The sequence below is a fragment of the Achromobacter insolitus genome (assembly GCF_002209555.1).
In the GTDB taxonomy this organism is placed as follows: domain Bacteria; phylum Pseudomonadota; class Gammaproteobacteria; order Burkholderiales; family Burkholderiaceae_B; genus Achromobacter; species Achromobacter insolitus.
Genome location: NZ_NJIF01000003.1, coordinates 1 through 57,064, shown reverse-complemented (window position 1 = coordinate 57,064; position 57,064 = coordinate 1). Strand labels below are relative to the sequence as shown.

50 protein-coding genes and 1 pseudogene are annotated in these 57,064 nt (G+C 65.9%); 29 read left to right on the top strand and 22 right to left on the bottom strand.

The window, feature by feature from the left end; all coding sequences use genetic code 11:
• Nucleotides 1-113: 113 nt before the first annotated feature.
• Together CEY08_RS10560 and CEY08_RS10555 are read right to left on the bottom strand one after the other, a co-directional pair.
• A complete protein-coding gene (locus CEY08_RS10560) occupies nucleotides 114-794 on the bottom strand; it encodes a type 1 glutamine amidotransferase domain-containing protein (protein WP_042793781.1) in 681 nt (226 codons plus the stop codon).
• A complete protein-coding gene (locus tag CEY08_RS10555; protein WP_063961495.1) occupies nucleotides 791-1,840 on the bottom strand; it encodes an NADP-dependent oxidoreductase in 1,050 nt (349 codons plus the stop codon). The genes CEY08_RS10560 and CEY08_RS10555 overlap by 4 nt, the downstream gene beginning before the upstream one ends.
• Before the next feature lie 145 nt (nucleotides 1,841-1,985).
• On the opposite strand from CEY08_RS10555, the gene CEY08_RS10550 reads away from it, so the two are divergent.
• From CEY08_RS10550 to CEY08_RS10505, 10 genes are all read left to right on the top strand, one after another.
• The gene (locus CEY08_RS10550; protein WP_076813781.1) at nucleotides 1,986-2,690 is read left to right on the top strand and encodes a TetR/AcrR family transcriptional regulator; all 705 of its coding nucleotides are present in this window, start codon (nucleotides 1,986-1,988) and stop codon (nucleotides 2,688-2,690) included.
• Between the two features lie 2 nt (nucleotides 2,691-2,692).
• Entirely contained in the window at nucleotides 2,693-3,661 is a 969-nt protein-coding gene (locus CEY08_RS10545) for an HlyD family secretion protein (RefSeq protein WP_088607664.1), read from the top strand.
• Nucleotides 3,658-4,620: an ABC transporter ATP-binding protein gene (locus tag CEY08_RS10540; RefSeq protein WP_076813784.1), complete on the top strand. Its 963-nt coding sequence runs from the start codon at nucleotides 3,658-3,660 to the stop codon at nucleotides 4,618-4,620. Before CEY08_RS10545 ends, CEY08_RS10540 begins: the two co-directional genes overlap by 4 nt.
• Nucleotides 4,617-5,762 carry an ABC transporter permease gene (locus tag CEY08_RS10535; RefSeq protein ID WP_076813787.1) on the top strand — a complete coding sequence of 382 codons (1,146 nt, stop codon included), beginning with the start codon at nucleotides 4,617-4,619 and terminating at the stop codon, nucleotides 5,760-5,762. The genes CEY08_RS10540 and CEY08_RS10535 overlap by 4 nt, the downstream gene beginning before the upstream one ends.
• A gap of 6 nt (nucleotides 5,763-5,768) precedes the next feature.
• Nucleotides 5,769-7,253: an efflux transporter outer membrane subunit gene (locus CEY08_RS10530; protein ID WP_076813789.1), complete on the top strand. Its 1,485-nt coding sequence runs from the start codon at nucleotides 5,769-5,771 to the stop codon at nucleotides 7,251-7,253.
• A gap of 131 nt (nucleotides 7,254-7,384) precedes the next feature.
• A complete protein-coding gene (locus CEY08_RS10525) occupies nucleotides 7,385-8,104 on the top strand; it encodes a response regulator transcription factor (protein ID WP_076813791.1) in 720 nt (239 codons plus the stop codon).
• A 111-nt stretch (nucleotides 8,105-8,215) separates the two neighbouring features.
• On the top strand, nucleotides 8,216-8,698 hold the full coding sequence (locus CEY08_RS10520) for a YbaK/prolyl-tRNA synthetase associated domain-containing protein (protein ID WP_076817725.1): 483 nt from the start codon (nucleotides 8,216-8,218) through the stop codon (nucleotides 8,696-8,698).
• A 26-nt stretch (nucleotides 8,699-8,724) separates the two neighbouring features.
• Complete coding sequence (locus tag CEY08_RS10515) at nucleotides 8,725-10,704, top strand: FUSC family protein (protein WP_076813793.1); 1,980 nt, start codon at nucleotides 8,725-8,727, stop codon at nucleotides 10,702-10,704.
• A 3-nt stretch (nucleotides 10,705-10,707) separates the two neighbouring features.
• Entirely contained in the window at nucleotides 10,708-11,523 is an 816-nt protein-coding gene (locus CEY08_RS10510; RefSeq protein WP_088607663.1) for an NRDE family protein, read from the top strand.
• Nucleotides 11,524-11,622: 99 nt separating this feature from the next.
• On the top strand, nucleotides 11,623-12,057 hold the full coding sequence (locus CEY08_RS10505) for a carboxypeptidase-like regulatory domain-containing protein (protein WP_063640099.1): 435 nt from the start codon (nucleotides 11,623-11,625) through the stop codon (nucleotides 12,055-12,057).
• 60 nt (nucleotides 12,058-12,117) lie between these two features.
• Here CEY08_RS10505 and CEY08_RS10500 read toward each other — a convergent pair whose 3' ends face one another.
• Nucleotides 12,118-12,492, bottom strand: a complete 375-nt coding sequence (locus CEY08_RS10500; RefSeq protein WP_042793789.1) for an MAPEG family protein — start codon at nucleotides 12,490-12,492, stop codon at nucleotides 12,118-12,120.
• 158 nt (nucleotides 12,493-12,650) lie between these two features.
• Here CEY08_RS10500 and CEY08_RS10495 point away from each other — a divergent pair, with 158 nt between their 5' ends.
• Nucleotides 12,651-13,454 (top strand): CPBP family intramembrane glutamic endopeptidase, encoded by an 804-nt coding sequence (locus CEY08_RS10495; protein ID WP_088607711.1) that lies wholly within the window; start codon nucleotides 12,651-12,653, stop codon nucleotides 13,452-13,454.
• Nucleotides 13,455-13,497: 43 nt separating this feature from the next.
• Here the strand turns inward: CEY08_RS10495 and CEY08_RS10490 are convergent, their stop codons facing one another.
• The 4 genes from CEY08_RS10490 to CEY08_RS10475 all read right to left on the bottom strand — a co-directional run bounded on the left by CEY08_RS10490 (nucleotide 13,498) and on the right by CEY08_RS10475 (nucleotide 17,508).
• Complete coding sequence (locus CEY08_RS10490; protein ID WP_088607662.1) at nucleotides 13,498-14,553, bottom strand: alkene reductase; 1,056 nt, start codon at nucleotides 14,551-14,553, stop codon at nucleotides 13,498-13,500.
• Between the two features lie 45 nt (nucleotides 14,554-14,598).
• Nucleotides 14,599-14,946: an ArsR/SmtB family transcription factor gene (locus tag CEY08_RS10485; protein WP_063961485.1), complete on the bottom strand. Its 348-nt coding sequence runs from the start codon at nucleotides 14,944-14,946 to the stop codon at nucleotides 14,599-14,601.
• Between the two features lie 122 nt (nucleotides 14,947-15,068).
• Entirely contained in the window at nucleotides 15,069-16,478 is a 1,410-nt protein-coding gene (locus tag CEY08_RS10480; RefSeq protein ID WP_076813795.1) for an amidase family protein, read from the bottom strand.
• A gap of 43 nt (nucleotides 16,479-16,521) precedes the next feature.
• Complete coding sequence (locus CEY08_RS10475) at nucleotides 16,522-17,508, bottom strand: Bug family tripartite tricarboxylate transporter substrate binding protein (protein ID WP_076813797.1); 987 nt, start codon at nucleotides 17,506-17,508, stop codon at nucleotides 16,522-16,524.
• A 127-nt stretch (nucleotides 17,509-17,635) separates the two neighbouring features.
• Between CEY08_RS10475 and CEY08_RS10470 the strand changes: the two genes are divergently transcribed.
• Nucleotides 17,636-18,577 carry a LysR substrate-binding domain-containing protein gene (locus CEY08_RS10470; protein ID WP_076817726.1) on the top strand — a complete coding sequence of 314 codons (942 nt, stop codon included), beginning with the start codon at nucleotides 17,636-17,638 and terminating at the stop codon, nucleotides 18,575-18,577.
• Here the strand turns inward: CEY08_RS10470 and CEY08_RS10465 are convergent.
• On the bottom strand, nucleotides 18,549-19,232 hold the full coding sequence (locus tag CEY08_RS10465; protein WP_076813799.1) for a DUF2238 domain-containing protein: 684 nt from the start codon (nucleotides 19,230-19,232) through the stop codon (nucleotides 18,549-18,551). The two genes, CEY08_RS10470 and CEY08_RS10465, sit on opposite strands and share 29 nt — an antisense overlap.
• A gap of 2 nt (nucleotides 19,233-19,234) precedes the next feature.
• Nucleotides 19,235-19,651, bottom strand: coding sequence for an alternative ribosome rescue aminoacyl-tRNA hydrolase ArfB (gene arfB / locus CEY08_RS10460; protein ID WP_076813801.1), 417 nt, complete (start codon nucleotides 19,649-19,651; stop codon nucleotides 19,235-19,237).
• 83 nt (nucleotides 19,652-19,734) lie between these two features.
• On the opposite strand from arfB, the gene queE reads away from it, so the two are divergent.
• The 7 genes from queE to CEY08_RS10425 all read left to right on the top strand — a co-directional run bounded on the left by queE (nucleotide 19,735) and on the right by CEY08_RS10425 (nucleotide 26,162).
• On the top strand, nucleotides 19,735-20,367 hold the full coding sequence (gene queE, locus CEY08_RS10455) for a 7-carboxy-7-deazaguanine synthase (RefSeq protein ID WP_042793795.1): 633 nt from the start codon (nucleotides 19,735-19,737) through the stop codon (nucleotides 20,365-20,367).
• A 28-nt stretch (nucleotides 20,368-20,395) separates the two neighbouring features.
• A complete protein-coding gene (queD, locus tag CEY08_RS10450; protein ID WP_042793796.1) occupies nucleotides 20,396-20,839 on the top strand; it encodes a 6-carboxytetrahydropterin synthase QueD in 444 nt (147 codons plus the stop codon).
• Between the two features lie 183 nt (nucleotides 20,840-21,022).
• Entirely contained in the window at nucleotides 21,023-21,499 is a 477-nt protein-coding gene (locus tag CEY08_RS10445; RefSeq protein ID WP_042793797.1) for a MarR family winged helix-turn-helix transcriptional regulator, read from the top strand.
• The gene (locus CEY08_RS10440; protein ID WP_076813804.1) at nucleotides 21,496-23,541 is read left to right on the top strand and encodes an FUSC family protein; all 2,046 of its coding nucleotides are present in this window, start codon (nucleotides 21,496-21,498) and stop codon (nucleotides 23,539-23,541) included. Before CEY08_RS10445 ends, CEY08_RS10440 begins: the two co-directional genes overlap by 4 nt.
• Entirely contained in the window at nucleotides 23,538-23,750 is a 213-nt protein-coding gene (locus CEY08_RS10435) for a DUF1656 domain-containing protein (RefSeq protein WP_042793799.1), read from the top strand. Before CEY08_RS10440 ends, CEY08_RS10435 begins: the two co-directional genes overlap by 4 nt.
• Nucleotides 23,751-23,752: 2 nt before the next feature.
• Nucleotides 23,753-24,679, top strand: a complete 927-nt coding sequence (locus tag CEY08_RS10430) for an efflux RND transporter periplasmic adaptor subunit (RefSeq protein WP_076813806.1) — start codon at nucleotides 23,753-23,755, stop codon at nucleotides 24,677-24,679.
• 61 nt (nucleotides 24,680-24,740) lie between these two features.
• The gene (locus CEY08_RS10425; RefSeq protein WP_088607661.1) at nucleotides 24,741-26,162 is read left to right on the top strand and encodes an efflux transporter outer membrane subunit; all 1,422 of its coding nucleotides are present in this window, start codon (nucleotides 24,741-24,743) and stop codon (nucleotides 26,160-26,162) included.
• Here CEY08_RS10425 and ypfH read toward each other — a convergent pair whose 3' ends face one another.
• Nucleotides 26,163-26,867 (bottom strand): esterase, encoded by a 705-nt coding sequence (ypfH, locus tag CEY08_RS10420; protein WP_042793801.1) that lies wholly within the window; start codon nucleotides 26,865-26,867, stop codon nucleotides 26,163-26,165.
• Between the two features lie 184 nt (nucleotides 26,868-27,051).
• Between ypfH and CEY08_RS10415 the strand changes: the two genes are divergently transcribed.
• From CEY08_RS10415 to CEY08_RS10395, 5 genes are all read left to right on the top strand, one after another.
• On the top strand, nucleotides 27,052-28,587 hold the full coding sequence (locus CEY08_RS10415) for an amino acid permease (protein ID WP_076813809.1): 1,536 nt from the start codon (nucleotides 27,052-27,054) through the stop codon (nucleotides 28,585-28,587).
• Between the two features lie 144 nt (nucleotides 28,588-28,731).
• Nucleotides 28,732-29,916, top strand: a complete 1,185-nt coding sequence (locus CEY08_RS10410) for a PDDEXK nuclease domain-containing protein (protein ID WP_076813811.1) — start codon at nucleotides 28,732-28,734, stop codon at nucleotides 29,914-29,916.
• A 143-nt stretch (nucleotides 29,917-30,059) separates the two neighbouring features.
• Nucleotides 30,060-30,764, top strand: coding sequence for a translesion DNA synthesis-associated protein ImuA (imuA, locus tag CEY08_RS10405; RefSeq protein WP_042793803.1), 705 nt, complete (start codon nucleotides 30,060-30,062; stop codon nucleotides 30,762-30,764).
• A complete protein-coding gene (locus CEY08_RS10400; RefSeq protein ID WP_076813813.1) occupies nucleotides 30,694-32,163 on the top strand; it encodes a Y-family DNA polymerase in 1,470 nt (489 codons plus the stop codon). The genes imuA and CEY08_RS10400 overlap by 71 nt, the downstream gene beginning before the upstream one ends.
• A 6-nt stretch (nucleotides 32,164-32,169) precedes the next feature.
• Nucleotides 32,170-35,394, top strand: coding sequence for an error-prone DNA polymerase (locus CEY08_RS10395; protein WP_076813817.1), 3,225 nt, complete (start codon nucleotides 32,170-32,172; stop codon nucleotides 35,392-35,394).
• Nucleotides 35,395-35,411: 17 nt separating this feature from the next.
• On the opposite strand, the gene CEY08_RS10390 is transcribed toward CEY08_RS10395, so the two are convergent.
• Nucleotides 35,412-36,716: an SGNH/GDSL hydrolase family protein gene (locus tag CEY08_RS10390; RefSeq protein WP_076813818.1), complete on the bottom strand. Its 1,305-nt coding sequence runs from the start codon at nucleotides 36,714-36,716 to the stop codon at nucleotides 35,412-35,414.
• A gap of 102 nt (nucleotides 36,717-36,818) precedes the next feature.
• Between CEY08_RS10390 and CEY08_RS10385 the strand changes: the two are divergent.
• Nucleotides 36,819-37,756: pseudogene (locus CEY08_RS10385) on the top strand (LysR family transcriptional regulator).
• Here the strand turns inward: CEY08_RS10385 and CEY08_RS10380 are convergent.
• The 6 genes from CEY08_RS10380 to CEY08_RS10355 form a co-directional block, all read right to left on the bottom strand.
• Nucleotides 37,723-38,865: a YgeY family selenium metabolism-linked hydrolase gene (locus CEY08_RS10380; protein WP_082900637.1), complete on the bottom strand. Its 1,143-nt coding sequence runs from the start codon at nucleotides 38,863-38,865 to the stop codon at nucleotides 37,723-37,725. The pseudogene CEY08_RS10385 and the gene CEY08_RS10380 overlap by 34 nt on opposite strands.
• 60 nt (nucleotides 38,866-38,925) lie before the next feature.
• On the bottom strand, nucleotides 38,926-40,257 hold the full coding sequence (locus CEY08_RS10375; RefSeq protein WP_063962416.1) for an MFS transporter: 1,332 nt from the start codon (nucleotides 40,255-40,257) through the stop codon (nucleotides 38,926-38,928).
• A gap of 145 nt (nucleotides 40,258-40,402) precedes the next feature.
• Complete coding sequence (locus tag CEY08_RS10370; RefSeq protein WP_076813821.1) at nucleotides 40,403-41,356, bottom strand: N-carbamoyl-D-amino-acid hydrolase; 954 nt, start codon at nucleotides 41,354-41,356, stop codon at nucleotides 40,403-40,405.
• Nucleotides 41,357-41,374: 18 nt separating this feature from the next.
• Nucleotides 41,375-42,631, bottom strand: a complete 1,257-nt coding sequence (locus CEY08_RS10365; protein ID WP_063962414.1) for a M20 family metallo-hydrolase — start codon at nucleotides 42,629-42,631, stop codon at nucleotides 41,375-41,377.
• Nucleotides 42,628-43,875: a diaminopropionate ammonia-lyase gene (locus tag CEY08_RS10360; protein WP_063962413.1), complete on the bottom strand. Its 1,248-nt coding sequence runs from the start codon at nucleotides 43,873-43,875 to the stop codon at nucleotides 42,628-42,630. Before CEY08_RS10360 ends, CEY08_RS10365 begins: the two co-directional genes overlap by 4 nt.
• Before the next feature lie 18 nt (nucleotides 43,876-43,893).
• Nucleotides 43,894-44,742, bottom strand: a complete 849-nt coding sequence (locus tag CEY08_RS10355; RefSeq protein ID WP_042793807.1) for a MurR/RpiR family transcriptional regulator — start codon at nucleotides 44,740-44,742, stop codon at nucleotides 43,894-43,896.
• 187 nt (nucleotides 44,743-44,929) lie between these two features.
• Here CEY08_RS10355 and CEY08_RS10350 point away from each other — a divergent pair, with 187 nt between their 5' ends.
• The gene (locus CEY08_RS10350) at nucleotides 44,930-45,313 is read left to right on the top strand and encodes an I78 family peptidase inhibitor (RefSeq protein ID WP_042793808.1); all 384 of its coding nucleotides are present in this window, start codon (nucleotides 44,930-44,932) and stop codon (nucleotides 45,311-45,313) included.
• 75 nt (nucleotides 45,314-45,388) lie between these two features.
• Here CEY08_RS10350 and CEY08_RS10345 read toward each other — a convergent pair whose 3' ends face one another.
• Nucleotides 45,389-45,820, bottom strand: a complete 432-nt coding sequence (locus CEY08_RS10345; RefSeq protein ID WP_076813823.1) for a hypothetical protein — start codon at nucleotides 45,818-45,820, stop codon at nucleotides 45,389-45,391.
• Between the two features lie 97 nt (nucleotides 45,821-45,917).
• A complete protein-coding gene (locus CEY08_RS10340; RefSeq protein WP_063640081.1) occupies nucleotides 45,918-46,913 on the bottom strand; it encodes an alpha/beta fold hydrolase in 996 nt (331 codons plus the stop codon).
• Nucleotides 46,914-46,986: 73 nt separating this feature from the next.
• Between CEY08_RS10340 and CEY08_RS10335 the strand changes: the two genes are divergently transcribed.
• The 3 genes from CEY08_RS10335 (at nucleotide 46,987) to CEY08_RS10325 (ending at nucleotide 51,800) form a co-directional block, all read left to right on the top strand.
• Complete coding sequence (locus CEY08_RS10335) at nucleotides 46,987-47,403, top strand: RrF2 family transcriptional regulator (protein ID WP_076813826.1); 417 nt, start codon at nucleotides 46,987-46,989, stop codon at nucleotides 47,401-47,403.
• A 269-nt stretch (nucleotides 47,404-47,672) separates the two neighbouring features.
• Entirely contained in the window at nucleotides 47,673-48,878 is a 1,206-nt protein-coding gene (locus CEY08_RS10330) for a GGDEF domain-containing protein (protein ID WP_076813828.1), read from the top strand.
• A gap of 105 nt (nucleotides 48,879-48,983) precedes the next feature.
• Nucleotides 48,984-51,800 (top strand): autotransporter family protein, encoded by a 2,817-nt coding sequence (locus CEY08_RS10325; protein WP_076813830.1) that lies wholly within the window; start codon nucleotides 48,984-48,986, stop codon nucleotides 51,798-51,800.
• A 115-nt stretch (nucleotides 51,801-51,915) separates the two neighbouring features.
• Here CEY08_RS10325 and CEY08_RS10320 read toward each other — a convergent pair whose 3' ends face one another.
• From CEY08_RS10320 to CEY08_RS10305, 3 genes are all read right to left on the bottom strand, one after another.
• Nucleotides 51,916-52,290 carry a barstar family protein gene (locus CEY08_RS10320; RefSeq protein ID WP_076813832.1) on the bottom strand — a complete coding sequence of 125 codons (375 nt, stop codon included), beginning with the start codon at nucleotides 52,288-52,290 and terminating at the stop codon, nucleotides 51,916-51,918.
• Nucleotides 52,291-52,682: 392 nt separating this feature from the next.
• The gene (locus CEY08_RS10310; protein ID WP_076813834.1) at nucleotides 52,683-52,904 is read right to left on the bottom strand and encodes a hypothetical protein; all 222 of its coding nucleotides are present in this window, start codon (nucleotides 52,902-52,904) and stop codon (nucleotides 52,683-52,685) included.
• Between the two features lie 2 nt (nucleotides 52,905-52,906).
• Nucleotides 52,907-57,034: a hemagglutinin repeat-containing protein gene (locus tag CEY08_RS10305; protein WP_249278895.1), complete on the bottom strand. Its 4,128-nt coding sequence runs from the start codon at nucleotides 57,032-57,034 to the stop codon at nucleotides 52,907-52,909.
• Nucleotides 57,035-57,064: the final 30 nt, after the last annotated feature.

Below are 57,064 nucleotides of genomic sequence, written 5' to 3'. Positions count from 1 at the left end.
TCGCGATTCTGACACATTGCGCAGCAATCCTTGCCGATCAGATGCCGCGCTCCAAGGCAGCTCAGCGCCGGCCCCGCCCACGGCGAGGCGTGCAGCGGGGCCGGCAGCGGCGATCAGCCCTTCAATCTGTCCAGCAGCGCGTTCGCGACGCCCACGGACGAAGCCGGATTCTGTCCAGTGACGAGCAGGCCATCACTGACGACGTGCGGCTGCCAGTCCGGGCCGCTGGTGTACTGGCCGCCCAGCCGCTTCAGTTCGTCCTCGACCAGGAACGGCACCACGTCGCTGAGTTGCACCGCGGCCTCTTCCGCGTTGGAAAAACCCGTGACCTGCCTGCCCTGCACCAGCGGCTTGCCATCAGCCGTCATGGCATGGCGCAGCACGCCGGGCGCATGGCACACGGCGGCCACTGGCTTGCCTGCCGCCAGCATGGTTTCGATCAACGCGACCGATTTCGGATCCTCCGCAAGGTCCCACAACGGACCGTGGCCACCGGGGTAGAACACGGCGTCGTAATCGGCCGCCTGCACCTGCGCCAGCCGAAGGGTGGCGGCCAACTGCCGCTGAGCGTCCTTGTCCTGCCGAAACCGCCGCGTATCGTCGGTCTGGGCGTCGGGGTCGTCGCTCTTGGGATCCAGCGGCGGCTGGCCGCCCGCGGGCGAGGCCAGCGTGACCTGGGCGCCCGCGTCCACGAACGCGTAGTACGGGGCGGCAAATTCCTCGAGCCAGAAACCGGTCTTGCGACCGGTATTGCCCAGGGTGTCGTGGGAAGTCAGCACGATCAGGATATTCATGCGGCGCTCCTTTCGTCCGGGCCGACGCGCACGATGCGCTTGCCGGCGTTTTCGCCCCTGAGCAGCCCGATCAGGCCGCGCGGCGCGTTCTCCAGTCCATCGACCACGTCTTCGCGATACTTGATGCGGCCTTGCTGGATCAGGCCTTCCATCGCTTCGCGGAATTCGCCGTAGCGATGCGCATATTCGTTGAAGATGATGAAGCCCTGCATCTTGAGGCGCTTGGTGAGAATGGTGCGCATCAGCATGCCCAGGCGGTCCGGCCCCTGGGGCTGGCTGGTCGCGTTGTAGGCCGAGATCAGGCCGCAGACCGGTATGCGCGCGCGGGGATTCAACAAGGGCAGCACCGCGTCGAAGACCGCGCCGCCCACGTTCTCGAAGTACACATCGATGCCCTGCGGCACGGCGCGCGCCAGGCGGCCCGGAAGGTCGGGCGCCTTGTGGTCCAGGCAGTCGTCAAAGCCCAGCTCCTGCACGGCGTAGCGGCATTTGTCCGCGCCGCCGGCAATGCCCACGACTTTGCAGCCATGGATCTTGGCAATCTGGCCGACCACCGCCCCCACGGCGCCGCTGGCCGCGGCTACCACCACGGTCTCGCCCGCCTTGGGCTGCCCGATGTCCAAAAGACCCATGTACCCGGTAAAGCCGGGCATGCCCAGCACGCCCAGGGAATAGGACGGGTGCTGAGGATTGGGCCCCAGGCGCAGCAGACCCGAGCCATCGGACAGGGCGTAATCCTGCCAGCCGGATTGCGCCAGCACCCACTCGCCCGGGCGGTAGTCAGGGTGGTTCGAGGCCTCGACCCGGGTGACGGTGCCGCCGACCATGACCCCGCCCACCTGCACGGGTTCGGCATAGGACGGCGCGTCGCTCATGCGACCTCGCATGTAGGGATCGAGCGACAGATACACCGTGCGCAGCAGCACCTGGCCGGGGCCAGGTTGGGGCACGTCGCCGGTCTCCAGGCGGAAATCGCTGTCGGCCGGCTCGCCCTGCGGGCGCGCGGCAAGCACGATGCGGCGGTTGATGGAAGACGATTGCGGCATGACAGTCCAGCCTCCTGCAGGGAAGCCGCCAGGGCCTTGCGGGGCGACCCCGGTGGCGGGATGGGGTATCGGCCCATTACACCATTGATGCCGCCGGAATCAGCCCCTCTTTTAATTAATTAATAATTTAATTAACATACGCCGCATGCGATCCCAACCTTCCCTGCCCGCGCGCCGGCCCGGCCGCCCGCCACGCCCCGATAACGCCGCCGCCCGCGCCAATCTGCTGGATGTGGCCACAGGCCTGTTCGCCGCCCAGGGCGTCGCAGCCACCACGCTTACCCATATCGCGCAGCGTGCCGGCGTTACCTCGGCGATGGTGCACTACTACTTCAAGAGCCGCGACCAATTGATCGATGCTGTGGTGCTGGAACGGATCGTCCCCATCATTGGCTTCGTATGGTCGCCCGTTCCGCAGGCGCAGGACCTGGCGGCGGATCCACCCGCCGCCGTGCGCGCCTTCATCACGGAGGTTGTCGACCGCCTGGTGCAAAGCGCTGCCGAGCGGCCCTGGCTGCCGGCCTTGTGGCTGCACGAGGTCGTGAACGAAGGCGGGCAACTGCGCGAGCGCGTGCTGCGCCACCTGCCGGCCGACCGCCTGCAGGCCTTCTCCGCGTCCATAGCCGAAAGCCAGCGCATGGGCGCCATCACACCCGGCGTGGAGCCGCGCCTCGTGTTCCTTTCCATCCTGGGCCTGACCCTGTTGCCGCTTGCCACCTCCAGCCTGTGGCGGCGCGTGCTGCAAGACGATGCCCAGGCGCAAGCCATCGACACCCGCGCGATCGCGACCCACGCCATCGCCATGCTCACGGGCGGCCTGTTCTCCCCGCCCGTTACTCCAGGACGCTGACCATGCGCATTCCTCCCGTTTTGCGCCGCCCCTTTCCCGCCTCCGCGCTGATCCTGCTTGCCGCAACCGGCTGCGGCAAGGAAAGCAACACCTTCTTCCAGGGGTACGCCGAAGGCGAATACGTCTACGTGGCGTCCTCCGAATCCGGAAGGTTGGCGGAACTGCCGGTCAGGCGCGGCCAGCAAGTGCAGGCCGACGCGCCTCTGTTCGCGCTGGAGGCTACGCGCGAGACCGCGGCGCGCGACGAGGCCCGCGCGCAGTTGGCCGCCGCCGTGGCGCAACAAGAAGACATCGCCACCGGCAAGCGCCCGGCGGAAGTGGATGTCAGCCGCGCCCAACTGGCGCAGGCCGAGGCGGCCAGCCGCCGCTCCGCGGCACAGCTGCGGCGCGACACCGACCAGTTCCGCATAGGCGGCATCGCCCGCGCGCAATTGGACGACAGCCGCGAACAGGCGCAGTCGGATGCCGCGCGGGTGCGCGAGCTGCAAGCACAGCTGGAAGTGGCGCGCCTGCCCGGCCGTGACGACCAGCGCCGGGCCCAGGCTGCCCAGGTGGACGCGGCCAAGGCAGCCCTGGCCCAGGCGGAGTGGACCTTGGCGCAAAAGCGCCTGGCCGCGCCCGCCGCGGGGCTGGTGTTCGACACCCTGTACCGTTTGGGCGAATGGGTACCTGCCGGCAGTCCGGTGGTAAGCCTGCTGCCGCCGGGCAATATCAAGGTGCGGTTCTTCGTCCCCGAAGAAGCGCTGGGCGCGCTGAAGGTGGGACAGCAGGCGACGGTGCGCTGCGACAGTTGCGGCGATCCCATACCCGTGCGCATCGACTACATCTCCACCCAGGCCGAATACACGCCGCCCGTCATCTACAGCCGAGATAGCCGCAGCAAACTCGTCTACATGGTGCAAGCCCGTCCCGCGCCCGAGGCCGCCACGCGGCTGCATCCCGGGCAGCCCGTGGAGGCGACGCTGCAATGAACGCGCCAGCCGCCATGCAAGCATCCGCCGGTGACTACGTCATCGATGTGCACGGCTTGAACAAGCGCTTCGGCGACAAGCACGTCGTCAACGACGTGTCGCTGCAGGTGCGCGAAGGCGAGATCTTCGGCTTCCTGGGCCCCAACGGCAGCGGCAAGACCACATGTATCCGCCTGATGTGCGGCCTGCTGACGCCGGACTCCGGCAGCGGCACCTGCCTGGGCTACGACATCCTGCGCGACAGCGAACAGATCAAGCGGCACGTGGGCTACATGACGCAGAAGTTCTCCTATTGGGACGACCTGACCATACGGGAGAACCTGGATTTCGTGGCGCGCATGTATGGCATGCCCGACCGCAAGGACACCGTGGAACGCGCACTGGAAGACCTGGGCCTGCAAAGCCGCGCCAAACAGCTGACGGGATCGCTGTCCGGCGGCTGGAAGCAGCGCCTGGCGCTGGCGGCCTGCCTGCTGCACCAGCCACGGCTGCTGCTGCTGGACGAACCCACCGCGGGCGTGGATCCGACCGCGCGGCGCGACTTCTGGGAGCAACTGCACGAACTGGCGGCGCGCGGCATATCGGTGCTGGTCAGCACGCATTACATGGACGAGGCCGAACGCTGCCACAAGCTGGCGTACATCTCCTACGGACGGCTGCTGACGCAAGGCACCGCCGAGGACGTCATCGCCGAACAGGGGCTGACCACCTGGGCCATCCGCGGCCATAACCTGGTGCCGCTGGCCCAGCGCCTGCGCGACGCGCCGGGCGTGGACCAGACCGTGGCCTTCGGCTCTGCCCTGCACATCAGCGGCCGCGACGCGGCGCTACTGGAACACACGCTTCAGGATGCCATCGCCGGCCAGGACCTGACCCTGGAACGCATCGACACCAGCCTGGAGGACGTCTTCATCTACTTGATGAAGCGCTCCACCGACAACTTCGCGAGTCCGCCATGATGCGCCATCTGCAAGGCTTTTCCTGGTCGCGCTGGTGGAGCATGGTGCTCAAGGAGTTCCTGCAGCTGCGCCGCGACCGCATTACCTTCGGCATGATCGTCGGCCTGCCCATCATGCAGCTGGCCCTGTTCGGCTATGCCATCAACACCGACCCCAAGCAGCTGCCCACGGCGGTCATCGCCGCCGACCACAGCCCGTTCACGCGCAGCTTCGTCGCGGCGATGAAGTCATCCGACTACTTCCACATCGTCGAGGAACTGGATAACGAGGAAGCGGGCCGCGCCGCGCTGGCCCAGGGGCGCGTGCTGTTCGTGCTGACCATACCGCCGGATTTCACCCGCAAGCTGCTGCGCGGCGAGCGCCCGGCGCTGCTGATCGAAGCCGACGCCACCGACCCCATGGCGACAGGGCTGGCCATCGGGGCGGCCACGCAGCTGACGCAGGCCGTGGCGCAGAAGGACCTGACCGGTCCGCTGGCGGACCTGGCTGGCGGCCAGCCCCCCTTCGACGTGCTGGTGCACAGACTCTACAACGAAGAGCAGGTCTCGCAGTACAACACCGTGCCGGGCCTGATGGGCGTGATCCTGACCATGACGCTGGTGATGATGACCGGGCTGGCCATGACGCGCGAGCGCGAACGCGGCACGATGGAAAACCTGCTGGCGATGCCCGTGCGGCCGATCGAGGTCATGACAGGCAAGATCGTGCCCTACATCGCCATCGGCCTGATCCAGGCCAGCATCATTCTGCTGGCCGCGTACTTCGTATTTCACGTGCCATTCCAAGGCTCGCTGCTGACCGTCTACCTGTCGGCGCTGCTGTTCGTGGCGGCCAACCTGACGGTGGGCATCACCCTGTCGTCGCTGGCGCAGAATCAACTGCAGGCCATGCAGCTCACCATGTTCTATTTCCTGCCCAACATGCTGCTGTCGGGCTTCATGTTTCCGTTCCTGGGCATGCCGCTGTGGGCGCAATACCTGGGCAACCTGCTGCCGCTCACCCATTTCAATCGACTGATCCGCGGCATCCTGCTCAAGGGCAACGGCTGGTGGGACCTGTGGCCCAGCATCTGGCCGCTGCTGCTGTTTACCGTGGTTGTCATGACCGCCGCCGTGAAGTTCTACCGCCGTACCCTGGATTGAACCGCCATGCCACGCCCCCTGCCCCAGCCCTTTCCGCCCGCCGCCTCGCCCTGCCGCCTGGCCGCGCCGGTCCTGTGCGCGCTGCTCGCGGGCTGCGCCGTCGGGCCGGACTTCGAACGGCCCGCGCCGCCACAGGTCGACGCCTACACCGCGCCTCGTGCTTCCAAACCTTCCGCGCGTGCGCAGCGGCTGCAGGCCGGGGGGGACATTCCCGCGCAATGGTGGCGGCTGTTCGAGTCCGAAGCGCTGGACCAATTGCTGCGGCAAGCGCTACAGGCCAGTCCCACGCTGGAACAGGCGCGCGCCCGCTTACGCCAGGCCGCAGAAGACCTGAACGCCGAAACCGGCGGCCGCATGCTGCCCAAGGTCGACGGCAACCTGTCGGTGACCCGGCAAAAAGTTGACCCCTCGGCCTTCGGCGTGCCGGTGGTCGAACAGCCCGCGCCATTCACGCTCTATAACGCGTCCATCGATGTCTCCTACACGCTGGACGTGTTCGGCGGAAATCGCCGCGTGCTCGAAGGCTTGGGTGCGCAGGTGGATTACCAGGCGCACGAACTGCAGGCCGCGCGCATGTCGCTGGCCGCCAATGTGGTCACGGCCGCCATCCGCCAGGCCGACCTGAACGAACGGCTGGCCGACACGCGCGAGCTGCTGGCGGCCCAGGTCCGGCAGCAGGACATCATGCGCCAGCGCCAGCAGGCAGGCGGAATCTCCCAGGCCGACCTGCGCAACCAGGAACTGCTGGTCGCGCAAACGCGGGCCACGCTGCCGCCGCTGGAGTACCAACTGGCGCAGGCCACGCATCAGCTGGCGGCCTATCTGGGCTTGGCGCCCGCCGAACTCCGGTCCGCGCCGCTGCGGCTGGCCGACCTGACGCTGCCCGCCGACGTGCCCACCGGCGTGCCTTCGGCCCTGACCCGCCAGCGTCCCGACATACTGGCTGCCGAGGCTCTTTGGCACCAGGCCTCGGCCAACGTGGGCGTGGCTGTCGCCAATCAGTACCCGCAATTCACCCTTACCGCCAGTTTTGGCTCGCAACGGACACGAGCGGGGGATCTGTCCAACGGTTTGAACGTCTGGAGCCTGGGGCTGGGATTGGTGCAACCCCTGTTTCATGGCGGCGAGTTGCGCGCCCGCACGCGCTCGGCCGAGGCCGCCTACGACGCAGCTGCTGCCGGCTACCGGCAAACCGTGCTGGACGGTTTCCGGCAGGTCGCCGACGCCTTGCGTGCCGTGCAGACCGACGACGACGCCTACCAGGCCAGCGACGAAGCCTGGCGCCGCGCCGACGAGGCCGAGCGCATCGCCCGGGGCCGCTACGAGGCGGGCGGTATCAGCCACCTCAGCCTGCTGGACAGCCAGCGCCAGCTATTGCAGACGCGCATCGCGCGCACTGCCGCCAACGCCCAGCGCCACGCCGACACAGCCGCGCTGCTGCAAGCGCTGGGCGGCGGCTGGTGGAACGAAGCGCCCGGCGGCGCACCATAACGGTGCCCCAATCCGCTGCGCGTAACTATGTCCGAGAATTCGGGTAGGAAAATGGTGTTGTGCGAGGTTTAGGAAATCGCTGTATCCGTTGCATCATGCATGCGCTCATGCTGCACAGATCACAATGATTCATGAATGACTTACTAGACCTGATCGTCTTTTCTCCCGACTCCGGCCTACGCATGCACCGCGGCGACGCGCTGGCGGAAATGGGCTTCTCGCCCCGGCTGTGCGAGGACTCCAACAGCTTGTTCCGCCTGTTCCAGGCCCGCCGCACGCCGTTGCTGGTCATGGAAGCCGAGCTCTCCGATCTTTGCATGGCGGTCGCCGGCCTGCGCGCCATGGACACCACCGCCGGCATCGTTGCCGTGTCTACCTTCGACTCCCCTGAAAACCGTATATTGGGTTTGCATTGCGGCGCCGACGTCTGCCTGCAACCGGACGTGAGCGCCGCGGAGATCGCGGCCGCGCTGCAAGCGCTGGTGCGCCGCATTCCCGCGCCCGGGAGACGGTCCCCGGACGCCGATCCGCGCCCGGCGCCGGTCCCCGCAAACGAGGCGGCCGGCAAATGGCAGTTCCATGACGCGGCCTGGACGCTCGTCAGTCCGCAAGGCACGCGCTTGGCATTGACCCTGGCCGAACGCGAATTCCTGCTCAAGCTGACCGCCTCGGCTGACAAGCGCCTGCCGCGCGCAGACCCTCCCGGCATGGATACGCAGAGCGGCCGTGAATCCGTTCGCCGCACCGACGTGCTGGTCAGCCGCCTGCGGCGCAAGGCGCAGGACCTGAACGTGGAATTGCCCATTCGCACCGTATGGGGCTGGGGTTACGCCTTTACCGGAGAAATCTGAGGCCGTCGCGTGGCGCGCGCGGGCGCGCGGGGCCGCCGGCGGGCGTATCATGCGCCGTACGAGGCCGACTGCCGGCCCCATCCGCCCACGTTCCAACCCACGCGCCCCGACATGGAAGTCTTCGAACGCCTGCAAGCCCTGCTTGCCCTGAACCAGGCCCGCTATCGCCTGATTGAACACCCCGCAGCCGGCCGCTCCGTCGAGGTCGCGGCCATACGCGGCACGGAGGTCAGCCAGGGCGCCAAGGCGCTGGTCTGCCGCGTCAAGATTTCGTCCAACCAGCGCAAGAACGTGCTGGCGGTGTTTCCGGCCGACAAGCAGGCCGACCTGGACGCCATCGCCCGCGCCGCAGGCGGCAAGAAGGCCTCCCTGGCCTCGCAAGACCTGGCGCGCGAACTGACTGGATGCGAGATCGGCGCCATCCCGCCCTTCACCTTCAATCCTGAACTGCACTTGCTGGTGGATCCGAGCCTGCGCGAACGCCTTGGGGAAATCGTGTTCAACGCCGGCCGCCTGGACGCCTCCATCCTCCTGAACACGGAAGACTACTTCCGCCTGGCCGCGCCCGAAGAGGCGCCCCTGATCAAGGCCTGATTCCCAGGCCGCGCCCCGAGGCCACCGTGTTCCGCACCTCGATGAAACATGCCGCGCGCAGTTCCAACATGCGTTGGCTGATGAGCCTGGCGCACATGGAACCCTCGCCGGTCAGCCCTTGGGTGGCGCTGCGCGCCGCCCTGGCGATCGGCCTGCCCTCCGCGGTGGGCCTGGCGCTGGACCAGAGCGCGGCCGCGGCCCTCGTCGCGCTGGGTGCGCTTCCCGCCATCACTGGCGACAACGGCGGCCCCTACCGCAACCGCGCGCTGTCCATCGGCGCCACCGTGTTCGGCGGCGCGCTCGGGTACTTCCTGGGCACGATGATTTCCGGCCACGGCCTGTGGACATCGGCCGCCATGACCCTGCTGGTGCTGGCGGCCAGCCTGGTTGGCACCTTCAATAACATTGCCGCCGTCTCCACGCTGCAGTTCGCCGTCTACGTCATCGTGGGCGCCAGCCTGACCTCGACCCTGCCACCCTGGCTGCCGTCGGTCCTGGTGGGAGCCGGCGGCCTGTTCGGGCTGGCGCTCACCCTGACGGGCTGGGTGGTCAATCCGATCGCGCCGGAGCGCGCTGCCGTCGCCATGGCTTACCGCAAGCTGGCGGCCATGTTTGCCGCCATCGGCACCTCGCGCACCATGAGCGCGCGGCGCGACATGGAGGCGGCCATGACCACAGCCTACGACACCGTGCTGGCCGCCCGCCGTGGCGCTGCGGGCCCCTCGCCCCGGCTGGCCCGGCTGGCCGCGCAGTTGCAGGCCTGTACGCCACTGACCAATGCCGCATTGGCACTGGCCCGCGCCGGGCGAGTGCTGCCGCGCGATTGCGCGCGGGTCATGAATCGGCTGGCCGATCGCGTGGAAAACGACGAGACGCCCGATCCCCGCGGCGACATCACCGTCCTGCGCGAGGCAGGGATGGGTCCCTTGGCCGATGCGCTGGCCCAGGTGCAGCCTTTGCTGGACGGGGGTGCGCTATCGGAAGCCGACGCCTTCGCCGGCCTGCCGCCGGCGCGGCCGCGCACGCCCTGGCGCGTGCTGGCGCGCACCTACCGCCCCGGGCCCACCACGCTGCGCTATCTGGTGCGCCTGGGCCTGTGCCTGATTGCCGCCGAAGCGGTTGCGATGGCGGCCGCGCTGCCGCGCTCCTACTGGGTCCCGCTGATCGTGGTGGTGGTGTTCAAACCCAACTTCGGCTCGGTGTTCGCAAGGGCGCTGCAAAGCTGCGCCGGCAGCGTGGTCGGGGTGGCCATCAGCGCAACCGTGCTGGCGCTGGACCGCAATGGCATCGTCAGCCTGCTCACGGTAGCGGCGCTGGCATCCTTGCTGCCCTGGTCGGTGCGGCGCAACTACGGCTTGTTTTCGGCCATTCTGCTGCCCATCCTGATGCTGCTGATCGGCGCCTTGCAGCCCGGCAGCTGGCCCATCGCGCTGGCGCGGCTGATCGACGTGGGCGTGGCCGCGGCCATCGTGCTGCTGGTGGGCTACCTGCCCTGGATACGCATCGAACGCAGCAACCTGGACAACGCGGTTTCCGCCGCCATGGACACGCTGGCAGCCTATCTGAACACGGTCTTCCAGACCGACCCCACAAGCCGCCACGACCTGCGTGCAAGCGCCTATGCGCGCTTGTCCGATCTGCGCATTGCCTTGCAGCGCGGACTCTCCGAACCGCGCCTGGTCAGCCGGCGCGCGCTGGCCTGGTGGCCCGTCGAGGTCGCGCTGGAGCGCGTCGCCAACGCCATTTCCGACACGGCTTGGTCGCTGCCTGCCGATCAGGCGGCGCCCACCGCTGCGGAATTGGGGCAGTTGGCGGCGTGCCTGCATGAGATGAGCGCCGCGGTGGCGCAAGGCGCGGCCATGCCGTCCGAGTCCGTCGTTTCGCCCTCGCCCGCGCTGCGGGACGTGGCGGCGCAGATCGAAGCCTTGCGCTCCGCCCTGACTGGCCCGGATTTCGCCGGCGCGCCAGGAAAACCCACCCCCGACAAACCCGCCAACCAGGTCTGAACCATGTGTCTTGCCGTACTGGCCTTGCATGCCCTGCCGGGCATCCCCGTCCTGATCGCCGCCAATCGCGACGAATTCCACCAGCGGCCCACGCTGCCCGCCGCGCAATGGCCCGATGCGCCCGAGGTCTACGCCGGCCGCGACGGGCTGGCCGGCGGCAGCTGGATGGGCGTCACGACTAGCGGCCGCTATGCCTTGGTGACGAATTTCCGCGAACCCGGCAAGACCCGAGATAACGCGCCGTCCCGTGGCGCGCTGGTAGAGGACTATCTGCGCGGCGCGGCCTCTCCAGCCGACTACCTGGCGTGGGCGCATGACGCAGGCCAGGCCTACAACGGCTTTAACCTGATCGTGGGGGATACGCGCGAAGCCTGGTATCTGAGCAATCGGGACGGCGGTCCGCGCCGTCTGGCTTCGGGCGTCTATGCGCTGTCCAACCACTTGCTGGACACGCCCTGGCCCAAGCTGGCGCGCACCAAGGCCGCCTTTGAATCCGTACTGCGCAGCGCGCCCCAGCCAGACCTGCCTGCGCTGATGGCTGCGCTGGCGGACCGTCAACCCGCCGACGACGCCGATCTCCCCGCCACCGGACTGCCTCTGGATCGGGAAAGACTATTGAGCAGCCCCTTCATTGTCAGTCCGAACTATGGCACCCGCAGCTCCAGCGTGCTGACGCTGCGCGCAGATGGCGCTGGACAGCTGGATGAAAGGCGCTTCGCGCCGGACGGCACGGTCAGCGGCGAAAGCCTGCTGACATTCTCCTGGCGCGCGACGGACGACGGCGATACGCTAGGTCGGGCGCCGGAAACAATCGGTTGACATCCGGAGCCCGCGGGCGCGAACTCCGCGCCGGCATGCGGGTCGAACCGTTCATGCGCGCCGAACAGGCGCGCTGATCGTCCTATCCAGGAGAGTCTCATGAACAAGCGTATAGAACGCTGCACCATGGCCGCCGCGATGGCATTGGGCAGCATGGCCTTTGCCGGAATCCTGTCCACCGCCCAGGCAGGCCTGCCGCCGGTGCAACAGCAAGGTTCGGTACAGTATGTTAGTGGCGGTATCGGGCTGGACGAATCCGAGGCCATGAAGGCTGCCGCAAAAGACTACCCGCTGGCGCTGACCTTCGCCGCGCAGCGCGATGGCAAGGCCGACTATGTTGCCAACGTGGCCGTCACCATCAGCGATGCGCAGGGCAAAGCCGTCCTGCAGGCCACGGCCGAAGGCCCCTACATGCTGGTAAAACTGCCCGCCGGCAACTACAAGATCTCGGCCACCTACAACGGCCAGGCCCAGCAACGCGACGTCTCCGTGCAGAATTCAGGCACCGCGCGCGCCGTCTTCGAATGGAAGTAGCCGCCGTCAGGGCGCGCGGCTGACCACGGGCGCCATCGCATTGAGCATGACTGCCCGCCTCTACACTCCGGAGAAGAGGATCGCGATGATGAAGCCCACGCTGATCGCCCACACCAGCGAACGCAGCGCGCCCCAGCCCGCGAGGTACATGGCCAGATAGCCCAGCCGCACGCCCAGCCAGCAAGCCATCAAGGTGGCGACATGCGCGGGCGGCGCCTGGGTATACAGCGCGAACAGCACGGCCGCGAAAAAGAACGGCAGCGCTTCGAAAGTATTGGTCTGCGCCGCGTTCGCCCGCGCCCGCCAGCCTTCCTGGCGCGCAAGCCAGGCGCGGGGATCATTGTTGTCGAACTTTTTCCCGCCCGCCTTGGCGACTATCGCCGATACGAAGGGCAGCACGGCCGCCGCCAGCATCAACCACGCAATCATTTTCATCGTCCGGCTCCTTGGTGTCTGGGTGGCGCAAGAATACCGTTGTTCGCGCGTCGGCGTCAGAGCAGGCGCCAGCCGGCGTTTACACTCAGCGCTTTCGCCGCGCTTGTACACCCGTGCCGCTCTTCAGCCCCTGGTCCGCCCTGTTTCTTGCCGCCGCCATGCTATGGCCGCCCGCCACGCGGCGTTGGGCGCTCGCGCCCCTGGGGGCCGCGTACGCATGGGCGTGGATGGATGGCACCATAGATTCCGTCGCGCTCACGGGGCCGGCGCTGCTGGTGCTGGCCGCCGTGCTGGTCCGGCCAGCATCGGGCGCGGCCGCGCGCGCCGCCGGCCACGGCCTCTTCCTCGCGCTTGCCGCGATGCTGTTCCTGCACCTGTTGCCAGGTTTTCACAACCCGCAGGTCATCGCGCCGGCACCGCTGAGTCCGGATGCCGTGCCGTTCGGCATGTACCTGAATCTGGACAAACCGCTGGTGGCGTTCTGGGTGGTGCTGGCGCTGGCGCCGCCGATGTCGGGGCACAGTCCACGCGCCACACTGAAGGCCGCGCTCCTGGCCTGCCTGGCGGCGATGGCCGTGTGCCTGGGCTGCGCGCTCGTCCTGGGCGTGGTGGGCTGGACGCCCAAATGGCCGCAATCGGGCTGGATCTGGCTGCTGAACAATGCCCTGCTGGTGACGCTGGCCGAGGAAGCCTTGTTCCGCGGCTATCTGCAGCAACAGCTGACGGCCTTATGGCGCTCGCATGCCTGGGGCGCGTGGGCGGCGCTGGCGGTCGCGGCCGTACTGTTCGGCCTCGCGCACTACGCAGGCGGCTGGCAATGGATGCTGCTGGCCGGCCTGGCTGGCGCGGCCTACGGCCTGGCCTACCGATATGGCGGCCTGGCCGCTGCGGTACTCGCGCACCTGGGCCTGAACGCGGCGCATTTCGGCCTGTTTACCTATCCGATGCGCGCCGCGTTCTGAAGGCCTTTCCGCCGCCTGCCATGCCGTCCCGCAGGACAGCCCGCTAAAAAGCCAGGGCTGGATAGTCGGTATAGCCGCCCGGGCCGGGCGCATAGAACGTGGCCGGATTGGGCCGGTTCAGCGGCGCCTTCAGTTCGAAGCGACGCGCCAGGTCCGGATTGGCGATGTACTGCACGCCGAAGGCCACGGCATCGGCGCGGCCCGCCGCGATGGCCGCTTCGGCCGAGTCGCGCGCGAAGCCTTCGTTGGCGATGTACGTGCCGCCAAATTCGGCCTTCAGCATCGGCCCCAGGCTGTTGGCGGCTTCGTATTCGCGCACACACAGGAAGGCGATGCCGCGCTTGCCCAATTCACGCGCCACATAACCGAACGTGGCGGCCGGGTCCGAATCGCCCATGCTGTGGATTTCCCCGCGCGGCGACAGGTGCACGCCCACGCGGCCCGCGCCCCACACCGACACGCAGGCATCCACCACTTCCAGCAACAGCCGCGCACGGTTTTCCAGCGAACCGCCATAGGCATCGGTGCGGCGGTTGGTGCTGTCCTGCAGGAACTGGTCCAGCAGATAGCCATTGGCCGCATGCACTTCCACGCCGTCGAAACCGGCTTCCATGGCCATCTTCGCGCCATGGCGGTAGGCCTCGACCACGCCCGCAAGCTCCGCCGTTTCCAGCGCGCGCGGCGTGACATAGGGACGTTCCGGACGCACGTGGCTGACATGGCCCTTCGCGGCGATGGCGCTGGGCGCCACCGGCAGGTCGCCGTTCAGGAACATCGGATCGGAAATGCGGCCCACGTGCCAGAGCTGCGCCACGATCAGGCCGCCGGCCTGGTGCACCGAGGACGTAACCTTGCGCCAGCCCTGGACCTGCTCGGTGGTCCACAGGCCCGGGGTGTCGGCATAGCCCACGCCTTGCGGCGTGACCGCCGTGGCTTCAGTCAGGATCATGCCGGCGCCCGCGCGCTGCGTGTAGTACTCGACCATCAGGTCGTTGGGCACGCGGCCCGGGCTGGCGTGCATGCGCGTCAAAGGCGCCATGACGATACGGTTGCGCAGCGTCAGATCGCCTGCGCGCAGGGGTTCGAAAAGTTGGCTCATGCAAAAGTCCTCGGCCCCCGTGCAGGGGCGCTTGGCGTAGCGGGGCTACATATCCTGATTCAACTGCCGCAGGAATGCGGCAATGACGGCTTCGTTGCGACGGTAGAAAATCCATTGCCCCACTTTCGTCGCCGAGATCAGGCCGGCACGCTGCAAAACGGCCAGGTGCGACGACACGGTGGACTGGGACAGCCCGCAGCGGCCATCGATGTGGCCCGCGCAGACGCCATGCTCGAAGGTATGGCCCGGGCTTTCCTCGAAGTACGCATGCGGTGTCTTCAGCCACGCGAGAATGTCGCGCCGCACCGGATTGGCCAACGCCTTGAGTATGGCGTCGGCGTCGATGGCCGGTACGGCGGCGGCGGGATCAGGACTGGAAGTGGAGACCGTCATATCGAAGTATCGCAATTTATCGAATCTTATATCGGAACTATTCGATATATAGTCATACCCCTGCCGCCCCCGGGGCTATCCCGGGGCGCGACCCGATGTCCCACTACCGCTACCCCCGCGGTTCAAGCCGGGCACTGCTCCAGCACCGACCACGAGGCGCGCGCCTCGATGGCTTCGCCCGCCGCCAGGCATAGATCCTCCCGGAATCGCCCCGCCACCAGCTGGACGCCCATGGGCACGCCGTCCGCCAGGCCGACCGGGACCGACAGGCCGGGCAAACCCAAAATCGCGGTCGACACCAGCGGACTCTGCGCCCGAAGTATGCCGCCCATGGCGGCGTCCCCTTGCTGGTCCTGGTCGATCAGGAACGGACGTTCGAACGATACCGGCATGAGCAGGACGGGATAGCGGTCGAAGAATGCGCCCCACTCCCTCAGCACCGTCGTGCGCATGGCCATCGCCTGAACGAAGCCGTCCCTGTCCAGGACCGAGCGGTGCGTCAGCATGCTGCGATGTGCGCGCTGTATTGCCGCGTCGCCGGCGCGCTCGATTTCGCGGCCCATGGAGCTGGATGCCTCGTTCATCAGCACATTGAGCCAGAGCTCGGCGGCCTCCTCGAACCTGGGCGGTGCTGCGGTCTCGACGGTGTAGCCGGCGTCTTCCAGGCTCTTGGCGGCGCGCAACAAGGCATCCAGCACGGCGGGATCGGGTTTCATACTGGAGGTGCCGCAAAACAGCGCCACCCGCTTGCTGTCGCCCGGCTGGCGCAGGTCCAGCGGCGCCGGCACCCACCACGGATCGCGGGAATCGCCTGTGGACATCGCCGCCAGTCCCAGCCTCAGGTCGGCAATGGTCCGGGCCAAGGGCCCTTGCGTCGCCGCCAGTTGAGAGGCGACCGGACGTTCCGACTTCTGGCTGGCGTTGTACGCCGGCACGCGGCCTTGCGACGGCCTCAGCCCCGCCACGCCGCAAGCGTAGGCCGGATATCGGATCGATCCTCCCTGATCGCTGCCATGCGCCAAGGCGCCCATGCCCAAAGCAGCGGCCACGGCTGCGCCCCCGCTGGAACCGCCCGGTGTACGGCCGGTGTCGAAAGGGTTCAGGGTGCGGCCATGCAGGTCGTTGTCCGTGAACCAGCGCCAGGAGAATGCCGGGACGTTCGTGCGGCCGATCACGACCGCGCCCGCCTTGATCCAATTGTCGACGGCCGGGTTGTTCTCCCGGGCGATGACATCCCGGTACGCCACGACGCCGTTGGTCGTGGCCGACCCGGCGAAATCGACGTTGGCCTTGATCGTCACCGGCACGCCGTGCAGCATTCCCAGAGGCGCACCCGCGCGAATGGCGGCATCGGCGGCATCAGCAGCCTGCAGTGCCTGGTCGGCGCAAACCTCGGTAAGCGGATTGAATACGGGATTGAGGGCCTCCACTCGCCGCAGACAACTCTGCACAGCTTCCCGGCTGGAGACTTCGCGGTTGCGGATGGCGCGTGCCAGATCGACGGCGCTCCTGCGCCAGAGTTCTTGCGTCATGTTGGCTCCGTGTAAATGTGAACGCGAGGGATGCAAACGCCCGTCAATCGGCCGTAGCGCCCGAACGCTGCACCATTTCGCCCCAACGCGGAATCTCGGTGGCGATCAGGCTGGCGAACTGTTCGGGAGTGGAAGGCGTGGCGTCGACAGAGAGCGTCTCGTTGAGCTTGAGTACCGCGGGATCTTGCAGGGCCTTGGCAATGGCTGCGTTGAGCTTGTCGATGATGGGCTTGGGCGTGCCGGCGGGCGCGACGATTCCGCCCCAGGAAACCACCTCGAACCCCTTCACGCCGGATTCATCGATGGTGGGCACGTTGGGCAGGACCGGCACACGCGCAAGACTGGTCGCGCCCAGCACCTTGACCTGGCCTGACCGTATGAAGGGCAGCACCCCGGCCACGTTGTCGATCATGACGTCGAGCTGCCCGCCCGCGATGTCGCCCACCGCCTGCTGGCCGCTTTTGTAGGGAACGTGCAGCATGGTGGTGCCCGTCTCGCTTTTGAGCATTTCGCCAGCCAGATGAGCGCTGGAACCCACGCCCAACGATCCCACGCTGACCTTGCCCGGGTGCTGCCTGGCATAGCTGACAAGCTCGCGCACGTTGCTGGCCGGGAAGTCATTGCGGGCGATGAGCACCAGCGCATTGCTGATGGCAAGACTGATCGGCGCGAGGCTGCGCTGCGGGTCGTAAGACAACTTCTTGTACATGCTCTTGTTGATCGCCAGCGTCACCAGATTGCCAAAGCCGATCGTGTAGCCGTCGGGCGCTGCCGAGGCCAGCATCTGGGTGCCGACGATGCCCCCCGCGCCGCCGCGGTTGTCGACGATGACGGGCTGGCCCAGCTCGCGCCCGAGGGCATCGGCAATCGGACGCAGGACCACGTCGGGACCCGAGCCCGCCACGTACGGCACGATGAGCTTGACGGGCCGCTCGGGCCAGTCCGCGCGGGCCGCGCCGGCGCCTGCCGCGCCCAACAATGCAATACACAGTGAAACGGCCTGGCGGACACGACGGGGAAAGATCTGCATGGCTGGCTCCTGAAGTCCGGGACTGCACCGGGTCTAGTCGTCGGGAAGCTTAGAGATCGCCCGCGCTGCACGTAAGGCTATTTCTTTGTTAAGGTGACAATCATTGGTTGTCACCATCGAGGGGCGCATGAAGGACCACCATCTTCGGGCCTGGCTAAAGGTTGCCGAACTCCGCAGCATCCGGGCCGCGGCGCGCAGCCTGCATCTGAGCCAGGCGGCAGTGACCAAGGCCATCAAGGAACTGGAAACCGAACTCGAAGCGCCCTTGCTCACCCGCAGTCCCAAGGGCATCGCCGTGACCGAATGCGGTGAACACCTGACGGTTCGGGCCCAGCTCGCCCAGGCTCAGCTGGCGCTGGCCCGCCAGGACATCCGACAGTTGCTCAGCGGCGCGGAAGCGCGGGTGGCGGTGGGCGTGACGCCCATGGTGATGCTGAATGTGCTGCCCGACGTGCTGAACGATTTCAGGCAGAGCATGCCCGCCGCCCGGCTCAAGGTGTCGGAAGGCTTGCTGGCCGCCGTCTTGCCGGCGCTGCGCAACGGCACACTGGATTTCGCGCTGGCCTCGGGCGTGATGGGCGGCGATGACGGGCAGGAATTCGATTTCGAGGCCTTGCGGCCGCTGGAATTCATGATTGCCTGCCGCCGCGGTCACCCGCTGGCGCAAGCGACGCGCTGGGAAGACATCGTGGGCTGCGAATGGCTGCTCAACGTGTCGGGCGGCAGCCACACGGACGCTTTTCTGCAAGGCCTGCGCGCCACCGGCCGGAAAGCGCCTGAACGCGTCATCGATTGCGATACCTTCGCCGTCATGTGGAACCTGATGGTCCGCAGCGACGCGCTGATCATCTGCCCGTCCGGCATGCTCGAGGTCCATCCTTACGGCGGCGAGGCCAGCCAGATCCTGGCGGACGTGCCCATGCCGGTTGCCAGCATAGGCATCATGACGCTGCGGGGAACGCCGCTGTCACTGGCGGCGGCAACCATGGCCGATCTTTTCCGCCGCCGCATACACCGCCAGGCCCTGCCGGGCGCCGCCGCTAGCCGCCAGTCTGGCGGCGCGGCTTGAGGCTGTCGGCCCAATCGCGCGCCAGGTCGCGCCGGGCGCGGCGGTTGACCAGTGCGGTGATCGCCATGGCGATGACCGCCCCGGCGGCGGCCAGCGCCATATCCTTCTGCGCGTCCCAGATGTCGCCCTGCGTGCCCAGATAGGCCGCGCCCAGTTCGCTGCCCACGGTCGCGGCGGCGCCCCACTCCAGCAACTCGTACAGCGCCGACGTCGACAGCGTGACGTCCATGGGCAGGAAATACGCCCAGAAGCCGCGCACCTCGACCACGCGCAGGAAGATTTCGCGGATGGGATAGGCCAGCAGCAATCCGTAGGAAAAATGCACCACGCGATCGAAGTTGTTGCGTTCCCAGCCGACCATGCTGTTCAAGCCGTGGCCCGTCAGCGCCCGCCACCAATCATCGTAGGGCACCAGCGAGTACGTGTAGTGGGCGCCGACGGCATGCAGGCACAGATAGAGGAAGATCAGCGTGTACGAGGTCCGTGAAAACACGAACCAGCGGCGCGTGACGAGAAGCGCCGCGCCAAAGGCCAGCACCAGCGCGTTCTCCAGCGCCCAGTCCGCGCGGTCGTGCGGCGCGATGGCCAGCGCCGTCCAGATAATGGCAAACAGGACGCCCAGGGTGTAGAGGTAGCGCCGGCGCGCATCTGCCATGGTCAGTCTCCCTGCACCCGGCCGCGCAGGCGCTTGATTTCGCCGTGCTGCACCTTGCGCTGCACGCGTCGGCGCTGGGATGCGCGCGTGGGCTTGGTGGCGCGGCGGGGCTTGTCCGTGCGCGCCGCCGCGCGCACCATGGAGATCAGGCGCTCGATGGCTTCCGCCCGGTTCTTTTCCTGGCTGCGAAACGATTGCGACTTGATGACGATGACACCGTCCTTGGAAATACGGTGGTCGCTCATGGCGCACAGCGCGTCCTTGATTTCCTCGGGCAGGCTCGAGGCCCGCACGTCGAAGCGCAGGTGCACGGCGCTGGACACCTTATTGACGTTCTGGCCGCCCGCGCCCTGGGCGCGGATCATGGTGAACGCAAGTTCGCGCTCATCCAGGTAGAGGGAATCTTGGACGTGAAACATAGGCCGCAAGTATAGATGGCCCGCGCCAAGTAAAATAATGCGCTTTTGCTCGATTTGTCCGGCGTCCCGCCGCCGGCACCACCATGACTTACTCCGCCAAAGAAATCTTCAAGACGCTGCAGGGCGAAGGCGCCCACGCAGGCCGCGCGGCGGTCTTCTGCCGGTTTGCCGGCTGCAACCTCTGGACCGGACGCGAAAGCGACCGCGCCAGCGCCGCCTGTACCTTCTGCGACACCGACTTCGTCGGCACCGACGGCGAAGGCGGCGGCAAGTTCGCCACGCCGGACCTGCTGGCCGACGCCATCGCCGCAGCCTGGGGCCCCGGCACGGACGACCGATACGTGGTCTTCACCGGCGGCGAGCCGCTGCTGCAGCTGGACGCCCCGCTGCTCACCGCCGTCCACGCGCGCGGCTTCACCATCGCCATCGAAACCAACGGCACCATCAAGCCGCCCGCCGGCATCGACTGGATCTGCGTCAGCCCCAAGGGCACGGCTCCCGTGATCCTGGAACGCGGCGACGAGCTCAAGCTCGTCTACCCGCAAGCCAACGCCCGCCCAGAAGCCTTCGCGCACCTGGATTTCGACCATTTCTTCCTGCAACCCATGGACGGCCCCGCGCGCGCGGCCAACACCGAGCAAGCCGTCCAATACTGTATGCAGCACCCGCAGTGGCGGCTCAGCCTGCAGACCCACAAATACATAGGCATTCCATGATTTACCCTTGCCCCCTGCGGAGCGCGCCATGATTTCCGTGACCCGCAGGCTCGAGTTCGACGCCGGCCACCGCATTCCCGACCACCGCAGCCAATGCCGCAACCTGCATGGCCACCGCTATGTGCTGGAAATCACCCTGACTGGCGATGTGGTGCAGGCGCCGGGCGAGTCCGACAACGGCATGCTGATGGATTTCTCAGAGATCAAGCACATCGCCAAGACCCACATCGTGGACGTCTGGGACCATGCGTTCCTGGTCTATGAGGGCGATGCCGCCGTGCGCGGCTTCCTGGACAGCCTGCCCGACCACAAGACCGTGGTGCTGGACCGCATTCCCACGGCCGAGAACCTCGCTGCCATCGTCTTCGAGACCTTGGCGCCGCACTATCATGGGCACTATGGCGCCGAATTGCGCCTGACCCGTGTACGCCTGTACGAAACGCCCAACTGCTGGGCCGACTGCAACGGCTGAACGCCTGGGCGCGGCCATGCGCGCCGCGCGCCCGTCGCCCGGGGCGACGTTGAAAATCCCGCCCGCCCTGCCGGCTTTCCATGAATGGAAAGCCCGCCCCTATTTTCCCGATTGAGAAAATCCATGGAGATAATCGCCATTTTCAATTATTAGTAAGCTAATAGATAGGATACAATCTATTCCATGAACACGCCCACCGACTCCCAGCTCATGGCCACTACCTCCGCACTGATGGTGCTGTCGCGCGCCTACCGCGGCGCCGCCGACAAGGCCCTGGCCGACTACGGCCTGTCCCAGGCCACCGCCTGGCCCGTCATCCTGGCCGGCCGGCTGGGAGACGGCGTGCGCCAGGGCGCGCTGGCCGAGGCGCTGGGTGTGGAAGGCCCCTCGCTGGTGCGGGTGCTGGACCAGCTGGTCGCCGCCGGCCTGATGGAACGCCGCGAAGATGCGCATGACCGCCGCGCCAAGACCCTGCACCTGACCGACTCCGGCCACGCCTTGCGCGCCAAGGTCGAAGACGTGCTGGTCGATCTGCGCCGCCGCCTGTTCCGGGACGTAAGCGAAGCGGACCTGGAAGCCTGCCTGCGGGTCTTCGACTGCCTGAAAGTGACCCTGGGCCGCGGCGGCGCGGGCACACAGCCACAGGACGAACAAGCGTGAAACTCCCCAACGTCCGCGAAACCGTCTTCTCGCTCAAGAGCTATCTGAGCGCGATCATGGCGCTTTACCTGGCCTACAGCATGGGCTTGCCGCGCCCGTTCTGGGCCATGACCACGGCTTACGTGGTGGCCCAGCCCTGGTCGGGCGCGGTGCGTTCCAAGGCGTTGTACCGCCTGGCAGGCACGTTCTTCGGGTCGGCCGCCACCGTTTACCTGGTGCCGCGGCTGTCCAACTCCCCGGTCGTAATGACCGCCGCCATGGTGCTGTGGGTGGGCGCGTGCCTCTATATGTCGGTGCTGGACCGCACTCCGCGCTCGTACCTGTTCATGCTGGCCGGCTACACCGCCGCAATGATCGGATTCCCCAGCGTGACGGCCCCTTCCCAGGTGTTCGACACCGCGCTTGCGCGCGTCGAGGAAATCACCCTGGGCATCGTCTGCGCCACCCTGATCCACAGCATCGTGCTGCCGCGCGGGCTTGCCCCGGCCCTGACCCTGATGCTGGACAAGGCCGTGCGCGACGCCCGCAACTGGATGCACGACACCCTCAGCGGCAAGACCACAGAGCAGAAAGACCGGGACCGCCGGGTGCTGGCCAACGACATCACTCAGTTGCGCCTGATGTCCACCCACGTGCCCTTCGACACCAGCAACCTGCGCTGGACCTCGGGCGCGGTGCGCGCCATGCAGGACCAGATCGCGGCGCTGACACCCACCGTGTCCGCCGTGGAAGACCGCATGCGCGCCTTGCAGGCCGACGGCCAACCGCTGCCCGAGCCGGTTACGGCTTTGCTGGCCGATATTTCCGAATGGATCAACGCGGGCGCCCAGGCCACGCACGAGACCGCGGTACGCCTGCGCGCCGCGGCGACCCGGCTGACGCCGGCGATCGACAGCCGCTCGGCCTGGCGCGACGTGCTGCTGGCCAGCCTGATGACGCGCTTGCGCGAGCTCATCGACACGTATGACGAATGCCTGGCGCTGCGCCGCGAAATCCGCGCGGGCCTGGCGGGCGCGCCCCTGCGCTCGCCCCGTTCCAACCGTGCCCCCAACGCGGTGCTGCATCGCGATCGGGGTATGGCGCTGCTGTCGGCCCTGGCTGCCGGCGTGGCCATTTCGGTGTGCTGCGCGTTCTGGATCGGCACGGCCTGGAGCAACGGCGCCACCGCCGCGCTCATGGCCGCCATCTTCAGCTGCTTTTTTGCCTCGCAGGACAATCCCGTCCCCGGCATCATGCAGTTCCTGACCTACACGGTGTATTCGATTCCGCTGTCGGCGCTGTATCTGCTGGGCATCATGCCTGCCCTGCATTCGTTCGAGATGCTGGCCCTGGCCATGCTGCCCACGGCCTTCGTGCTGGGTATTTTCATCGCCCGGCCCGCCACGGCCGGCAAGGCCATGGCGATGCTGTTCGGCTTTCTGGGCACCATGGCGCTGCAGGACACCAACACCGCCGACATCGTGTCCTTCATCGACACGCAGGTCGCGCAGTGCATGGGCGTGGCCACGGCGGCCATCATCGCCGCCATCTTCCGCACCGTCAGCGCCGATTGGAGCGCGCGCCGCATCCAGGCCGCCAACTGGAAGGAACTGGCCACGCTGGCCAGTTCGCCGCGCGCGCCGTCTCGCCATACTTACGCCGCCCGCATGCTGGACCGCATTGGCCTGCTGCAGCCGCGCCTGGCCCTGGCCCAACGTCCCGACGACGTGGTCGCCGTCGACGCGCTGAAAGACCTGCGCGTGGGCCGCGACATCACCGAACTGCAGCGCGCGCGGCGCCACTTGCCCATGGCGGAGCCCGCCATCCAGCCCGTGCTGGATGGGTTGGCCAGTTTCTTCCGCGCCCGCTCGGCCTGGCAGGCCGGCGAGAAACCCCCCGAGTTCCTGGCCCAGATAGACCGCGCGCTTGCCAGCGTGGCGTCGACACCCCCGGGCGCCGCTGCCCGCGACCGGGCGGTGGTCGCCCTGGTGGGCATACGCCGCGCCTTCTTCCCCGACGCGCCCGACTACCAACCCGCCCACCCCACCCGAGAAGCATCATGATCGGCGAATTCAATCTCTACGGCGTCTACTTCCCCTGGCTGCTGGTGCTGGGCGTGGTCACCCTGGGCGTGGCCTGGGCAGTGCGCCGCGTGCTGGCCCGCGTCGGGCTGTACCGCCTGGTGTGGCACCCCGCGCTATTCGACCTGGCGCTGTTCGTGGTGCTGCTGTACGGCGTATCCCTCATTTCCCCCTATTTTCTCCAGAGATAAGCATGAAACTCCCCAATGCCCTGCGCCCCGCAGCCATCGGCAAGTTCGCGGTGACCGCCGTCGTCGTCGCCGCGGCCGCCTACGCCGGCTGGCAGCTCTGGGTGCACTATGAAGTCGAACCCTGGACCCGCGATGGCCGCGTCAAGGCCTACGTGGTGCAGGTCGCCCCGGATGTCTCCGGCCTGGTGACCAGTGTGCCGGTGCACGACAACCAGGACGTGAAGGCCGGCGACTTGCTGTTTGAAATCGACCGGGCGCGCTTCCAGCTGGTCTACGACCAGGCACAAGCCTCGGTGCGATCCGCACAAGTGGCGCGCGACCAGGCGGTGCGCGATGCCAAGCGCAACCGTTCGCTGGGCCAGTTGGTGGCCGCCGAGGCGCTGGAACAAAGCCAGACCAAGCTGCAGCAGACCGAAGCCGCGCTGGCCCAGGCCGAAGTGCAGCTCGATACCGCGCGCCTGAACCTGGAACGCAGCCGGGTGTTGGCGGTCAACGACGGCCGCGTCACCAATCTGGACCTGCGCGCCGGCTCCTACGCCACCGCCGGCCGCGGCGTCATGGCGCTGGTGGATTCCGCCTCCTTCTACGTCGAAGGCTATTTCGAGGAAACCAAGCTGCCTGGCATCCATGAGGGCGACCCCGTCACGGTGACGCTGATGGGCGACTCGCACCATATCCGCGGCCATGTGGAGAGCATTGCCATGGGCATCGCCGACCGCGACCGCAGCACCGGCGCCAACCTGCTGCCCAATGTGAATCCCACGTTCAACTGGGTCCGTCTGGCGCAACGCATTCCGGTGCGCGTGAAGATCGACGAGGTGCCGCAAGGCGTGCGCCTGGTCGCCGGCCAGACCGCCACGGTGTCGGTGGATGCCGATCCGGGCCCCGCGGCCGCCAATACGCCGGCCAACGCGCGCCAGCCATCCTGACCGAACGCCCAATTCCTCTTTCCAATCATTTACTTCTTATCGACGCACAGCCGTAATTGCCATGAACACCAGACACCTCCTGCCGCTGATGCTGGCCCTGACGCTAGCCGGATGCACCACCGTGGGCCCTGATTATCAGGTGCCCGCAGGGTCGGTGGCCGAGCGGCAGAGCGCGCAGGCGCCGTTCGCGCAAGCACGCGAGGCCGCGTTCCGGCAGGATGCGGTGCCTGGCCACTGGTGGCGCCTGTATGACGATCCCGTGCTGGATGGCCTGGTGGAAAAGGCCCTGGCCGCCAACACCGACCTGCGCGTGGCCAGCGCCAACCTGGAACGGGCGCAGGCCGCCGTGCGCGAAGCGCAGGCGCAGCAGCAGCCCTCCCTGGGCGTCAACGCCTCGCCCAGCTTCGGCCATGTGTCCGGCCTGCAGGAATTGCAGCCCGGCATCGATCCGCCCAACCGCTGGTCCTATTCCATGGGCGCCAGCGTCTCGTACCAGCTGGACCTGTTCGGCCAGATCCGCCGCGCCGTGGAAGCGGCAAGCGGCGACGAGCAGGCCGCGCAGGCCGCCTACGACGCCACCCGCGTCACGGTGGCCGCCGAGACCGCCCGGGCCTACGCCAATATGTGCGCGGCCGGCATGCAGCTGGCCTCCGCCCAGCATTCGGTGCAGGTGCAGAAGGAGTCCCTGGACGCAGTGGACCGGCTGCAACGTGCCGGCCGGGGCACCACGCTGGACGTGACCCGCGCCCGCAGCCAGCTTGAACAATTGCAGGCCAACCTGCCGCCCTTCCAGGCCCAGCAGCGCACTGCGCTGTACCGCCTGGCGGCGCTGACCGGCCAGACGCCCGGCGAAATTCCGTCCTCGCTGCTGCAATGCGCCCAGGCGCCGCGCCTGACGGAAACCATCCCGGTGGGCGACGGCGCCGAATTGCTGCGCCGCCGTCCGGACATCCGCCAGGCCGAGCGCACGCTGGCCGCGGCCACCGCCCGCATCGGCGTAGCCACGGCGGACCTGTATCCGAAGATCTCGCTGGGTTTGTCGGCCGCTTCGGGGGGGCCGGCCAATATGTTCGGCGACCGCGGCACGTTCAGCTGGAGCGTCGGGCCGCTGATTTCCTGGACGATTCCCAACACCGGCGCGGCGCAGGCCCGCATCGCCGAAGCGCAGGCCAGCACCAAGGCCGCGGCGGCGCGCTTTGACGCCACCGTGCTGAATGCCCTGCGGGAAACGGAAAGCGCCCTGGTGGTCTACGCGCGCCAACTGGACCGCGACGCCGCGTTGCGCGCCGCGCGCGACCAGAGCGCGGAGGCGGCCTCGCAAGCCAGCCGCCTGTTCAAATACGGCAAGACCGACTACCTGACCGTGCTGGATGCCGAACGCACACTGGCCAGCAATGAAAGCGCGCTGGCCGCGTCGCAGGCCGAGCTCAGCAGCGACCAGATCGCGCTGTTCCTGGCGCTGGGCGGCGGCTGGGAAAAATGATCAATGCACCGAGCTGCCGTCCGGCGGCGTTTGATTGAGGCCCAGCGCGGCTTCCCAGCTGCGCAGCGGCACGCAAGTCTGCAGGCGCAGGATGGCGCGCTCGATCAGCGCCGGATGCAGCGCATGCCCCACGTGGCTGGCGATGTCGATGGTCGAATCGCCATGCAGTTCCGTCAGGCGGGCCTGCGCGGCCTGGATATGGTCCACGCTCATGATGGGGTCGGCTGCGCCATGCAGCAGGTGCAGCGTGGTGTACTGGGGCGCGGCCTTGGGCATCTGGGCATAGCGCCCCGAAAACGCGATGACGCGCCCGGCCATGCCGTCGTGCGCCTGCACCAGTTCCAGCGCCATGATGGCGCCCTGCGAAAAGCCCGCCAGCGCCGTGTCCGATTGCAGCAGGCCAAAGCGGGCCTGGGCCTCGCGCACATAGGTTTCCAGGGGAGGAAGGGCCCGCGCCACGCGCTCGGGACGGTTTTCCTCGGTTACGCCACGCACTGAGAACCACTGACGGCCGTCGCCACCGCCGTCGAAGGCTTCGAAACCCTGGGGCACGAGCACTGCCGCGCTGGGAAACGCCGCGCGCACCGCCCGCGCCAAAGGCTCCATGTCATCGGGCGTGCCGCCCACGCCATGCAGCAGGATGAACAGCTGGCGCACGTCGACGCCGGCATCGGGAAGGAATTCGATAGAAGTGGAAGACGCCATGAAACTGCTCCGTGCTGGCTGGGGCCGCCGAACGGCCCCGGAATAGCCGCATTGTAAAATGCGCGCCTTGAAGCAACCTTTGCCGCACCGCCACGGACCGGCTGGCTTGCGCGGCGTTGCTTGGCGGCCAGGCCGCCCGCCCCTGCCCGATTGTCCGCCGCCCCGGCAACCTCCTACCCCAGCAATGCAAACTCCGACGACAGAATCTGGCGCCACGCCTGCCAGCCAGAACCAGCTGCATCGCGTGCTCAAGGCGCGCCACCTCACGATGATAGCGTTAGGCGGAGCCATCGGCACCGGCCTGTTCGTCGCCTCCGGCGCCGCCATCGCGCAAGCAGGCCCGGGCGGCGCGCTGCTCGTCTATCTGGCCATCGGACTGATGGTCTACTTCATCATGACCAGCCTGGGCGAACTGGCCACTTTCATGCCGGTCTCGGGTTCCTTCTGCACCTATGCCTCGCGCTATGTGGACGGGGGCTTCGGTTTCGCGCTGGGCTGGAACTTCTGGGTCAGCTGGGCCACCGTCGTGGCCGTGGACGTCGTGGCCGCGCAGCTCGTCATGGCGTACTGGTTTCCCGACACGCCGGGCTGGATATGGAGCGTGGCCTTCCTGGCCCTGACCTTCGGCCTGAATGCCTTCTCGGCGCGCAGCTTCGGCGAGGCGGAATACTGGTTCGCCATCATCAAGGTGGTTGCCGTGCTGTGCTTCATCGGGGTCGGGCTGGCGATGCTGGCGGGCATCATCCATGGCGGCACGACGGTGGGCCTGGCCAACTGGTCGGTGGGCGACGCCCCCTTCGTAGGCAACGCGGCCACCTGGGTGGGCGTGGCGATGGTGGTGGCCTATTCGTTCCAGGGCACGGAACTGGTGGCGGTCGCCGCCGGCGAATCCGAAAATCCCCGCCGCAACGTTCCGCGTGCGATCAACCATGTGTTCTGGCGCATCCTGCTGTTCTACGTGCTGGCCATCCTGATCATCGGCCTGCTGCTGCCCTATACCGACCCGCAGCTGCTGCGCAACGAGGTGGAAGACATCGCCGTCAGCCCCTTCACGCTGGTGTTCCAACATGCAGGGCTGCTGTCGGCGGCCACCGTCATGAACGCCGTGATCCTGACCTCGGTGCTGTCGGCTGGCAATTCCGGCATGTATGCGGCCACGCGGATGCTGTTCAATATGGCGGCCGAAGGCCAGGCCCCCGCCGTATTCCGGCGCGTCACCCGCCAGGGCGTGCCGCTGTACGCGCTGATAGCCACGGCGTTGCTGGCCTGTCTGTGCCTGTTCAGCCTGGTGTACAGCCCCAAGGCCGTCTACATCTGGTTGTTGAACTTCGCGGGCATGACGGAATTCATCGTGTGGCTGAGCATCGCGGTCAGCCATTACCGTTTCCGCCAGGGCTATGTGAAGCACGGCTACGACACCGCCGACCTGCCCTATAAGGCCGGCCTGTTTCCCTTCGGCCCGCTGCTCGCCTTCGTGCTGTGCCTGCTGGTCACGTTGGGCCAGAACTACCAGGCTTTCCTGCAAGACCGCATCGACTGGATCGGCGTGATTTCCACCTACCTGGCGATTCCTTTGTTCCTGGCTTTGTGGATCGGCCATAGGCTAGTGCGCAAGTCGCACTGGATACGGTACGAGGACATGCGTTTCTACGGTTTGGAATTGGGCCGCGGGGCCGACGCGAAAACGCCCCCGCCTGTTGCTACAGGCTCCAGGGCTTAGGCGTGCTGGCGTTCCCCTTTAAAGGTGACATTAAGTTCACGGTCCCCTAAGACTGTAGCGATGTTCATGCGCTATGTTCATCCCGAAGATGACCCGGCGCCACGCCACCGACACCGGCGCATCCCGCTCAGTGGAGGTAACCGCATGGCAAACAAGTCGCTTTCGGCGGCGAAGAAGCCCACCGTCTTACCCGCCGGGTATGCCGGCCTCCATGGCGGCATCGTGGACCTTCTGGACACTGCGCGCCAAACAGCGGCGCGCAGCGTCAATGCACTGATGACCGCCAGTTACTGGGAGGTGGGACGCCGTCTCGTAGAGGCCGAGCAACGGGGCAAACGGCGTGCGGACTACGGGGTCCAACTGATCGAGCGGCTGGCAAGCGACCTGACCCAGCGGTTTGGCCGTGGGTTCAGCCGCCAGAACTTGCAGCAGATGCGGTCCTTCTTCTTGGGTTGGCCGATTCGCCAGACACTGTCTGGCGAATCCTCGCCGGCGTCGTTACAGGCGCGCCCCGTCCTTGCCCTGAAGCGGCCATGGCAACTCGATGAACTGGCGCAACGTTTCGTGTTGCCTTGGTCGGCCTATGTGCGACTACTGTCGGTAAAAGATGTCGACGCACGTCAATTCTATGAGGCCGAGGCGCTGCGCGGTGGATGGAGCGTGCGTCAGCTCGACCGACAGATCGGGAGCCAGTTCTACGAGCGCACGGTCTTGTCCAAGGACAAGTCGGCGATGTTGGTTAAAGGAGCTGTGTCCCAAGCCGAGGATGCCGTCACGCCAAAGGACGCGATAAAAGACCCATATGTATTGGAGTTCCTTGACCTCAAGGACGAGTATTCGGAGTCCGATCTGGAAGCGGCCTTGGTCCAACGACTGGAAGACTTCCTGCTCGAATTGGGGGAAGGATTTACCTTCGTGGGACGGCAGCGCCGATTGCGTATCGACCAGACTTGGTATCGGGTGGATTTGTTGTTCTTCCATCGCAAATTGCGCTGTCTCGTCATCGTCGACCTGAAGCTTGGCAGCCTGTCTCATGCTGACATCGGTCAGATGCACATGTACTGCAACTATGCCAAGGAACACTGGGCGTACCCGGATGAAAATCCACCTGTTGGTCTGATCCTGTGCGCTGACAAGGGGCATGCCCTGGCGCGATATGCGCTGGATGGCTTGCCGACCAAGGTGATGGCGGCTAACTACCGTATGGTGCTGCCAAATGCCGAACTTCTGCAAAAAGAACTGGAAAGCACACGGCGCCTGCTCGAAGCCCGCAAAGCAATATTCCCTGGTGCGGGAAAAAATAGGGACGACCACAGTTTGATGTCGTGAGGGGTCGGATGCAAAAGGGTCTGGACGGACAGTCCTCGCCGCTATCCCGGAGCCCCGATCACTGTATTTTTATACAGTTATAATGAATCGTCGGCACTCATCTTCGATTCCTTTAGCTTCGGAAACCGGCTCGTCCGCCCGCCATGCAGTCCCCAGAACGTATCCATCCCGCGTTGTGGCGCGCCACTCAGTTGGCCCAAGGCGCCGCCCGCACCCTGCCCACCGGGCATGCTGCGCTTTCCGCCGAGCTGCCGGATGGCGGCTGGCCGCTGGGTTCCCTGAACGAATTACTGGTCCCGCACCCCGGCATCGGTGAAATCCGCCTGTTGCGTCCGGCGCTGGCCCAGCTGGAGACGCGCCGCGCCATCGCGCTGGTGCAGCCGCCGCACGTCCCGCACATCGCCAGCTGGATGAGCTGGCGGCTGGATCCCCGCCAATTGCTCTGGGTGGCGCCGGAAAAGCCCGTGGATGCGCTCTGGGCCGCCGAACAGATCCTGAAGAACGGCAGTTGCGGCGCCCTGATCTGCTGGCTGCCCCACGTGCGCCCCGAATCCCTGCGCCGCCTGCACCTGGCGGCCCAGGCCAGCGACCTGCTGTTCATCGCCGTGCGCCCCAGCAGCGCGGCGCAGAACGCTACCCCCGCTCCCTTGCGGCTGGCGCTCGCGCCGGCCGCGGGCGGCTTGTCCGTGCATATCCTGAAACGCCGCGGGCCCGCCTGCGATACGCCGCTATACGTGGGCCTGGAACCCGGCGCCACCACTCCTGCCTCTCCCCGCCATGCGCCTCTGGATCGCCGCCTTCCTGCGCTGCCTGCCGCTGGACGCACTGCGCCCGCACTGGCCGCTTGAGGGGCAGGCCTACGCGGTCCTGGACCAGGAACGCGTCGCCGCCCTGACTCCCGCCGCCCGCCGGGCTGGCGTCAAGCCGGGCATGCGCCGCGCCGGCGCGGCCGCCATCGCCCCCCAGGTCGAGCTGCTGCCCCGCGAGGTCCAGGCCGAAGCCGAGGCCATGCAGGGCGCGGCGCTGGCCCTGCTGCAATACACGCCCGAAGTCGCCCTGGCGGACGGTGACACCCTGCTGCTGAACGTGGGCGCCAGCCTGATGTTCTTCGGCGGGCCCAAGGCCCTGCACCGCCGCGTGGCCGCGACCCTGCGCGCCCTGGACTTGCGCGTCTCGCTCGGCATGGCGCCCAGCGCCGCCGGCGCCTGGCTGCTGGCGCGCAGCCCCGGCCGGCGCGCCCACCGGCGCACCCTGACGCTGCCCACGCTCACCCGGCGGCTGGACGCCTTGCCCCTGGCCCTGCTGCCGCAGGCGCAGGCCCGCCGCGACTGGCTCGATGACATCGGCTGCCATACCCTGGCGGACCTGCGCGCCCTGCCGCGCGCGGGCCTGCAGCGGCGCAGCACGCCCGAACTGCTCCAGGCCCTGGACGCCGCCTACGGCCAGGCGCCTGAACTCCACCGCTGGATCGAACCGCCGCCTCAGTTTTCACGCCGCATAGAGCTCACGGACTACGTCGAGCACACCGACGCGGTGCTGGCGGTGGCCCGCCGATTGGCCGAACAGTTGGGCGGCTGGCTCAGCGCCCGGCAACTGGCGGTGCGCCGCGTGGTGCTCAGCATGGAACACGAACGCGGCCGCCACGCCCGGCCGCCCACCGAGCTGGAGCTGGCCCTGGCCCAGCCCGTCTGGCAGGCGCCGCAGATCCTGCATCTGTTGCGAGAGAAACTGGCCCGCTACACGCTGGCAGCCCCCGTGATCGGGGTGGCGCTGCTGGCGCCCGACACGGTCGAGCAGCCCGCCGCCAGCACCACCCTGTTCCCCGAGCCTGGCGGCACGCCCGCCGACCATGCCCGGCTGCTGGATCTGCTGGTGGCGCGGCTGGGCCGCGACCAGGTGCGCCATGCCCATCCGGTGCCCGATCATCGTCCCGAGGCCGCCAACGCCTGGGGCGACGCGCTGTCTCCGTCGCCCCGTCCCGCTCCCCTGCCCGCCCTGCTGGACCGGCCCTTCTGGCTGCTGGATGCGCCGCAGCCCTTGAAGCTGTCCGGGCATCGGCCGCAGTACGGCGGCCAGGCGCTGCGGCTGATGCGCGGCCCCGAACGCATCGAAAGCGGCTGGTGGGATCCGGCCCTGACCGTGCGCGATTATTTCGTCGCCGAGGACGCCGCCGGCGCGCGTTATTGGATCTACCGCGAGCGCGACGATGAGCACGCCAGCTGGTTCCTCCATGGGCTCTACGCCTGAAGGCGCATGCGCATGGACGACGATATCTCCGCCCCCCTGGCCCAATTGCTGCCCGGCTACGCCGAATTGCAATGCCAATCCAATTTTTCCTTCCTGCGGGGCGCCTCGCATCCGGAAGAATTGATCGAGCGGGCCGCCGAACTGGGCTACGCGGCGCTCGCCCTCACCGATGAATGCTCGCTGGCGGGCGTGGTCCGCGCCCACGTGGAAGCCAAAGCCCGCAAGCTGCCGCTCATCATCGGCGCCACCTTCCAGCTGCGCGCCGCGCCCGACGCCGCGCCGCTGGGCCTGACGTTGTTGGCGCAGACGCGCGAGGGCTACGGCAATCTGTCAGAACTGATCACCCTGGCCCGCACCCGCGCGCCCAAGGGTGAATACCGCCTCGCGCCCGAAGACTTCACCCATCCGCCGACGGACTGCGCCCATTTGCGCCATCTGCCCGAATGCCTGGCCATCCTGAGTCCCGCCTACGGCACCGATGCCGATCGCATGGCCGAACAAGCGCGCTGGCTCGCGCGCGTTTTCCCCCACCGCGCCTGGGTGGGGCTGACCCTGCTGCACCGCTCCCGCGACGATCTGCACCGCGCCGCGGTCGAACAGGCCGCGCAGGCCGCGGGGCTCCCCATCGTGGCGCTGGGCCAGGTGCAGATGCATTTGCGTTCGCGCAAGCCCTTGCACGACACACTGACCGGCATCCGTACCCGCCAGCCGGTGTCGCAATGCGGCTACGAACTGTCCGGCAACGCCGAACAACACCTGCGCACGCGCATGCGGCTGGCCAACCTCTATCCGCCGGAGGCACTGGCCCAGACCCTGGTGGTGGCGCGCCGCTGCGCATTCAGCCTGGACGAACTGCGCTACGAGTACCCGGACGAAATCATTCCGCGCGGTCACACGCCGGCGACCTATCTGCGCCAGGAGACCCTGGCCGGGGCCGCTCGGCGCTTCCCCGCGGGCACGCCGGACAGCGTGGCCGTACAGATCGAAAAAGAACTGGCCCTGATCGCGGACCTGAACTACGAAGCCTATTTCCTGACGGTCTACGACATCGTCCAGTACGCCCGCGGGGCGGGGATCCTGTGCCAGGGCCGCGGTTCCGCCGCCAACTCCGCGGTCTGCTACTGCCTGGGCATCACCGAGGTGGATCCGGCGCGCGGAAACAGCCTGTTCGAACGTTTCATCAGCAAGGAACGCAACGAACCGCCCGACATCGACGTGGACTTCGAACACCAGCGCCGCGAAGAGGTCATCCAGTACATCTACCGCAAATACGGCCGTGACCGCGCCGCGCTCACCGCCGTGGTCATTTCCTACCGGCCGCGCAGCGTGCTGCGCGATACCGGCAGCGCGTTGGGCGTGGACCTGGGCGTCATCGACGCGGTGGCCCGCGCCCACCAATGGTGGGACGGCAAGAAAGAAATGCTGCGCACCCTGGGGGCCTGTGGCCTGGATCCGGAGTCACAGGTGGCGCGGCAGTGGGCGGCGCTGGCGCAGACGCTGATGGGCTTTCCGCGCCATCTGTCGCAGCACCCGGGCGGCTTCGTGATTTCCCGCGGCAAGCTGTCGCGCTTGGTGCCCATCGAAAACGCTGCCATGGAGGACCGCAGCGTCGTGCAATGGGACAAGGACGACCTGGATGCGCTGGGCCTATTGAAAGTGGACGTCCTGGCGCTGGGCATGCTGTCGGCGCTGCGGCGCACCCTGGAACTGGCGGGCCAGCGTCGCGGACAGCCGTTGCGGTTGCAGGATATTCCGCCGGACGACTCCCCCACTTACGACATGATCTGCGACGCCGACACCATAGGCGTGTTCCAGATCGAATCCCGCGCGCAGATGACCATGCTGCCGCGGCTGCGCCCGCGCGAATACTACGACCTGGTAGTGCAGGTCGCCATCGTGCGCCCCGGCCCCATTCAGGGCGGCATGGTCCATCCCTACCTGCGCCGCCGCCAGGGCAAAGAGCCCGAGACCTATCCCAGCGAAAAAGTGCGCGGCGTGCTCAGCCGCACCATGGGCGTGCCCATCTTCCAGGAACAGGTCATGCAGATCGCCGTGGTGGCCGCCGGCTTCACCCCAGGCGAATCCGACCAGTTGCGCCGTTCCATGGCGGCCTGGAAGCGCAAGGGCGGCGTGGACAAGTACCGCGCCAAACTGGTGGGCGGGCTGCTGGCGCATGGCTACGCGCTGGATTTCGCCGAAGCGCTGTTCCGGCAGATAGAAGGTTTCGGCGAATACGGCTTCCCGGAAAGCCACGCCGCCAGCTTCGCCCTGCTGGCTTATGCCAGTTCATGGCTCAAGCGGCACGAACCGGAAGCCTTCCTGGCCGCCTTGCTCAACTCCCAACCCATGGGCTTCTACGCGCCCGCCCAACTGGTGCAGGACGCCCGCCGTCATGGCGTCTGTGTGCTGCCGCCCGACGTGACCGTCAGCGGCTGGGACTCCGCCCTCGAGACCCTGCCCCAGGACCACCCCGGCGCCCGCCGGGTTTCGCACCCGCACGCGCCGTCAGTAGAGGGTTCCCGGCCCGCCGTCAGGTTGGGGCTGAGCCTGATCCAGGGCATGCGCGAGGACACGGCGCGGCGCATCGAGGACGCGCGCGCTGCCGCGCCCTTTGCCGACACGGGCGACCTTGCCCGCCGCGCCGCGCTCTCCCGGCATGACCTCAATGCCCTGGCCGCCGGCGACGCCTTGCGCACCCTGGCGGGCCACCGCCGACAGGCCAGCTGGGAAGCCGCGGCCAGCGTGCAAAGCCGCGATCTGCTGCGCGACGCCGCCATCCACGAAACCCAGGCGCCACAATTGTCCGCGCCCTCCGAGGGCCAGACCGTGGCGGCCGACTACCGCAGCGTGGGACTGACCTTGCACAGCCACCCCGTGGCGCTGCTGCGCCACCAACTGGCGGCACGCAATTTCCAGCCCGCCTCGGTGCTGAACGGCTACCCCGACAAGCGCGTGGCGCGCGCCTGCGGCATCGTCACCGTGCGCCAACGCCCGCAGACCTCCAAGGGCGTGATCTTCGTCACGCTGGAAGATGAAACCGGTCCCGTCAACGTGGTGGTGCGTCCGGAACTCATCGAACGCCAGCGCCGCGAATTGCTGGGGGCCACGCTGCTGGGTGTCTATGGATCCTGGCAAAGCGTCGATGGCGTACGCCACCTGATCGCGCAGCGTCTGGTGGATTTGTCCGAGCTGCTGGGCGGGTTGAACACCCAGAGCCGCAATTTTCATTGAAGCCCCCGGGGCACCGCTCAATCGCCGAATAGCGTGGCCTGGTCCAGCGCCTGCGCCATGGCCTCGTAGCCGGCATCGTTGGGATGCAGATGGTCGCCTGAGTCGTAGGCGGGCAGCAGGCGGGTCGGACGCGCCGGATCACGCAGTACCGCGTCAAAGTCGATCACGGCGTCGAACACACCGCTTTCGCGGATCCAGCGGTTCACCTCCCGCCGCACGGCATCCTTCGCCGGGCTGTAATGGCCCGACAGCGGCGTGCCATGCAGCGACCCCTCATACGGCGCAATGGTGCCGCCCACAATGCGCACGCCGCGGACGCGGGCCGCCTCCGCCAGCTGCCGGTAGCCCTCGGTCAATCTTGCCGCCGTCATGGGCGCTTCCGCCGGCGCAAATCCGCTGTCCGGCCAACCGATGTCATTGATGCCCATCATCATCACCACCGTGCGCGCACCGGGCTGCGACAGCACGTCCGCATCGAAACGGGCCATCGCGTTCACGCCCATCTTGTCGCCCCAGACTCGCGCCCCCGAAATGCCCGCATTCACCACGCCTATGCCTTGCGGCGCCAGGCGGCGAGCAAGAAAATCCGGCCAGCGGCGATTCGCCCCTGGGGTCGAACCGTTACCGTCGGTCAGGGAATCGCCAAACGCCACCACCACCGGCGCGCGCGACGGGCTCTCCACCCAGATCCCGGCAAGGAAAGCCCGGCCTTGCAGCGCCTGCGCATCGGGCAGCTCCGCCGCCGCCGTGGCATCGCCCCGGACCAGGGCGCCGGTCTGCTGCGCGCCCCAGTGGAAAGTCGTCACCGGCGTGGCCCGCGGAAAGTAAAGGCTGACAGCCAGCTCGGCCAGTGCGGAGACCGGCAGGTCCACGGGATCGCTGACCGCCTGCGCTCCCGGCGCCACCGTCACGCCAGGCCGTCCGCCAAAGGCCAGCCCACGGCTGGACGCCGGGCGGATCTTCGAGCCGCCCGCGCCCAGGGCCACGCTGCCCGCGCCGATCTCCAGAGGCTGTGTGCCGTAGCGGTTGGATACCACCACCCGCATGCGGGGTCCGCCCATGCTGAGCATGAGCGTCTGGCGCAAGGTTTGGCCACGCAACTCGGCCGGCATCTCCGTGGGCAGCACGAACGAATCCTCCCACAAGGGTTGCGGGCTGGCGAACCAGGAGCCGATCCAGCCGGCATATGCAGCATCGGACGGCTTGCCAGGCAGCACCGGGGATTGGGACTGCGCTGCGGCGCCAGCGGACGGGGCCAGGACCGCAAGGCCTGCGGCGAAGGCGGCGGCCGAAGCCAGGGAATAGAGATTGAAGCGATTCATGGCGACTCCAGAAAAAAGGGAAAGTGACGCCACGATAGATTCTTCCTAATTCGGCAGGTAGAGCCCTAAAATGCATGCCACTTCTTCCAAACAGGAATGACCATGGATACCCTGCGCGCCATGCGGGCCTTTGTCCGCGCCGTGGATCTGGGAACCTTGTCGGCCGCCGCGCGCGAACAAGCCCTGAGCCAACCCGCGCTGAGCAAGATCGTCGCCGCGCTGGAAAAGGAGCTGAACGTGCGGCTGCTGGAACGCAGCACGACGCGCGTCGTGCCCACCGAACAAGGCAAACGCTTCTACGAACGCGCCACCCGGGTGCTGGAGGAATACTCGGAAGCCGTCGCCGATGCCCGCGGCCAGACCGAAAAGCCCGCCGGTTTCCTGCGCATCAACGCGCCCGTGGCGCTGGGCCAGTTCCGGTTGAACGCAATGGTCCGGGATTTCCTGGACGACTATCCCGACACATCCAGGTCGAACTGATCCTGAACGACCGCTACGTGGACCTGGTGGAAGAAGGCGTGGACGTGGCGCTGCGCCTGGGCGGCAACCTGCCTCCCAATGCCATCGCGCGCAAGGCGGCCATGTCGCCCCGCTACCTGGTCGCCGCCCCCTCCTACCTGGCCAGGCGCGGCAAGCCTCGCATCCCGCCGGACCTGGCGGCCCACGAATACGTGCGCTTTGCCTGGCTGGCCTCGGGCGACACGCTGGAACTGCACCAGGGCGCAACGCTGGCCACGGTCCAGACGCAGGGGCGCTTTCGCGTCAACAATGCCCTGGCCATCCGCGAAAGCCTGGCCATGGGCGCCGGCATCGGGCTGTGCCCCGCATGGCTGGTGCAGGACCTGCTCGCCAGTGGCGAACTGCTGCGCGTCCTGCCCAAATGGAGCGCCACGCCGCAAGAGGCGTTTCTCGTCTACCCGTCGCGCCGCTACCAGCCGTTGCGGGCGCGCCTGCTGATCGACTTCCTGGCGGACCGGCTGGGCCAGTTGCCCGGCATGCAACCTTCTCAGCCGCAGACGGCGCGCACCAGATTCCGATAGACGTCGCGTGCGCCCTCCAGTTGCTCCAGGGCGATGGATTCATCGATCGTATGGGCATCCTCTTCGTTGCCCGGCCCCAATCCTATCGTCGGAATGCCGCGGCGCCCGGCGGACTCCGAGCCATTGGTGCAGAACGCCCAACTGCCCACCTTCGGTTCCCTGCCGCTGGCAGCCACCGCCGCGCTTGCTGCCTGCAGCAGCTCCGCCTCCGTGTCGCAGCGCCAACCGGGCAGCCAGCGCGCGGGCGTGGCGTGCTGCCCGGTATAGGTGGCCACCGGGTCCTCGCTGACTTGCAAGGTGAAATCGGACAGGCCGTGGCTGGCCAGATGCGCGCGGATCTGCGCGAGCACGTCCTCCAGGCGTTCGCCCGACACCGTGCGCCTGTCAAAGCGTATCGTCGTCGAGATCGGGATCATGGAAATCGACGGATAAGGATGCGACACGATGTCCGTCGGCACCAGCAACGCCTTGCCCAGCACCTCGTCGCTCGGCAACGGCAGGCTCTCCAGCGCGCTCAGTGCGCGAGCCGCCGCGTGCAAGGGATTGACGCCGATGTGCGGCGTCGCGGCATGCGCCGGCTTGCCGTGAAAGGTCAGCAGCAGCTCCACCCGCCCCTTCTGGCCGGCCTTGATCTGGAGTTTCGACGGTTCGCAGATCACCACCGCCTGCGGCGAGCAAACGTCCAGCACCGATGCCAGCGCATGTCCTTCGATGACTTCCTCCAGCACGCTGGCCGACACGGCTACGCGGCGCTTCAAACCATCCCGCGCAGCTTCCGCCACGCCGCAAATCGCCGCGGCGATGCCGCCCTTCATGTCGGTGCTGCCGCGACCGTACAGCCGCCCATCCCGGATCTCGGCGCCGAACGGGTCGAAACGCCAATCGCCCGCCACCGGCACCACGTCCATGTGCCCATCGAACAGCAACGCCACGTCCGCATCCGCAGGGCCGATCAAGCCCAGCACCGAACCATTGCCATCCGTCGTGACCGAGCTGAAGCCTGCTTCGCGCATGGTGGCGGCCATAAGCGCCGCCATCTCGCCTTCCTTGCCGGAAAGGCTGGGTATCCGCACCATTGCCTGCGTCAACGCAACTACGTCCAGAGTCATCATCATTCCTGTCTGAGAGTGGCGGGCGCGGCGCGCCCGCCGATGGATGGAAGGCGGCGCCTACCGGTTGACCAGGCCCTTCGGCACACGGTAGACCAGCACAGCCCCGATCAGCGTGAAGCTGGCAAGGAAATACATGCCCCAATCGGTCGAGCCCGTCAGGTCCTTGATCCAGCCGATGGCGTAGGGGCTGACAAAGGCCGCCAACCCGGCAAAGGAATTGATCCCGGCTATGCCCGCCGCCGCGCTCTTGCCCTCCAGGAACGCGGTAGGCAGGCTCCAGAACAAGGGCGAACACACCATGCAACCGGCGGCTGCCACCGACAGCATGGCCACGGCCAGCATCGGGTTATGGCTGAACAAGGTGCTGAGCGCCAGGCCCGTCCCGCCCACCAGGAAAGGCACGATCATGTGCCAGCGGCGCTCCCGCGTGGCGTCCGAATGGCGGCACACCAGGACCATCGAGATCACCGCGCATACGTTCGGCACCGCCGTCAGCAGACCGATATCCAGCAGAGACACCACACCGGTGGAGCGGATGACCGATGGAATCCAGAACGCCAACCCCGACAGGCTGGACACCGTGCAGTAGCAGATCAGCGCCATATGGACGACGCGCCGGTCCTTCAGCAACGTCAGCATCGACACATGTTCGGTCTTTGCGGTCTTCTCGCGCAGCAGGTTCTGGCCCAGCCGGGACTTCTCCGCCGGCGACAGCCAGCGCGCATCGTCGATGCGGTCATCCAGATACCAGAACACCGCAAGGCCCAGCAGCACGGAAGGGATCGCCTCGATGATGAACATCCACTGCCAGCCGGCCATGCCATGCGTGTCATGGAAGGCCTCCATCACCCACCCCGATAGCGGCCCGCCCAGGATGCCGGCGAACGGCACCGCCGTCATGAACACGGCCACGATCTGGCCGCGCCGGTTCGACGGAAACCAATAGGTCAGGTACAGGATGATGCCGGGATAAAACCCGGCCTCGGCCGCCCCCAGCAGGAAACGCAGGATGTAGAACTGGGTGGGCGTCTGCGTCAGGGCCATCGCGGCCGAGATGATGCCCCACAGGATCATGATGCGCGCCAAGGTCTTCTTCGCGCCGATGCGATGCATCAGCACATTGCTCGGCACCTCGAACAGAAAGTAGCCGATGAAGAAAATGCCCGCGCCCAGGCCGTACACCGTTTCGCTGAACTTCAGATCGTCCAGCATCTGCAGTTTGGCAAAACCGACGTTCACGCGGTCCAGGAAGGCCGCGATGTAGCACACCATCAGGAATGGCAGCAGACGCCACGCCACTTTCCGATACAGCGCATCATCCCGCGCCGCCAGGGGATCCTTGTCCGCGGCAACCGGGGGAGCCGCAATACTCTCGACTGACTGGTCCATATTTTCACCTTGGGGTCTGTTTTTTTAGGCCGCACGCTCCCCTGCAAGCGCTCGGGGCGCCCGCATGCTGTTTTTTATGGGAAGGAAACGTCCGGACCGGTTATGCGGCCGGCCTGCCGGCCAGCCGCGCTGGTCGCGCCGCAGGTCAGGCGGTTATCGCCACCTCCGGCGCGGGTTCCACCGCACCTCTGCGTTCCGTGATCAAGCCGTAGGCTTCGGGACGCCGGTGCCGCTCGAAATTGAAAGTAGTGCTCTTGTACGACAGGCAGAGGTCCAGGTCGCAGCGCGCGATCGCCAGCTCATCGCCCTTGGTCGAGCAGGCGGCCACGATCTCGCCCGACGGCGCGATGATGCAACTGCCGCCGATCATCTCGCAGCCCTCTTCCTTGCCGGCCTTGGCCACCCCCACCACCCAGGTGCCGTTCTGATAGGCCCCGGCCTGCATCACCAGATGGTTGTGGAACATGGACAAGTCGTCATGCTCGGGCGCCGGCGGATTGTGCACGGGGGTGTTGTAGCCCAACAGGATCATCTCCGCGCCTTGCAGGCCCATGACGCGATAGGTCTCGGACCAGCGGCGGTCGTTGCACAGGGCCATGCCCATCACCCCGCCAAAGCCGCGCCAGACATCGAACGATTCTCCCGGCTCGAAGTAGTGCTTCTCCAGATGCTGGAATGCGCGCCATGGTTCGTGCTCGGCATGCCCAGGCAAATGCACTTTGCGGTACTTGCCGATGATCTCCCCGTTCTGGCCCACCAGGATGGATGTATTGAAGCGGCGCTTGACGCCATGCTCGATCGCCAGCTCCGCATAGCCCAGGTAAAAGCCTATGCCCAGCTTGCGCGCGGTCTCGAACAGCACCCGGGTCTGCGGACCGGGCATCTCGCTTTCGTAGAAGGCGTCGATTTCGGCGGGATCTTCCATGTACCAGCGCGGAAAAAACGTCGTCAGCGCCAGCTCCGGAAACACCACCAGCTGGCAGCCCATGGCATGGGCCTGGCGCAGATGCGCGAGCAAGCGCTCCACGACGTCGCGGCGCGTGTCGCTGCGCTGGATCGGCCCAAGCTGCGCGGCCGCGACATTGATGATGCGTGACATATTCAGTCTCCTACGGGTTCATTGTTCTGCGAGTTCGAGCATCAATTCCAGCAACACGCTGGCGCCCGCCTCGATATCTTTGTCATGCGTGAATTCGGCGACGTTGTGCGACAGCCCGCCCACGCTGGGAACAAACACCATGCCGGTCGGGCACATGCGCGCCAGCATCTGGGCATCGTGCCCGGCGCCGCTGGGCAGCCGCCGCACGCGGTGTCCCCGGGTGCGCGCGATCTGTTCGACCCGGCCGACAATGGCCTCGTCAAACGCCACGGGTGCAAAATCGGCCAGCACCCGATGGCTCAGCGCCACCCCTTCATCCGCCGCCACCCGCGCCGCATACTCCATGCAGCGCGCGATCGCCTCCTGCAAGGCCGCGCCGTCGGTGTTGCGCAGGTCCAGTGTGAAGGTCGCGCGGTTCGGAATGACGTTGATCAGGTTGGGAAAAAGATTGACCTGCCCCACCGTCGCCAGTTGGCCACCTCCCAACTCCACCGTCAGATCCCTGGCGAAGCACGCAATGCGGGCGGCCACGATGCCGGCGTCATGGCGCAGCGCCATCGGCGTGGTGCCGGCATGGTTGGACACGCCCTGCACCGTGAATTCGATCCAATGGATACCTTGCACGCCCGTCACCGCGCCGATGGTGTAGCCCTCGTGCTCCAGCACCGGCCCTTGCTCCACGTGCAATTCAACAAAAGCATGCACCTGGTTGTTGCCAGTCGGAGCCGTACCGGCATAGCCGATACGGGCCAGGTTCTCGCCCACCGACGTGCCGTCTATGCCGACCGTGGCCAGCGCATCCGCCAACGGCAGGTCGCCTTGAAACACCAGGCTGCCCATCATGTCGGGGGCAAAGCGCGCGCCTTCCTCGTTGGTGAAGAAGGCCACCGCTATCGGCCTGTCGGTGACCACGCCGGCATCGTTCAACGCCGCGATCACTTCCAGGCCCGCCAACACCCCCAGATTGCCGTCGTAACGCCCGCCGGTGCGCACCGTGTCGATGTGCGAACCTGTCATGACGGGCGGACCGTTCTTGCGTCCGGCCCGCAACCCCACCACATTGCCGATGCCATCCACCGTCACGGCCAGGCCGAGGTCACGCATCCATTGCACGACCAGATCGCGGCCCTGCCGGTCGGCGTCGGTCAGCGCCAGGCGGCAAACGCCGCCGCCCTCGATGGCGCCTACCTGCGCCAGGTCGGCGATGCGGCGCAACAGGCGGGCGCCATCCATCCGCACGGCGTTCCGCCCGGACTGCAGCGCTGCGCCAGTCATGCCACGGCCTCGGCTTGGACTTCGGCGGCGCTCCTGCCAACGATGCGTTGATAGAGTTCCGGGTCGGTCGCCCCTTCGCTGCCGAACACCAGCACACGGCTGCCTGCGTCCAGGCCCAAGGCATCGCGCAGCGCCGGATCGGCCAGCGCCGCCAGGCAGCCGGTCAGCCCCGCAACGGCCGATTCGCCGGCGACGATGGGCGCATCGCCATACTTGCCATCAGCCAACAGGCGCACCGTCTCAAGCGCGGCCTCGTCGTCTACCGTCAGGAAAGCCTGCGCGCCGGGATGCAGCACCTCCCATGCCAGCAACGACACCTCTCCGCAGGCAAGACCCGCCATCACCGTATCCAGGTCTCCGTGCACCGCCACCGGCTTGCCGGCGCGGGCGCTCTCATAAAGGCAGGCGGCCTTGTCCGGCTCCACCACGATGAAACGCGGACGGCGCTCGCCCAATTGCTCCCAGAAATGGGCGCAGACGGCCGCAGCCAAGCCCCCCACTCCGCCCTGCAGGAACACGTGCGTCGGCAGTTCTCCATCGCCCGCCTCGCGCAACTGGCGCAAGGCCTCGTCGGCCATCACGGCGTATCCCTGCATGACGTCCTTGGGCACTTCCATATAGCCGGGATACGAAGTGTCCGAGACCACATAGCGTCCGAGACGGGCCGCGTCTTGCGCTGCCTGCCGCACCGAATCGTCGTAGTTTCCGGCGGTGCGCACTACTTGCGCGCCGTACTGCTCGATCGCCCGCTTGCGGCCTTCGCTGACGGTCGCGTGGATGTAGATCACGCATTGGCAACCGAAACGTTGCGCGCCCCAGGCGACCGAACGGCCGTGGTTGCCGTCGGTCGCGCAGGTCACCGTCATCGCCTGCGTCAGCTCCCGGTAGCGGCCGGACAGCAAATCGTCCACCGACAGATCGTCGCGCCCCAGCCGGGCCGCCAACTCCCGCAGCAGCTGGCGGCTGACCGCGTACGCTCCGCCCAGGGCCTTGAAGCTGCCCAGCCCGAAACGGCCGCCTTCATCCTTGTAGCGGATGCCTGCCACGCCCACCGCGCGCGCCAGCCCCGACAGATCGCGCAGCGGCGTCGGCTGATAACCGGGCCAGCGGCGGATCTGAGCCTCGGCCAGCGCATAGGCCTGGCCCCCCAGCACGTCAAGCTGCCTCTTGCCGTAGGGCGCGGCGGGCTCAAATGCCGGATTGGGCGCGTACTGCAGCCGGACGTTCGGAATGGGATGGTTCAAGTCAGTCTCCTCTTGAAATCAGCGATGCAAGTCGCCGTAGTGTTCGTGCAGGCGTTCGATGTTCTGCAAGCGTTCGCGCGCGGCGGCCCCGAGTTTGCGGGCGAGGGCCGAGCACAGGTGATTGATGACGCTGGTGGCGGCGACGTAGGAATCGAACACGGCCGCGCCGCTGTTCACGCATCGCAGCACCAGGTCCGAGCGGGCGGGCAATTCGGTGGCGGTGGGATCGGTCAGCACCACGACCTTGGCGCCCACCCGGTTGGCATGTTCGACAATGGGCTTGAGCAACGTCACGCGGCGCCGGAAATCCATGACCAGCAGCACGTCGTCGGGCCCCAGGTCGGCCAGATCCTCGGCCAGGTTCAACCCCGCCCCCGGCACCAGCGCGACGCCGTCGCGCAGCTGCGTCAGCAAGGCCCAGGCGTACTGCGCCAGGACCCGGCCGTTGCGAAAGCCCGCAATGCAGATGCGGCGAGCGCTGGCAAACAGTTCCACCGCGCGCTCCACGTCGCGGCTGTCCAGGCGCTCGAAGGTCTGCGCCAGGTTCTGCAGGTCGGTGGCCAGGTGCTCGGCCAGCGCGTCCCCCGTGGCGTCCGGCGGGCGCACGCCAGCCATTTCGTATAGCGGAGAGCCGCGATCAGCCTCGTCGCGCGCCTGGGCCCGGACTTCGTTGAAATTCTCGTAGCCCAGACGCCGGAAAAACCGCCCCGCCGTCGCCTTGGACACGCCCGCTTTCTGAGCCAGCTCGGCCCCCGAGTAGGCCGCGATATTGCCCAGGCACTCCAGGGTCACGCTGGCAAGCCGCTGTTCGCTGTCCGTGAAACTGTCCTGCAGCGCGAGGATGCGCTCCTGCAACACCGAAGTCATGATGATCCTGCCTTTGAAACTATGGTTTCAGAAATATATTCTCATGAAACTTTAGTGTCAACGCAAAATTTTGGATCATCGCGCCCGGTGTCGGGAACGACGCTTGCCGCCATGCCGGCGCAGTCACAGCGCGCCCGCGCTGGTCTATCATGGCTTTTTTCAGACGTGTTGTTGTAAGGAGCGTTACATGATCCGAAAGCTGATCCCCTTTTTGCTGGTCGCCAGCCTGACCGCGTGCGCCAACACCGGCGCCCCGCGCTCGTCCAGCACGCCAGCGGCCTCCAGCTCATCCAGCTCCTCCTCTTCCGCTGACGCCGGAACCAGCTATGGCGGGTCCTCTTACGGCTCGTCGTCCATGGGCGGCGGCAAAACCTGCGACGCTGCGGCCCTGCAATCCCAGATCGGCCAGAAAGCCACCCCGTCCGTCATGGAAGACCTGCGCACCCGCAGCGGCAGCGCCACCGCCCGCATGCTGCGGCCCGGGCAATTGGTCACGATGGAATACAACGCCACCCGCCTGAACCTGATCGTTGACGACAAGGACGTCATGACCGCAATCCGCTGCGGCTGACCCCAGGCGCGTGCACCGCGTAGTATTAGAGGCTCGAGCCGCTAACGACAGCCCGAATTGCAGTTGCTGCTCAGCCTAGCGCATAAGTCGATTTACGCCCCACCGCAACGCGGTGACCGCCAGCGCGATGGGCAGCACGAGGCGCCATTGCCCCAGGAACAGCTCTCGGGTCGCTTCGCCCGGCGCCCAGGTGTTGCCGAACACCTGCGGCGAAGGCGGCGCCAGGTACAGGGTGATGAGCGCGGCCGCAAAGGTCGCCAGGGTCCGCCAAGGTAACGATTGACGCAGCCTGACCGAACGCTCGGCCAGCGCCAGCGCGACCGCGCCTGCCAGACCGGCCAGGATGGCCTCGACATAGAAATCGCGCGAGCCGTACAGGTAAGGCGCATCAGGGATCAGCCAGCCGACGGCGCCGGTCGACAGCACAGAAGTCAGGGTCGCGCCGAACAGGGCGGCGGCCGAGGACAGGATCAGCAGGTCCAGGACGCGCAAGAGGAGTTTGTACATACGGAGACGGCGGGAAGTGAAGCGCATTACTCAGCGAGAACGACATTGTCGCCCGGCCGCCGGGAGCGGACGGCCACCGCTAAGGGCGTCCATGCAATTACCTAAGCTGACCGCTCGCGCCGCCCTTGAGAAATTCAAGCAGCGCTTGATTGACCTCTTCTGGAGCCTCCTGCTGCAGCCAATGCCCTGCCCCGGGGATAACTTTGCTGGCACGCAGTTGCGGCACAATTTCTGGCATGGCTTCAATGATGCGATCCATCCCGGGAATCGCCAGCCCGGTGTCCCGTTCTCCCACCAGATACAAGGCGGGGACTTCCACCTTTTTGCCCTCCAGGGCCGCCTGCAAAGCCCAATTCCGGTCCAGGTTCCTGTAGTAGTTCAGCCCGCCACGAAAGCCGCTGGTTTTGAAACCCAGGACAAAGGCATCCAGATCGCCCTGGGTAAGCCATGGCGGCAACTCCTCGGGAACTGGAAGCGGGGCAAGCAGCCCTGCCCCTTTGGCTACCATGCCAAAGGGATTTGGCGTACTCGGCTCGTCGCGCGGTCCAGCCTGACCTGACGCCGCCCAATAAATCGCGCGCAGCGTTGCGCTGATGTCCTGTTCAAATTCTTTTTCGGCAACGCCGGGCTCGCAAAAATAGTGCGTGTAAAACACTGCGGAGTCCGTCTTTGGAAACAGCCTGCTCGGCATGATCGGCGCCCTGCGCATCATGGGAACGCCCAGGGCGACCACCGCGCGAAAAACATCGGGTCGCAGTTGCGCGGCCTGCCACGCGATGCTGGCGCCCCAGTCCCCGCCTACGATCACCGCCTCTTCTGCTTGCTCGCTCTCGACCAATGCGACCAGATCGCCGATCACATCCATCGTCGTGTAAGCCGCCACGTCCGACGGGCTTTCGCTTAGGCCATAACCCCGCAGGTCGGGCGCTACCGCTCGAAAGCCCGCCTGTGCCAGGGCCGGTAGCTGATGACGCCATACATGAGATGTTTCCGGAAAGCCGTGGCACAGCAGAACCAGTGGACCCTTGCCAACGGCAGTTACGTGGATCCGGACGCCATTGACGTTTACGTGCCGCGTTTCAAGCTCAGTCATGGTGCCATTCGATAGGAAAGCTTACGGAACGTCTATAATATCGTAACTCACACTGTTATGGAATCTGGATTTCATGAGCTGCGACACTCGCTTTGCTCGCTTGTTGCATGTCCTGGTTCACATGGATTTGCGCGGCGGCACGACCACCTCGGGGACGCTCGCCAAGATGCTGCACACCAATGAGGTCGTGGTGCGGCGGACCATGGCGGCACTGCGCACAGCCGGCATGGTCAGCTCCACGGGGGGTCGCAACGGCGGGTGGACACTCGCCAAATCGCTGGACACGATTACCGCGCAAGATGTCTACGAAGCGATTTCCCACGGCGCTGTATTCGCCATCGGGCCTGCCAAGGACAACCCCGCTTGCCCTGTCGAACGCGCCGCCAATCAATTGGTAGTCGACGCCATGCGAGTCGGCGAAAAGGCCCTGCTGCAATATCTTGGCACCCGCCTGCTTTCCGATTTTGCTGCGCACATTCGGGCAACGTAGCGCTCCCCAGGATTCGTTATGGCCGCCATGCGCCGCGCATTTGCGCAAATCGGCAGGCAACAGACGAGCAATTGGCGCGCTCGGCATCGCCTGACAATCCTTGACGATTGAGCTCTGGCGATACATTACGACACACTGTAATCTTTCCCATACATACTGTGTCGCTTAGACCGAAGCCAGGCTCCGGGCCGGACGGCACCCGGCGGCACAGCCCTCTGATTGCCAGACAGCCCGCGCCGCCCGAATCCGTTCCTTGCTTTTGCCCCTCTATGCCTGCAACCCTGCTTGAATGGTCTGTGCCCGCGGCGATCCTGCTGTGCGCCCTCGGACTCTGCGCAGCACGCGTTGTTGGATTCAATACGGTGCGGTGGGGCTGCGCCCTTGGCAGCTTGGGTATTGGCTACGCCATCATGCTGGTCCAGGCCAGCGGGCTTTCCCCTTACAAGCAAGTCATCGAGGATGCTTTTATTCTGGGCGGCGTCATTTTGGCCTGTCGCGCCCTCCTCGGTCGTCGCCACAAGCAGACTTCTTCCTACATTGACGTCGCGGTGCTCTTGGCATCGACGGCAATGGTAATTGTCTCCGTCGTCCTGTTTGCCAGCGCAAAACTGGAGACGTTCTTCGTCCAGGCCTTTTGTGCACTCGTGCTCTGGCGGGCCACGATCTCCTTTGCCAGGCATGTCGCAACCACGTCGGACAGAGTGCTCATCGCCGCGTTTCTCTTCATCGCGCTGGTGCTCACGGGTCAGTGCGTCCTGTACATTGCCGCCCCGGCACCTCTGGCCTTGGGTGAATGGAGATCTTCCGTCTGGGGAACGCTGATCCAATACACCGGACTGCTGGGCAGCATTGCCCTGACCTTCGCGGTGTTCATCGCGACGAGCTATGACGCCATAGAGAAGTACCGTAACCAGGCCCAAACCGACGCCTTGACGGGCTTGCTCAACCGGCAGGGCCTCGAGAGCCTTTTCACCTCCGTTTCGAGGCCGCTCCTTGCGAATACGGCAACGCCGACCGCGTTGATCATGGCCGATATCGACAACTTCAAACGCATCAACGATACCTTCGGCCACCCGTTCGGCGACATGGTTCTGGCTCGATTCAGCGGGTTGCTCCGGCCAAACACAGACACCCAGACCTTTGCTGCTCGGCTGGGCGGGGAAGAGTTTCTGTTGCTGCTACCCGAAACGGACCTCGAACGCGCGGCAGCGGTCGCCGAGGAGATTCGCGCGAATTTCGTGGCGCAACGATGGGCTCCGCACGCTTCCAGTTCCCGCTTCACGGCCAGCATGGGCGTGATCGTGATACATGCGGGAGAACCATTGTCCGATGCGTTGAAACGAGCGGACGACTTGCTCTATCTTGCCAAGCGCAAGGGGCGAAATTGCGTTGTCGCGGGCGAGGCGCCCAACGACGCCGTGCACGGCCTTTCCACGTGCGGCGACGAAGCCAGCTGCGAGCAGGTTCACGCATAAGCAGGTGGTCCGGCGTCCTCCACCGAGGGTTATCACCTATGAAAAAAGCAGACCGCGTGCCGTATCGATGAGGCGTAGTTCTTATCCACTTGGGAAGGGATTGTCGTGGTCAACGAAAATTGCAATCGCGCGGGGTGGTCAAAATGGATAATCCTGGCGGCATACGCGGCCAATTCTGCCAACCCCGTCAGCGCGCAATCGGTCTCCAGCACCGGTCAAGTGCAACCAGGCCCGGTCCAGACACCGAATTGGACTGTCGGAAGCGATCTGATTGTTGGCGATGACCTTGCCGGGACATTGACCATCAGCGATGGCGGATCCGTGCTCAATGATTGGGCTTTCATTGGCAACTTCAATGGCGGCGTGGGTTCCCTCACGGTGTCAGGCCGCGACGGCGTTGGCGCTCCCTCCACTTGGACCAGCCTCGGCCCGGTGTATATCGGCGCCGAGTCGGGCAGCAATGGCGAAGTTCGCATTCTGGCCGGGGGATGGGCAGACAGCGCTTTGGCCAGCATCGGCGTCAATAACGGCAGCATCGGAAGCGTTGTTGTATCCGGGCCTGGGTCAAGTTGGAACCTCGCTACGAGCAATGGGTTCATGATTGGCGAGGGCGGTAACGGCACGCTGCAAATCGATAATGGCGGCGCGGTGCATAGCGGCCAGGCACTGATCGGGCGCGGCCCCGGCAGCCAGGGCAGCGTGACGGTATTGGGGCCGACATCCGTCTGGGACCCGTTCAACAATATCTACGTCGGTTTCGAGGGCCTTGGCGAGCTGCGCGTCCTGGAAGGCGCCACCGTGCGCACCGTCGGATCGTCGGCGCCAGGCGCCGCCGCATCGATCTACATCGGCAACCAGGCGGGCGGCGTCGGCACGGTGAGCGTATCCAGCACGACCTCCAATATCTCGACACTTAGGGCAAGCGATCGTATCGAAATTGGCTCGGCAGGCACGGGAACCTTGAACATCGCCAAGGGCGGGCTGGCGGTCGCCGACAGCGACACGTGGGTAACCGTAAGCAGCACCGCCACAGGCACGCTGAACCTTGTTGGCGATGCCAGCGGCCGCGGCGTGCTGGAGACCGGCTCGGTCATCAAGGGCGCCGGCAACGCCACCTTTACCCTGGACGGCGGCGTCCTGCGCGCTCGGCGCGACAAGGCCAATTTCCTGAATGGCTTCCTGACGCAGGCGATCGGAAGCGAGGGAGCCTCGTTCGACACCAACGGCTACGAAGTGGGGGTGATGACCGCGTTCTCGGGAACCTCCAGCTTCAACAAGCTGGGCGCCGGCAGGCTGACCTTGTCGGGCGACAGTTCCGCCTTCACGGGAACCACCGATATCCACGCCGGCACATTGCAGATCGATGGCGTTCTCGGCGGGCCGGTAAACGTCCTGGCGGGAGCATGGATGACCGGCACGGGACGGGTCGGTGCGACGGTCAACCGGGGCACCGTCGCCCCGGGGCCGCGCAGCGGCTTCGGTACCATCACCGTCGCAGGCAACTATACGGCCCAGGGCGGGAACCTGGAGATCCGCACCCAGCTTGGCGGGGACAACTCTCCAACAGATAAGTTGGTCGTCACGGGCGACACCGCAGGCGCGACGCCCGTCAACGTGAAGAACATGGGAGGCGCTGGCGCGTTGACCCAACGAGGCATACAGATCGTGCAGGTCAACGGGATCTCGGCGGGACAGTTCAACCTGGCGAACGGCGACTATGTCATCGAGGGGCGCCCGGCCCTGGTGGCTGGCGCCTACGGGTATGTCCTGCAACAGGACTCGGCCGACGGCGGCTGGTATCTGCGATCATCCCTGACCGACCCTGGCACACCGCCAACCAATCCGGGTACTCCGCCGACGGATCCCGGCACACCACCGACCAATCCGGGCACACCGCCTACCGATCCAGGTACCCCCCCGACGGATCCCGGCACACCGCCGGCCGGCGGCGTTTCACCCGGCGCCCCACCGCCCTTGCTGTATCAGCCTGGTGTGCCGGTCTATGAAGCCTACGCCAACACCCTGCTTAACCTGAGCCGACTGCCCACCCTGCGCCAACGGGTCGGCAACCGCCTCTATGAGTCCGCGTATGTGGGCCGCAACGGCGTATGGAGCCGGATGGAGGGCACGACGAGCCGGCTCGAGCCTTCCACGTCCACCACGGGCGCGCGCCAGGATATCGACAGCTGGAAGGCGCAATTTGGTGTTGACCGTATCCTGGCGGGTCAGGAAGAAGGATCCCGTCTGGTGGGAGGCATAGCCGTTTACTACGGCAAGGCCGACACACATGTGTTTTCGGTGTATGGCAACGGCACGATCGACACCACGGCCTATGGCCTGACACCGACCCTGACCTGGTATGGCAAGAATGGCGTCTATATCGACACACAGGCCCAAGCAACCTGGTTCGACAGCGACCTGAAGTCCCGGCTGGCCGGCAAGTTAAAGGGCGGCAGCCAAGCCAACAGCTATGGGCTGGGTATCGAAGCGGGCAAGGCGTTCGGGTTGAACGAGCGGCTGGCCCTGATCCCTCAGGCGCAGCTGAGCTACGTATCAACCCGCTTCGACAGTTTCAATGACAGATTCGGCGCGCACATTGAAAGTGACAAAGGCAACAGCCTGCTTGCCCGCATCGGTATCGCGCTGGACTACAAAAGCAATTGGCAAACTGCAGGCGTGAATCGGGAATCAAGCGTCTATGGCGTCGTCAACGTGAAACATGAATTCCTGGACGGAACCCGTGTGCGCGTGGCCGACGTACCCGCAGCCAGCCGCATGGCGCGGACCTGGGGCAGCGTGGGCGCGGGGGCAAATTACGGTTGGGGCGACCGCTATGCGATTTACGGCCAGATCGACGCCGACGCGGATTTCTCCGGCAGCTATATCGTCACCGCGACCGCAGGTTTCAGAATGATGTTTTAGATCCGCGTGGGTGCGTTCAAAAGTGGTCAGTGCAATCAAAAGAGGCAGCCACTCTCCAGCTTTGAACTGTTCAATTTGCGGGGGAGGGTCATTCTGTAGATCACGCTTTTCTTCCTTATTGCGCAAGAAGTGCCTCCACTGCATGTCGGTCAGTTACTCCAAAAAACACCTCTAATTCGTGTGCATCATGCCCCGTCCAATTCTGAACCGCGTCACGCAATACCTCCAGATAAGCTATCAAGTCGTCTTCTGGCAAATTCGGAAGAACGCTATGCACAAGAGTAACCTTATGACACGGAATCCACCCGAGATCCATCAAGCAATCGTACAGAGCATCCCAATTGAATCCAAAATACCCTGGAAACCAGAGCTGGTAATACAGCGCCCTTAACAGTTCTCCCGAGAGAGAAATTTCCGGGTCAATACGCACGTAGAAAACTTCCGCAGCGTCGCATGAGGGCATGCCATCAAGAAACTTGAATGGTGACATTCTCACCCCTAAACTATTGATTAATCTGAATAAATGTTCTGTAATGGTCCGCCGTGCAATACATCTCACCACCCTTCCCAACAACTATTCGTTGCGGCCCTGGCAGCCCATCACTTGTTCTCGCAGCACCGTCTCCTACCCATATTTTCCCCAACTGATTGGCCTCCAAAGATGAGCCTTGACCTATAGAAAAATTCGGATTCTTCGTTCCATTTCCATTCATAGCCGCAGCCAATCTTGAATCCTGGGCCGCAATATTCCTTAGGCTCTCTTGTCTTAGTTGATCCCTCAACTTTGGGTCATCTGTGCTTCGGCGTGCTCAAAACGCGTTCACCTTATCGCCCGGATTACGCCTAATCTATTGACGGGCAAGACGGCGTCTTACTTTTATCTCATTCAGCACCTCGTTCCTCGTCAGCTTCATCTTCCATATTCATCAGCATACATTTCCCTCGCATTTTAGCTACAAGACTGATGGGTTTAGAGGTTCTCGCTCCATCAATAGAAATCTCAACCATCAGACTTTGATCTGAAAAACTCTGAAGCTCTTCTATTAATTGCGCAATTGTCTTTCCACGCCACACCCAGTCCGAATTTTGATTAACTCTTGACATGATCAATCTCCCACGCGCTTCATTTCTTTATCAAAAGTTCCCGAGCGAGTACTTTTTGCCGCCAAGTTTTTTACAGAGTCCGCTCCCTTCCATGCACCACCGTTGTGTCCATCTAGATCCCTAGTTATATAAAAATCTCCTTTTTTATATACTGCCTGCCCCCCATGAACAGTCTCATTTATCTTAATGTAACCCATCGCCTCAGCAGCAGTTCTAGCCTCCACATTAGTTCTAAATACGGGAGTTTTTCCCGGCCTGATCGAGCCCACAGCGGCAGCCCCAATAGCTGCCAACTGCGCCGCCCGCTCTTCGGAAATATCGTACTTTTCTCGAAGTTGCGCCGCAAATTCGGTACTTAGCGCAACACCTACTGCATCCTGATGTTGAAAGTAATAGAAAAATAAATCCGCCTTAAGGGCTGTCGGCAGAAACTCTCCGCTAACAGCATCAAGCTCTTGGCGATATGCTGAAACATTTTCTATATAGTCGCCGTATTTTTGCCGACACGCTTCCGGACTTTGTGAGCAGACAAGAATAATAGCCTCTTGATTTGCCATGCTCAGGTCTCGGAATTTCTTTTGCACCTCCGCGCAGTTCCCAATGACATCACATGCAGTAGCTTCTGCATGAAATTGCTTTAGCTCCGCAAGAGTCAATGCGTTGTTGCTCAGCTCCGTTACCGCTGCAGTGGTGCTCGTGGCAGGGTCAAAAGACAAGCCAGTAGCAATTCCAGCCATGACGCTGGTTATCAGGTTTGATCGATTTTCCTTGTCCTCGGCGGATATGGCCTGGCCCGCGCCCTGTTCCAGCAATGCTGCCAGCACCGAACTTGCCCCTGCGCCGATAGCTCCAGATGCGCAGCTCGCATTCGCCGCTGCGGCCCCCGCGCAGCCAACCACCCCGTGCAAAGCCGCTCGCGCCAAATCTGCTTTGGTTCCCTCTCCCAAACCATCTGCAAGCTCCTTGACCTTCGAAGCACTGAGCGCCTGCAGAAAATTGACAGTCGCAGCCTGCACGAAAACGCCCACGCTACCTGTCACATTTCCAGCTGCAGCTGCGGTAAACGCGCTGAGAACTCTCCTGTACGCGCCGGCCTGCCCCCATTCCTTCTCAAGCTTCTCTGCCCGAGCCGCGGCCAAAGTGCGCTCTTCCGATGACAGACTACTATCCGTCGAACGACGCTTCAGGGCGTCTATCTCCTTCGCCCGATTTTCTAAGAACTGCCCCGCCTGCCGTTGCGCCTCCGACGCAATCTCAAAGCCCGCCTCGATCTTCTCCTTATCAAAGATCGGCTTCAGCGCATTCAAGGTGTCCGAGGTATCCCGGTTCAACGCCGCGATCGTTCCCGCCGCCGTCATCCCCGTCAGATCCTGCTGCGCCGCCTCGTCGCGGATTACGACCGTGCCGCCGCTGATGGCGCTTTGTGTGGTCGAGCTGCTGCTGCCCTTGGCGCCCACGACGATGGGTGTGCCCATGCCAAAGCCGCCGCTGCCAGTGGCGACGGACGAGCCATGCTCCTTGCTGGCGCCGCCCGCCACCTGGCCGCCTTTGGTCGTGCCCAGGCCTGCGTCTGCGCCCTTGCCGCCTCCGAAGCCGAAGCCCCCGCCGATGGACACCTGGCCGCCGCTGTATTTGGCGCGGTTCTTGATGTCCTCGGTGATCAGCGTGCCGGTGTCGAGCGTGTTCAGCCCTTGCGCCACGGCCCGGTCGCTGCTGGCGATGACGCTGCCGGCGAGCTTGGTCTCGTTCTTGACGTCGATCTGGAAGCCGCCGTCGCCTGCCCGCAAGCCCGTCTGTTCCATGACGGACTTGAAGTCGCTGTTCATCTTGCCGGCGCTGGCGTTGGCCGAGAAGCTGCTGGCGCCCTGGCAGTACGGCGGGATGCATAGACTCAGCCCGAAGCCTGCGCTCTGGTTCTTGGAGTCGTACTTGCTGCTGTCCTGCAAACTCTCCAGCAGCAGGTTGCCGCCGACGGATGCGATGATGCGTTCCGCCTCTCCCGTCGCGCCTTTGAGGGTGGTGTCCCCGCCGGATTGGATGGCCAGCACGTTGCCCGCGGTGATGAGGCTGTTGGTCCAGCTTTCGTCCTTGCCGTTGGCCTTGCCCCGGCCAAGCGACGCGCCCAGCTCCAGCGTGAAGCCATTCTGCTTGCCGCCCGTGGAGTAGCCGATGCCGATGCTGGCGCTGCTGCTCTTGCTGTCGGTCTGCTGCTCGAAGGCGTTGCGCGCGGCCTGCAGGATGACATCGCCTTCGGCCTTGAGCGTTACGGTGTTGCCGGCCGACAACTTGGAACCGGTGACGGTGATGTCGGAGTCCTTGCCCGCGCCTTGGGCAACAATGGTCAGGTCCCTGCCCGCGGTGATCGTCGAACCATGGGCGCTGGACGAACTGCGATCCGTGGTGCTGGAACTCTTGCTGGTACCCAGGCTGAGCTTGATGCTGACGCCGCCCACTTGATCGATCTTGTTGCTCGATCCGGCCTTGGCGAGTTCGGCGGCCTCGGCCGCCTTGGCGGAGGCGCGCACGGCGTCGTAGGCGTTGACGGCAGCGACGCCGGCGGTTGCCCCGGCCAGGCCCTTCATGACGGTGTTGTCCGTCTTGCCCGCGGCTTCTGCCATGCGTATGCCGGTCTGCACGGCACTCACGATGGGGTTGCTGGCGGTAAGCGTCAGCCCCGTCTGCTTGATCTCATGGAACTCCTTCTCTTGCGCGGTATCGAGCGCCGCGCCGATGGTCACCTCCTGGCCGATCAGCGTGATGTCGCCCTGGCGCGCGAGGACATTGCTACCGGTAATGTCCAGCGCTTTGCCGGCCTTGATGAGCGCATCGCCTTCGACGCTGCCGACCGTGCTGGCGGTGTTGATGACTTGCTCGCCATCGATCCAGTCGGTTTGCTTGCGGGTGCCATAACTGAAGCCGCCCATTGCGCCGAAGCCGGACTTCTTGACCATCTTGTAGTCGTAGCGGTCCTCGGCGTTCTGGCCGGGCAGGAGGTTCACGTCGCGTTCGGCGGACAGGACCAGGTCCTTCTGCGCGCCGACATTCGACCCCGCCACGTTCAGATCGCGCCCGGCCATCAACACGGCCGTATCGCCCGTAAAGGTCGAGGCCTTGGCCTGTTCCCAGTCGCTGGAGGTGATGGTGTGCGTGGTCTTGGACGAGAGGAAGCGCTTGGTCTTGTAGCGGACCTCGTCGTAGGCCGAGCCGGTTTCCGCACCGGCGGCCAGGTGGAGGTCGCGTCCGGCGCCCACGGCGAGGGCCTTCCCGGCGGTGACCTCGGCTGTGCGCGCGTTGATGTCCTGGCCCGCGACCAGCGCAAGGTTACCGCCCGCGGTGACGGTCGAGCCAATCTCGGCGCTGGTGCTGAGGCGGTGACGATTCCTGGCGTTCAGGACCAGGGATTCACCATGGCTTTCAGTCAGGGTTTCCAACGCGATGTCGCGGCCGGCCTGCAGACGCGCGTCGTCCTTGACCGAGACTTGCGCCGCGGTCAGCGTGATGTCACGTCCGGCTTGTAGGAGGAGACTGCCGGCATCCACGCGGGACATGCCGCTCACGTGCGTGCCCCATGTGCTGCCGAAGTTCTCGGCAGCCGAGGTGGACGTCAGTGCGATATCGCGCCCCGCCTTCAGGGCGACGTTGTCGCCCTTGATCAGCGATACCAGGTTGGTCAGGTCCTCGCGCGCGGCGAGGTCGACCGTAGCGCCCTGGATCAGGCCGCCGCGCTGGTTAACGATGTTGCCCGCGGTCATGACGGTGGCTGCGCGCGCGCCGATGGTGCCGATGGTGCCGCTGTTGACGATGTCGCCTTCGGCCTCCAGCTTGACGTTGCGTCCGGCCATGAGGGTGCCGTCGCCCTGCAGGTCGCCTTCGCGCACCAGCAGGTAGACCTGCGGGACCAGCACGGACTCTGTCGTGCCGTCGGGCAGCGTGACGGTCTGTTCGACCAGCCAGACCAGATCGGTGGTGAGCCGGCGCTGTTGCGCCTCGGTCAGCGCGACGCCGAGCTGGATGTCGTTGCTGCGGGCGAACTGGGCGCCGGCGGCAAGCAGGGCCTTGTACTGGCTGTCGTTGTCGCTGTACGTGTCGAGGAAGCGCTGGCCGGTGGTGGCCAGGATCTGGTCGGACACGAGCTTCTGCTCGTAGAAGCCGTCGCCCAG

Coding starts and splice junctions, on each gene's coding strand:
- CEY08_RS10390 (WP_076813818.1), bottom strand. CDS start 36,716: ATGAATCGCTTCAATCTCTATTCCCTGGCTTCGGCCGCCGCCTTCGCC.
- arfB (WP_076813801.1), bottom strand. CDS start 19,651: ATGTTTCACGTCCAAGATTCCCTCTACCTGGATGAGCGCGAACTTGCG.
- CEY08_RS10430 (WP_076813806.1), top strand. CDS start 23,753: ATGAAACTCCCCAATGCCCTGCGCCCCGCAGCCATCGGCAAGTTCGCG.
- CEY08_RS10485 (WP_063961485.1), bottom strand. CDS start 14,946: ATGACGGTCTCCACTTCCAGTCCTGATCCCGCCGCCGCCGTACCGGCC.
- CEY08_RS10415 (WP_076813809.1), top strand. CDS start 27,052: ATGCAAACTCCGACGACAGAATCTGGCGCCACGCCTGCCAGCCAGAAC.
- CEY08_RS10495 (WP_088607711.1), top strand. CDS start 12,651: ATGCTATGGCCGCCCGCCACGCGGCGTTGGGCGCTCGCGCCCCTGGGG.
- CEY08_RS10345 (WP_076813823.1), bottom strand. CDS start 45,820: ATGTACAAACTCCTCTTGCGCGTCCTGGACCTGCTGATCCTGTCCTCG.
- queE (WP_042793795.1), top strand. CDS start 19,735: ATGACTTACTCCGCCAAAGAAATCTTCAAGACGCTGCAGGGCGAAGGC.
- CEY08_RS10365 (WP_063962414.1), bottom strand. CDS start 42,631: ATGACTGGCGCAGCGCTGCAGTCCGGGCGGAACGCCGTGCGGATGGAT.
- CEY08_RS10550 (WP_076813781.1), top strand. CDS start 1,986: ATGCGATCCCAACCTTCCCTGCCCGCGCGCCGGCCCGGCCGCCCGCCA.
- CEY08_RS10555 (WP_063961495.1), bottom strand. CDS start 1,840: ATGCCGCAATCGTCTTCCATCAACCGCCGCATCGTGCTTGCCGCGCGC.
- CEY08_RS10370 (WP_076813821.1), bottom strand. CDS start 41,356: ATGTCACGCATCATCAATGTCGCGGCCGCGCAGCTTGGGCCGATCCAG.
- CEY08_RS10355 (WP_042793807.1), bottom strand. CDS start 44,742: ATGACTTCGGTGTTGCAGGAGCGCATCCTCGCGCTGCAGGACAGTTTC.
- CEY08_RS10470 (WP_076817726.1), top strand. CDS start 17,636: ATGAAGGACCACCATCTTCGGGCCTGGCTAAAGGTTGCCGAACTCCGC.
- CEY08_RS10320 (WP_076813832.1), bottom strand. CDS start 52,290: ATGTCACCATTCAAGTTTCTTGATGGCATGCCCTCATGCGACGCTGCG.
- CEY08_RS10400 (WP_076813813.1), top strand. CDS start 30,694: ATGCGCCTCTGGATCGCCGCCTTCCTGCGCTGCCTGCCGCTGGACGCA.
- queD (WP_042793796.1), top strand. CDS start 20,396: ATGATTTCCGTGACCCGCAGGCTCGAGTTCGACGCCGGCCACCGCATT.
- CEY08_RS10525 (WP_076813791.1), top strand. CDS start 7,385: ATGAATGACTTACTAGACCTGATCGTCTTTTCTCCCGACTCCGGCCTA.
- CEY08_RS10500 (WP_042793789.1), bottom strand. CDS start 12,492: ATGAAAATGATTGCGTGGTTGATGCTGGCGGCGGCCGTGCTGCCCTTC.
- CEY08_RS10480 (WP_076813795.1), bottom strand. CDS start 16,478: ATGACGCAAGAACTCTGGCGCAGGAGCGCCGTCGATCTGGCACGCGCC.
- CEY08_RS10535 (WP_076813787.1), top strand. CDS start 4,617: ATGATGCGCCATCTGCAAGGCTTTTCCTGGTCGCGCTGGTGGAGCATG.
- CEY08_RS10435 (WP_042793799.1), top strand. CDS start 23,538: ATGATCGGCGAATTCAATCTCTACGGCGTCTACTTCCCCTGGCTGCTG.
- CEY08_RS10505 (WP_063640099.1), top strand. CDS start 11,623: ATGAACAAGCGTATAGAACGCTGCACCATGGCCGCCGCGATGGCATTG.
- CEY08_RS10510 (WP_088607663.1), top strand. CDS start 10,708: ATGTGTCTTGCCGTACTGGCCTTGCATGCCCTGCCGGGCATCCCCGTC.
- CEY08_RS10520 (WP_076817725.1), top strand. CDS start 8,216: ATGGAAGTCTTCGAACGCCTGCAAGCCCTGCTTGCCCTGAACCAGGCC.
- CEY08_RS10540 (WP_076813784.1), top strand. CDS start 3,658: ATGAACGCGCCAGCCGCCATGCAAGCATCCGCCGGTGACTACGTCATC.
- CEY08_RS10445 (WP_042793797.1), top strand. CDS start 21,023: ATGAACACGCCCACCGACTCCCAGCTCATGGCCACTACCTCCGCACTG.
- CEY08_RS10465 (WP_076813799.1), bottom strand. CDS start 19,232: ATGGCAGATGCGCGCCGGCGCTACCTCTACACCCTGGGCGTCCTGTTT.
- CEY08_RS10340 (WP_063640081.1), bottom strand. CDS start 46,913: ATGACTGAGCTTGAAACGCGGCACGTAAACGTCAATGGCGTCCGGATC.
- CEY08_RS10310 (WP_076813834.1), bottom strand. CDS start 52,904: ATGTCAAGAGTTAATCAAAATTCGGACTGGGTGTGGCGTGGAAAGACA.
- CEY08_RS10410 (WP_076813811.1), top strand. CDS start 28,732: ATGGCAAACAAGTCGCTTTCGGCGGCGAAGAAGCCCACCGTCTTACCC.
- CEY08_RS10350 (WP_042793808.1), top strand. CDS start 44,930: ATGATCCGAAAGCTGATCCCCTTTTTGCTGGTCGCCAGCCTGACCGCG.
- CEY08_RS10330 (WP_076813828.1), top strand. CDS start 47,673: ATGCCTGCAACCCTGCTTGAATGGTCTGTGCCCGCGGCGATCCTGCTG.
- CEY08_RS10490 (WP_088607662.1), bottom strand. CDS start 14,553: ATGAGCCAACTTTTCGAACCCCTGCGCGCAGGCGATCTGACGCTGCGC.
- CEY08_RS10560 (WP_042793781.1), bottom strand. CDS start 794: ATGAATATCCTGATCGTGCTGACTTCCCACGACACCCTGGGCAATACC.
- CEY08_RS10545 (WP_088607664.1), top strand. CDS start 2,693: ATGCGCATTCCTCCCGTTTTGCGCCGCCCCTTTCCCGCCTCCGCGCTG.
- CEY08_RS10475 (WP_076813797.1), bottom strand. CDS start 17,508: ATGCAGATCTTTCCCCGTCGTGTCCGCCAGGCCGTTTCACTGTGTATT.
- ypfH (WP_042793801.1), bottom strand. CDS start 26,867: ATGGCGTCTTCCACTTCTATCGAATTCCTTCCCGATGCCGGCGTCGAC.
- CEY08_RS10380 (WP_082900637.1), bottom strand. CDS start 38,865: ATGACTCTGGACGTAGTTGCGTTGACGCAGGCAATGGTGCGGATACCC.
- CEY08_RS10395 (WP_076813817.1), top strand. CDS start 32,170: ATGCGCATGGACGACGATATCTCCGCCCCCCTGGCCCAATTGCTGCCC.
- imuA (WP_042793803.1), top strand. CDS start 30,060: ATGCAGTCCCCAGAACGTATCCATCCCGCGTTGTGGCGCGCCACTCAG.
- CEY08_RS10375 (WP_063962416.1), bottom strand. CDS start 40,257: ATGGACCAGTCAGTCGAGAGTATTGCGGCTCCCCCGGTTGCCGCGGAC.
- CEY08_RS10425 (WP_088607661.1), top strand. CDS start 24,741: ATGAACACCAGACACCTCCTGCCGCTGATGCTGGCCCTGACGCTAGCC.
- CEY08_RS10335 (WP_076813826.1), top strand. CDS start 46,987: ATGAGCTGCGACACTCGCTTTGCTCGCTTGTTGCATGTCCTGGTTCAC.
- CEY08_RS10530 (WP_076813789.1), top strand. CDS start 5,769: ATGCCACGCCCCCTGCCCCAGCCCTTTCCGCCCGCCGCCTCGCCCTGC.